Source organism: Aquabacterium sp. (assembly GCF_034003525.1).
Lineage (GTDB): Bacteria > Pseudomonadota > Gammaproteobacteria > Burkholderiales > Burkholderiaceae_C > Aquabacterium.
Map to the genome: position 1 here is coordinate 1 of NZ_JAVEYN010000020.1, position 57671 is coordinate 57671.

Consider the following 57671-nt stretch of genomic DNA (forward strand, 5'->3'; position numbering starts at 1 on the left):
CCATGCGCAGGCTTATCAGGCCATCCCAGACTTCGCCTTCGGCGGTGACCGCCTCCACGCCCAGGCACAGGGGCAGCACCTTGAGGGCCAGCATGCCGGTGCCTTGGGGCAGGGGCGCGAGCCACAGCTCCCACGCCACCCCCAGCGCGATGAGGCTCACCAGCGCGGTCACACACAGCAGGCGCAGGCGTTCGATCGTCGCTTGGCGCTCCGGTGGGTGGTGGGCGATGAAGGTGTCCGGGTCGGGGGTCTCGTTGTCGGCAGAAGGGGGCAGGGAAGAGGTGTTCATGGGTGAAAAATCAGGCGCGCACGGCGGGAGGAGCCCAGCTGGTGGGCGCATGGCTGGCATCATAGCCAGATGACGTCACATTCGACTTTCTGGGGGCGTATCCGTCAGCGCTGGATGCTGCTGGTCTCGACCCTGCAGCAGTGGCCCTGGCGCCAGACCTACGACACCTTGCGCCAACGCTTTCGCGAAGACCGGCTGGGCTTGACGGCGGGCAGCCTGACCTTCACGACCACCATCGCGGTCGTGCCCTTGTTCACCGTGATGTTGGCCCTGTTCAGCGCGTTTCCCATGTTCTCGCGCTTTCGCAAGGTGCTGGAGCAGCAGGTCATCCAGGGCCTGGTGCCCGATGCGATCGCCAAGCAGGTTTTGCTGTCGCTCACCAAATTTGCCGGCAAGGCGAGTCAGCTGGGCGGCCTGGGCATGGTGGCGCTGGGCATCACGGCCATGGCACTGATGCTCACGATCGACCACACGCTCAATGGCATCTGGCGGGTGCGCCGGGCGCGCCCGATCACCCAGCGGGTGCTGGTGTACTGGGCGGCGCTGACACTGGGGCCCTTGCTGGTGGGGGCGAGCCTGTGGATGACCTCGTATGTGCTCTCGGCTTCACGGGGCCTGGTGGACGAGTTGCCGGGTGGCGTGGGGCTGCTGCTCAGCCTGATCGTGTTCGCCTTGCAGACGGCGGGCTTTGCCGCGCTGTACCGCTATGTGCCCAACACCTTCGTGCGCTGGGACCACGCCTGGGGTGGGGCGGTGTTCACCTCGGTGGGGCTGGAGCTGGCGCAAAAGGGGCTGGCCCTGTACCTGTCCAAGGTGCCGGTCTACGCGACCATCTTTGGCGCGTTCGCCGCGGTGCCGATCCTGCTGGTGTGGATTTATCTGAGCTGGGTCATCTTGCTGATGGGGGCGGTGGTGGTGGCGTACACGCCCAGCCTGCTGTCGCAGGTCAAGCGCTGGCCCGATGCGCCGGGGCACCGCTTTGCCTTGACGCTGGCCATTTTGAAGGCCTTGTGGGCGGTGCAGCACACGCCAGAGCGGGGCCTGAGCAACGAGGCGCTCGCGCGGGAGTTGCGCACCGACCCGTTGCAGATCGAGCCCTTGCTGGAGACCCTGCAGGCCTTGGACTGGGTGGGGCTGTTGAACGAAGAAGGCGACGATCACGGCGGGCGCTTCGTGTTGCTGTGCGACCCGGATCGGACGCAGGCGGGGCCGGTGCTCGATGGCCTGCTGCTGCGCCGCGACGGGGTGACCGCACCTTTCTGGGAGGCGGCCCGCCTGGACACGCTGACCCTGGCACAGGTGCTGGACTGAGGGCCGGTCGGTGAACTGGTCGACATCAGGGTCTGCCCGCTGTTCAGATGCGTCGCGGTCTGTCGCAATGGGGGCGTGTCATGTGTGACATCCGGCACGAACGCTTGATGTGCAAAGGGCGCGGGGCTATATTGAGCGCCTTGCCGACCGCTTTTGAATCGGGAATGAGGAGAAACATCCATGAAAGTCAGTGACATCCTGCGCGTCAAGGGCAGCACGCTGTTCACCGTACAGCCTGAGCAACCCTTGGCCGAGGCGGCCGCATCCATGGCCGATCACGACATTGGTTCGCTGGTGGTGATGGACCACGGCGATCTGGTGGGCATGTTGACCTTCCGTGAGGTGATCAAGGCCACCGTGCGCAACAGCGGCGTGTTCGGTAGCCTGACGGTGCGCACCGTCATGGATGACCACCCCCTGACCTGCACCCCCGAGACCGAGCTGGACGAGGTGCGCCGCATGATGCTGAGCCGCCATGCACGCTACATGCCGGTGATGACCAACCGCACCCTGATGGGCGTGATCTCGTTTTATGACGTGGCCAAGGCCGTGGTTGACGGGCAGGACTTCGAGAACCGCATGCTCAAGGCCTACATCCGCGACTGGCCGGTGAACGAAGAGGAAACCGGCAAGGAACGCCAGGCACTGCTGTGAGCCCGGCCGCCTGCTGATGCGCAAACGCCCGGTTGAGCCGGGCGTTTTGCTGTGTGGGCTGCGGGGGAGGGCCTTGATGGGGGACAATAAGCGCTTCCCTTTGCACTTCTGGTTGGCGCTCTATGGCAGGCAGCACCCTCGGTCTTTTGTTCACGGTCACGAATTTCGGCGAATCGCACGGCCCGGCGATCGGCTGCGTCATCGACGGCTGCCCTCCGGGCATGGCCTTGTCCGAAGCCGACATCCAGCCTGATCTGGACCGTCGCCGCCCTGGCACCTCGCGCCATGTGACCCAGCGCAACGAGCCCGATGCCGTCGAGATCCTGAGCGGCATCTACGAAGGCAAGACCACGGGTGCCCCGATCGCCCTGCTGATCCGCAACACCGACCAGCGCAGCAAGGACTACGGCAACATCCTGCAGACCTTCCGCCCCGGTCACGCTGACTACACCTATTGGCACAAGTACGGCATCCGCGATCCGCGTGGCGGTGGCCGTTCGTCGGCCCGTCTGACGGCGCCGATGGTGGCGGCTGGCGCGGTGGCCAAGAAGTGGTTGCGCGAACAGTTCGGTACCGAGATCCGGGCGTGCATGACCCAACTGGGCGAGCACCCGATTGCGTTTGAGGGTTGGGAGCATGTGCCCAACAACCCCTTCTTCGCCCCCAATGTGAGCCAGATCGAGGCGCTGGAAGCCTATATGGACGAGCTGCGCAAGGCGGGCGACTCGTGCGGTGCCAAGCTGATCGTCGAGGCCAGCGGCGTGCCGGTGGGCCTGGGCGAGCCGCTGTTTGACAAGCTGGACGCCGACATCGCCCACGCGATGATGGGCATCAATGCGGTCAAGGGCGTGGAGATTGGCGCGGGCTTTGAGAGCGTGAGCCAGCGCGGCACGGTGCATGGCGACGAGTTGCACCCCGATGGCTTTGCCAGCAACCACGCCGGCGGTGTGCTGGGTGGCATCTCGACGGGCCAGGACCTGCGTGTGGCCATTGCCATCAAGCCCACCAGCTCAATCCGCACGCCGCGTCAGTCGATTGACCTGAACGGCCAGCCGGCCACCGTGGAGACCTTCGGTCGCCATGACCCGTGCGTGGGCATCCGTGCCACGCCGATTGCCGAGGCCATGCTGGCCCTGGTGCTGATCGATCATGCGCTGCGTCACCGTGCTCAGTGCGGCGATGTGAAGGTGGACACGCCCCGCATCCCGGCGCAGCGCTGACACACACGGCGCTCACTCCATGAAAAAAGGGACCCTCGGGTCCCTTTTTGCTGCCTGGCGTTGGGCCGGTGTGGGCCGTGCCAGGGGCAGGGGATCAGGCGGTTTGCAGTTCGCTGGCCGCTTCCGGGCGTTCGATCAGCTCGATCTTGTAGCCGTCCGGGTCGGTGATGAAGGCGATGACGGTGGTGCCGCCCTTGATGGGGCCGGCTTCGCGGCTGATGCTGCCGCCCAGGGTGGCGGTCTTGGCGCGCACGGCGTCACAGACGGCGGCGGCGTTGTCGACGCCCAGCGCGATGTGGCCGTAGGCGGTACCCAGCTCGTATTTGTCGACGCCGTAGTTGTAGGTCAGCTCGATCTCGGCGTGCTCGGGGTTGCGACCGTAGCCGAGGAAAGCGAGGGTGTACTGCTGCTCGGGCCGGTCGGTGGTGCGCAGCAGCGTCATGCCCAGGGCTTGCGTGTAGAAGTCGATGGAGCGCTGCAGGTTGCCGACGCGCAGCATGGTGTGCAAGAGACGCATGGTGAGGGGTGCTTCAATGCCAAAACCATGAGTCTGCCAGGGTTGGGCCGCAGGTGTCGACCCTGGGCCATCAACCCTGTTCTGGTGCGGCTTACTTGAACTGCGGCAGCAGCACGCTGTCGATCAGCCAGACGGTGCCGTTGCTCGTCTTCACGCCCTTGCAGGCAGCCGTGGCTTGGTTCACCGAAGCGCCGTCGGCGTCGTAGCCCACGTAAAGGGTCTGACCTTGCAAGGTTTTCACCTGCGTGGGGATCAGGTTGCGACGCGGGTCGGCGGTGCTGGCGCTCACGTGGTAGGTGAGCACGGCGCTCAGCAGGTTGACGTCGCTGCCAATCACGTTCAGCAAGGGGGCAGGCACCTTGGCGAAGGCGGCGTTGGTGGGGGCGAACACTGTCAGGTGGCCCTTGGCGGACAGGGGGCCGACGAGGTCAGCCGCCTGAACCAGGCTCACCAGGGTGCTCAGCTCGGGCGTGGCCACGGCGGCGTCGACGATGGTGCCGGGGAACTGGGTGAGCTGGGTGCTGCGGCACTTGAGGTAGCTGGACAGCGAGATATCCGCGGCATGGGCGGCGGGGGCGGCCAACATGCCGGCAGTCACGGCGAGACCAGCGATGGTGGCTTTGAAGGGGGATGCGACTTGACGGGTGAAGTGTGTCATCTCTTGCCTGCTTGGGTTGGGTTATCAAACCAAACGGTATCGTTTGGAACCAATCAGTCGTAAATTGAACTGATTGGTAATATTCTGCTTAAAAATGCCGCAGGCGCAAGGCGTCACATCGCCCGGTGGGGCGATGTTCACCTAAGTAGGGGGATCAGGGGCGAACCAGCTCGACCGGTACCCAGCCGCGCACGCTGTTGATCAGCGCGAAGCTGGTGGCGCGCGGCAGCTCATCCAGGTGGATGCGGGCTTCGTGGAGTTGTCCGGCGTCCAGCAGGCTCTGGCGCATCACGCCCGGCAGCAGGCCCGCCGAAAGCGGGGGCGTCAGCCAACGACCGTCGAGCTCAACGGCCACGTTACCGATGGTGAACTCGGTGAGCTCACCGGCCGCGTTGTAGAGCAAGGTGTCGAAACAGCCCGAAGGGGGCGGGAAGGCCGCGTAGGCCGTGCGCCGGGTGGTCTTGTGCCGGATGAAAGCATCGGCCGGGGGCATGGGTTGCGTGGCCAGGGCCACCCGGGCGGGGGCCGGCGTGTCGGGCAGGGGGGCGGCCTCGGCGGTGATGCGCAGGCGCTCGTCCATCAGCAGGCGCACCTTGTAGAGGCCCACGGGGTGAGCCTGAGCGAGGGCATACAAGGTGTCGCTCATACGCTGAGCCAGTTCAGGGAGCTGCGCTTCGCTGGCGAAGTGAAACGCCAAGGCAGCCTGTTGCAGGCGGGCCAGGTGCGCCGGCACCCGGGCCAGCTGGCCGTCGGCCAGGCGCAGCGATTCGAGCAGCTGGAACGGCGCATCGGCGCGGTGCAGGAAGGCCTGCTTGGCACGCCATTCTTGCGCTTCGCCGGGGCCGGTCGCGTCGAGTGTGATGCCGCTGCCGATGCCGCAGTGCGCGCGCCAGGGCGCGGGCGGCGGCAGAGTGTCAACCGTGACGGTGCGGATGGGGACGTTGAACGTGACCCGCCCGCCCGGGGCCATGAGGCCGACCGCGCCGCAGTACACGCCGCGCGCGCTGCGCTCCAGCCGCGCGATGTGATGCATGGCCTGGCGCTTGGGGGCGCCGGTGACGGAGCCACAGGGGAAGAGGGCGGCGAACACCTCGCTCAGACGCACACCGGCGCGGCTGCGGGCGGTGACGGTGGACGTCATCTGCCAGACCGTGGGCAGGGCGTGCAGCTCGAACAGATCGGGCACGCGCACGCTGCCCACCTCGGCCACGCGCGACAGGTCGTTGCGCAGCAGGTCGACGATCATCAGGTTCTCGGCCCGCTCCTTGGCGCTACTGCGCAGGTGCTCGGCGGCGGCGGCATCGCCGTCGGCATCCAGTCCGCGCGGGGCGGTGCCCTTCATGGGGCGGGTGGTGAGGCGCTGGCCGTCCCAGTCGAAAAACAGCTCGGGCGAGACGCTGAGCACCGCGCCGGGTACGCGGCAGGCGGCCCGCGCATCGAGCATCACGGCGTAGCTCTGCGGCTGGCTCCGGCGCAGGGCCATGAACCAGGGCCACAGGGCGGCAGGTTCGCCCTGGAAAGGGCTGTGCAGCTGGCCGGTGAGGTTGACCTGGTAGACCTCGCCGGCCTGGATCAGGGAGCGGATCTGCTCGACCTTCTGTTCGATGGCGGGCTGATCCAGGTCGGCCTGCCAGGGGCCGGCTTGCCAGGGTGAGGCGGGACTGTCTGCGTCTGCAGCGCTTACCGGCTGACCATCCCAGGCTTGCGCTTGGTCGAACACGGCCCAGACGGCGTAGGGCTGACCGGGTGGCAGGGCTTTGACGGGCAGATGGGGGTTCAGGCCGGGGGCGGCTTCGTATGCCACCCAGCCCAAGCACCACTGGCCGGCTTGTGCCAGCGCGTGGGCGGCGTCCAGCAGGCCGGCGACCTGGCTGGGGTCGTGGGCCACCAGCCAGCGGCTGGGGCGCTCGAAACGCCAGCGTTGGCGCGGACCCTGAGGGGCCTCGGGGTGAGGAGGAAAGTCGACCAGCGCGGTCGGCAGGGCCGGGTCCTGGTCAAGCACGACGCGAGGTCACGACGTTGAGCCACAGCACCACGGTGGCCACGGCAAACAAGGCCAGCGCCCAGAACTCGAAGGGCACACCGAGCACGCTGACGGCGGCATCGGAGCAGTTGGCGCGCACCTCGAACCATTCAGGCCAGCGGGTGTCCAGTCCGAAGTAGCTGTTCACGCGGTCGGCAAAGGTGAGGGCGCAGGAGTCGGTCTTGGCCGCGACAAAGTGCTGCCACAAGGCCGCTGCGATGCCGCCCAAGGCCAGCGGCAGGCTCAGGGCCGAGAGCACCCGTCGCCCGAGGCTGCCAGGCAAGGCTGCGCCGACCAGGGCCAACACGCTCAAGGCGATGAACAGGATGCGCTGCAGGATGCACCAGGGGCAGGGCTGCATGTCGAAGCGGTGCTGTGCCAGCAACGCCAGGCCCACCGAGCCGGCGCACAGCAGGCCCAGCACCAGCAGCATCAGGCGGGGACTCAGGGCGCGCATCGGGTCAGGCCACTTCGGCGATCAGCTCGATCTCGACGCAGGCACCCAGCGGGATCTGGGCCACGCCAAAGGCGCTGCGGGCATGCACGCCCTTTTCACCGAAGACTTCGCCGAGCAGTTCGGAGCAGCCGTTGGTGACGAGGTGGTGTTCGGTGAACTCCGGGGTGCTGTTGACCAGGCTCATGACCTTCACGATGCGCACGACCTTGTCCAGGCCACCAGCGGCCACGGCCAGGGTGCCCATCAGGTCGATGGCCACGGCGCGCGCGGCCTGTTTGCCCTCGTCGGTCGTCATGTTCTGGCCGAGCTTGCCCACCCAGACCTGGCCGTCCTTCTTGGCGATGTGCCCGGACAGGAAGATCTGGTTGCCGGTTCGCACGAAAGGCACATAGGCAGCGGCCGGAACGGCCACAGGCGGCAAGGTGATGCCAAGGGTTTGCAGGCGTTGTTCGATGGACATGGCTGTGTCAGAAAGGCGGAAGGACAATAAGTTCAGATCCTACACCGATGACATCTACTGATACGCGCACACGGAAAACACTGACGATCGCACGCCGCCTCTGGCTGCCCCCTCTGGTGATCGGCCTGGCGGCTGTGGCCATGGGCGCAGGCGCGGCCTGGACCATGAAGCGAGTGGACGCGGAGTCGGCTCAGGCCTTGCGCGATCAGCAAGCCAAGCTGGGCGACGCCTACACCTGGTCGGGCTTGACCGAGGCCAATGCGGCGCGGGTGGTGGCGGTCCTGCAGTCCGCGGATCCGACGCTGGATGCGCGGCTCAAGCCCGATGTCGACGCGACCTCGGCGCGCATCTCGACCTTGCAAAAAGGGCTGGAGGCCAGTTCGGCGTTGCCCGAGGAGAAGGCCTTGCTTGAAGCCGTGGGGGGCAAGCGCAAGGTCTACATCGACCTGCGCAACCAGGCGCGCGACCTGAAGAAGGTCGGCCAGGAAGAGGCTGCCTTGGAGGCGCTGAAGACCCAGGTCCTGCCCGCGGTGGCGGCCTATCTGCAGGCCCAGCGTGATTACGTCGAGTTTCAGGCTGCTCGCTCCGAAACCTTGCACAGCGACGCGCAGGCTGTGGCCATGAACGTGCTGTGGTGGGTGGTGGCCGGCATGGTGGGCATTGCGGTGCTGCTGGTGCTGACCACGCGCCAGTTGGCCGGCGCGCTGCTGGGCCCCCTGCAGTTGCTGGGCAAGGCCACCGATCAGGTGGGGGCGGGCGATCTGACCGCGCACATCGAGGTGCGTCGGCGCGATGAAATCGGGGAGATGGCCCATTCGCTGCAGCGCATGCGCGACTCCTTGCGCGACATCGTGGCGCGGGTGCGTCATTCGGCTGACAGCATCGCCACGGCCTCGGCCGAGATTGCCACGGGCAACGGCGACCTGTCGCGGCGGACCGAGCAGCAGGCGGCCGCGCTGGAGGAGACCGCCGCGTCCATGCAGGAGATGACCGACGGCGTGCAGCAAAGCGCCAGCCATGCGCAGCAGGCGGCCCAACTGGCGGGACAGGCGGCTCAGGTCGCCAACCAGGGCGGCGAAGTGGTGGGCAGGGTGGTGCACACCATGGACGAGATCTCGCACAGCAGCCGCAAGATTTCCGACATCATCGGGGTGATGGACGGCATTGCCTTCCAGACCAACATCCTGGCGCTCAATGCCGCCGTGGAAGCCGCGCGGGCCGGAGAGCAAGGCCGTGGCTTTGCGGTGGTGGCCGGCGAGGTGCGCAACCTGGCGCAGCGCAGCGCCAATTCCGCGCGCGAGATCAAGAGCCTGATCGCCGACTCGGTGGACAAGGTGGAGCTCGGCAGCCGGCTGGTGAACGAGGCGGGCGAGACCATGGCCGAGATCGTGCGGCAGGTGAACCACGTCACCCAACTGATCTCCGAGATCCACGCGTCGGCCCAGGAGCAGACCAGTGGCATCGCCCAGGTGAACCTGGCCGTGAACGCGCTGGACCAGGGCACGCAGCAGAACGCCGCGCTGGTCGAGCAAAGTGCCGCCGCGGCCGAAAGCCTGCGCAATCAGGCGGCCGAGCTGATGCAGATGGTCTCGGTCTTCAACGTGGGGCAGGTGCGTTGAGCCTGACGGCCATCGCTGTCCATCGCCCGGGAGGGTGACCCCTTCAGGGTGAGCGCCAGCCGCTTGCGGGTGTCGAGAATGGACCCGGGCGGGCCATGGGGGTGTCTGCCATTGCGGAGGACACCATCGTGGGAGAGGCAGGCGCAGTGCGTGACGCTGTGCGTCGCGCGCCGACGGGCATGGCCTTGTGGCTGGCGCTGCCTCTGAGCTGGCTGCTGGGTGTAGCCGCTCAGTTGAGCGAGCCAGTGCTGCGTGCGCCGCCCGTATACCAAGGCAGCCTGTCGATCGCGCTGGGCTTGTGTGGCGCGCTCCTGCTGTGGCAGCGCCTGCGTGGCGCGCCGGCCTGGCGGCGTTGGTTGTGGTGTCCGGTGGTGGTGCTGCTGGCCTGGGGCAGCACAGGCTGGCGGGCGCAAGAGCGTGCCACCCAGGTCTGGCCTGCCGGTTGGGATGAGGTGCTGGTGCGCGTGCGGGTGGTGGGCTTGCCGCAAGCCCTGTCGGGCGGTGCCTGGCGCTTTGATGCCCAGTTGCTGCAAGCGCCCACCCCGCCTGCGGGCACACGCTTGCCTGAACGTATTCGCTTGTACGCCGACCCGCAGGCTGGCATGGCCACCGTGGCCGCGGGGCAGGTGTGGGCGGTGAGCGTAGGCCTGCATGAGCCCGATGGCCTGTCCAACCCGGGCGGCTTTGACGCCACGCGGGGCGTGTTCGAGCAGGGCATCCGGGCCAGCGGCAGCGTGCGCCATCGGCTGAGCCCGCCCGTGAAAGTGAGCGAGCCGCATTGGTGGGAGCCGGGAGGCATCGACCGCTTTCGGCAAGCGGTGCGTGAAGCGATCCAGCAGCGGGTGGGCGAGGGGCGGGCCGCAGGGGTGTTGGTGGGCTTGTCCGTGGGCGATCAGTCGGCCATTGACCGCGCGGACTGGGACATTTTTCGGCGCACGGGAGTGGCTCATGCGGTGAGCATCAGCGGCACGCACATCGCGATGATGGGCTGGCTGGTGGCGTTTGCCGTGCGTCGCACCTGGCCCCGCTGGCAAGGTGGGGTGCACGCCTTGCCAGCCCCCACCGCCGCGCGGGTGTTGGCGGTGGCCGTGTCGGCCCTGTATGCCTTGGTAGCCGGCTGGGGTGTGCCGGCGCAGCGCACCGTGCTGATGATGGCGGTGATGGCCGTGCTGCATGGGGGCGGGCGCCGCTGGCCCTGGCCCCTGATATGGGTCAGCGCCGCGGCCTGCATCACGGTGTTCGACCCTTGGGCGCTGTGGCAGCCGGGTTTCTGGTTGTCCTTTGTGGCGGTGGCCATCCTGATGTCGTCGGGGCGCGAGGAAGGTGGGGTGCCCACGTCGGAGACGCCCACCTGGCGAGCCCGGGGCCAGGAGGCCGCGCGCGAGATGATGCGAACCCAGTGGCGGGTGACCCTGGCCCTGGCACCGCTGGCGCTGGTGTGCTTTCAGGAAGTGTCGCTGGTCGGGATGCTGGCCAATCTGGTGGCCATCCCGGTGTTCACGTTGGGCATCACGCCATTGGCCTTGCTGGGCGTGCTGTGTGCGCCGCTGTGGGATGTGGGCGCGGCCCTGGTGCAGCTCACCTCGGCCGTGCTGGCGCACATGGCCGCCTGGCCTTGGGCGGTGTGGCAGGAGCCGGCCTTGCCGGGGTGGGCGCAGGCGGTGGCGGTGGGGGCCGGCTGGCTCTGGGTGCAGCCGGTGCCTTGGCGATGGCGGTTGTTGGTGCTGCCTTGCCTCTTGCTTGTGGGCTGCCTGCCTCAGGGCTGGCAGATCGTGCCACCCCCGCCCACCGGTCAGTTCTCGGTGATGGCGGTGGACATCGGGCAGGGCACGGCGGTGCTGTTGCGCACGGCGCGGCACAGCCTGCTGTTTGACACTGGGGCGCGACTGCCCTCAGGGGTGGACATGGGCGAGCGCGTGCTGGTGCCCTTGCTGCGCACCCTGGGCGTGCGCGAGCTGGACGCCCTCATGATCAGCCACGAAGACGGCGACCATGTGGGTGGCGCGCTCTCGGTGCTGGCCGCGCTGCCGGTGCATGCCCTGCACAGCACACTCGACGACGCACACGAGGTGCGCCAGTGGCAGCGTCCGCGTCGGCGTGGCCCCGTGCCGCACACGCCTTGTGTGGCCGGGCAACACTGGCTGTGGGACGGCGTGCGCTTCGAGGTGCTGCACCCCACGGTGGCCGATGTCGAGCGGCGTGATCGGCTGGCGCCCAATGCCCTGTCCTGTGTGCTGCGGGTCTCCACGACGATGGGCGCGTCGCGCAGCGTGCTGCTCACGGGCGACATCGAGGCCGAGCAGGAGCGCGCCTTGCTCATGCGGTGGCCCCAGCGCGGTCCGGGCGGTGATGCGTCGTCCGCGGCGGCGACCTCCTTGCGCAGCACGGTGCTGATCGCACCCCACCACGGCAGCAAAACCTCGTCCACCTCGGCTTTTCTGGAAGCAGTTCAGCCGGAGCAGACCATCGTGCAGGCCGGGCGTCGCAATCGTTACGGCCATCCGGCGCCCACCGTGCTGGCCCGCTATCAGGGCCTGAGCTTGCCGGTCATCGCTTCGCCCGCCTGCGGGGCCTGGCTATGGCACAGCGATGAGCGACCGAACCCTGCAGCACAGGCCCAGCCGTCTGCATCGGCGCCGCCGAGCCGGGTGCTGGGGCAGTGCTGGCGCGGCCTGTCGCCTCGCTACTGGGATCTGAGTGAGCCGCCGGCCTTGACCGCAGGGCCGTGAGGTCACTCAGTCTTCCTGGAAATGGGTGGCCAGGACCTTGTCGATGCGCTTACCATCCATGTCGACCACCTCGAAGCGCCAGCCGTCCCACTCGACCGTGTCGGTGGTTTGCGGCAGGCGACCCAGCAACAGCATCACCATGCCGGCCAGGGTGTTGTAGCGACCGCGGTCCTCATCGGGCAGGGTCTTGATCTCCAGCCGGTCCTTGAGTTCGGGGATGGGGATCAGCCCGTCAACCAGCCAGCTGCCATCTTCACGTTGAATGGCCCAGGCGTCGTCGGCCTCGGTGGGGGTGAACTCCCCGGTGATGGCCTCCAGCACGTCGCGCAGGGTGATCACGCCTTGCACTTCACCGTACTCATCGACCACGAAGACCATCTGCGTGTCGGAGCCGCGGAAGTGCTCCAGCAACTCCATGCCCGAGAGGGTTTCCGGCACGAACACCGCGGGCAGCAGGCCCTCGGCCAGGCTGTTGGCCTGATGCTGGGTAAGCTGGTGCAGCAACTGCTGCGCGGTGGTCACGCCCACCACGTCATCGAGCCCGCCGCGGCAGACCGGGTAACGCGAATAGCCATGCTCGGCGATGATGGCCAGGTTGTCGGCCAGGGGCAGCTCGATGTCCAGCCAGGCGATGTCGCTGCGCGGGATCATCATGGAGCCGATGTGGCGTTCGTCCAGGCGGAACACGTTGCGCACCATCTGGTGCTCGTGCGCCTCGATCACGCCTGCATCCAGGCCCTCTTCCAACTGGGCGGCGATTTCTTCTTCGGTCACGCTCCGGTTGCCGGTGTCACGCACGCCCAGCAGGCGCAGCATGCCCTCGGTGGTGGCGGCCAGCAGCTTCACGAAGGGCAGGGCCAGGCGTGACAGCCACAGCATGGGTTTGGCCACCAGGCGCGCCACGGGCTCGGGGTACATCTGGCCCACGCGCTTGGGCACCAACTCGCCAAAGATGATCGAGATGAAGGTGATGATCACCACAACCAGACCAGTGGCCGTGATGCTGGCCGCGCCTTCGGTGATGGGCATCCAGGTGAGCAGCCACTCGGCCAGCGGGGGCGAGAAGGCGGCTTCACCGACGATCCCGTTGAGCACGCCGATGGACGTGATGCCTATCTGGACGGTGGAGAGGAACTGTGTGGGGTTGTCGTGCAGGCTCATGGCGGCGACCGCACCGGCATCACCGGTTTCGGCCATCACCTGCAATCTGGCTTTGCGGCTGGCCGCCAGGGCCATTTCAGACATGGCGAAAATGCCATTGAGCAGAACCAGAAAGATCAGTAGCGCTAAGTCCATAAAGGGCGCCGACAGCGTCGGGCCGGTCGTTTCGATGGCGCAAGCGTAGCAGAATCACGCCATGATCTATTTGATGGGTGACCTGCAGGGCTGCTGCCAACCGCTGGAGCGCATGCTGCAAACGATTGATTTTTCGCCTTCGCGCGACCACTTGTATGTGCTGGGCGATCTGGTGAACCGGGGGCCCGACTCTCTGGGGGTGCTGCGGCGCCTGCGCGGCCTGGACAACGCGGCGACCTGCTTGCTGGGCAACCACGACTTGCACTTGCTGGCGGTGGCGCATGGGGTGCGCAAGCCCCATCGCAGCGACACGCTGGAGCCGATTCTGAACACGCCTGACCGAGACGAGTGGCTGGGCTGGCTGCGTCAGCAACGCCTGGCGGTGCATGAGCAGGGCTGGTTGATGGTGCACGCGGGCGTGGTGCCGCAGTGGGACGCGGCCCAGACCGTGGCGCTGGCCGGCGAGGTGGAGACCTTGCTGCGCAGCCCGGAGGTGGGCGAGTTTCTGACCCTGATGTACGGCAATGAGCCGGCGCGTTGGGATGACAGCCTGCAAGGGGTGGACCGCTGGCGTTGCGTGGTCAACAGCCTGACGCGCCTGCGTTTTTGCGCGGCCGACGGCACCATGGAGTTCGCTACGAAGGAGGGGGCCGATGGCGCCCCCGAGGGCTACATGCCCTGGTTCGACGTGCCCGGGCGGCGCACCCAAGGCACGCCGGTGGCGTTTGGCCACTGGTCCACGCTGGGGCTGATCAACCGCGACGACCTGCTGGCGCTGGACACGGGCTGCCTCTGGGGCGGGCATCTGACGGCGGTGCGTGTCGATGGCGCCACGCGCGAGGTGATTCAGATCCCCTGTCCGCAGGCGCAGAAGCCGGGCAAGGCCTGATCCACCACTACAATGCGAAGCCATGGGTGTGTGGCCGAGCGGTTTAAGGCACCGGTCTTGAAAACCGGCGAGGGTTTGTAGCCCTCCGTGAGTTCGAATCTCACCGCACCCGCCAAAAACAAAAAGCGAGTCCTGAGTGACTCGCTTTTTTGTTGCCTGAATCGCCTTCAGGGCGGCAGAGCCTGGGTTGGATTACTTGCCCGAGCCTTTGGGGCGACCGGCCTTCAGCGGCGTCAGCTTTTCCAGTGCAGCTTGCAGCTTGGCGTCGCTCAGGCCTACCAGTGCCTGCAGGCCGGCGCGCAGCAGCTCGCTTTTCTTGGTGGGGCGCTTGAAGACCAGGGCACGCTCCTTGAGGTACTGGATCAGGTCCCAATCTTCACGCGGCATGGTGAAGCTGTCACGGATCAGCTTGGCTTTGACTTTCTCGGCTTTTGGGGCGAGCTTGGTCAGCGTGGGGGCCGAAGCCTTTGGTGCGGCGGGCTTGACCTTTGGCGCGGCCGCTGGCTTCACCTTGGGCGTGACTTTGGCTGTGGTCACGCTGCGCATGGGCTTGGCCTTGGTGGCTGCAGGCTTGGCCGCGACCTGGGGCTTGGCCTCAGGCTTCACCACGGACTTGGCGGCCGGTTTGGGGCTCGTAGCAGCGCTGCTGGGGATCGGCTGTGTCGTGGCCCGCTTGGCCGAGGCGGCCTTCTTGCTCGGGGTCTTGCGTGTCACGGGCTTGGCTGCGGGAGGTGCAGCAGGCTTGGCCTTGGGCGCGGTGGCCGCGGCTTCAACGGGGCTGGTCACCACCGGTGCCGGGGGGGAGGTGCTCGCGGCGGTGTCGGCAGTGCGTGTGCTGGGCGTGCTGATGGTTTCGGCCGCGTCGGGCTTCTGTGGGTCGATCAAGGCGTACTCCTGAATGGTGTAAATCATTTATATGATATATCTGATTTACTGGGGAATGCGGTGCGTCACATCCCTGTCATCTCTCTGGTGATAAAACGTCCGAAAACACCAAGGGGATTGCGATGCTGTCAGGATCAAAACACTGGATGACCCTGCACACATGGCTGCAGGTCACGCTCATGGCGGCGGCAGGTTCGTGCAAGCCTGTGGGGGTGGCGAACGTGGTGTCGCACGCCGTGCCGGCGCAGCAGCTGGGCGCCTTCACGACGTCGTGGATTTCTCATGTCGATTGGCCGCCGTCGGTGGCACCAAGCGCTCCGTTCAGACAGGGCTGAGGCCGGGTGGCTCACAGTCCTTCGTCGTTGTCGTCGCTGCCGTCAAAGTCTTCCAGGGAATAGCCTTGTTCCGCCAGGGAGGCGACCAGCAGAGCCAGGGCCTTGCGTTCCAGCTCGATGCTGGGGTGGTGCCCGACGGGGTTCAGTCCGATGGCCTCGCGCAGCAGCAAGGCGGCATTTCCGATTTGTCGGATCTCGAGCGGGATCATGGCGGCAACCTCGTTCCACGTTGTCTGGGAGAGCAGCCTTTGATTTTAGAGGGCAGGCTCTGTCCGTTTGATGACGTGGTGCGAGGTGCCGGGGCGTCGACAAGCGCCTGTGGGGCAGACAGGCTGTCACACGGGCAGGATCACTTTGTCGATCTCGTGGAGCACGCCATTGCTCGCGAGCACGTCGGTGTCGACGATGTTTGCCGTGCGATTGAGCGCATCGATGATCTGCAGGCTGCTATTGATTTTGAAGGTGGCACCCGTCAGCGCTGTGGAGATCGGGCCACTGTCTGGGTTGGCTCCGATCAGGGCCACAACGTCCGCTGCCAAGACGCGCTGGATCAATACGTGGTACTTGAGGACATCGGTCAGTAGCGTCTTGTTGGCAAACAAGGCTTCTTTGGTTGTATTCAGTTCCACCAAAGCTGCTGCGAAAGCCGCATTGTTGGGTGCAAATATCGTGAACGGACCGGTACTTTGCAAGAGGCTGACCAATCCAGCTGTCTGGATGGCTTCCAGAAGGATGCTGAAGTTCGGGTCGAATGCCAGCGCGACCGGAATGGTGTTGGGGGGGAGAATCACCTTGTCCACGCCGTGGATCACACCATTGCTGGCATACAGATTGGTGACCTTGATGCTCGACGTACGTCCGCGCCCGTCGGTGATGACAGGGCCGCCCGCGGTATTGTCGATTCTCAAGGTGCTCCCTTGGACGGTCTCAGTGTTTGTCCCGAACGGGATATCGGCAGCGGGCACGCGGGCCGCCAGAACGTGGTAGGTCAGCACCGCAGTCAGCAAGGGCTTATTGGCAAACAGGGCATCTTTGGTGGTCCCCAGCTCACCCAGCAGGTTGACAAAAGCCGTGTTGGTCGGCGCAAACACCGTGAACGGCCCACGGCCCTTGAGCGTGTCTACCAGGCCGGCGGCCTGCACCGCCTCCACCAACAGGCTGTACTCCGGAGAGTCGCTCAGCACGTCAACGATGTCATTGTCGTCTCCTCCGCCGCAGGCCGACAGCGACAAGGCGACCCCGCTGGCGAGGCTCAGTTTCAGGAATTGACGTTTGCTCAGGGTGTTCATGATGGCTCCGATGGGTTGAGGGTGGCGTGGTGAAACGTTCGCGCTGAAATACCAAACGGTACAAATAAATACTAAACAGTTCACAAAACAAACCAGGTGGTTGTCCACATGATTCGTGTGGTCTTGTTGGCGATTTCAGGGGGGAAGTGACGCTGAGGGCCCCCTGAGTGGGGGTGTTGGCGGCACACTGGGGGCTGATCTGGCTTGGGGCGCTGTGCCGCCCTTGCAACCAACATGGCATGTGAATTACTGACGGTGGGGCAGATGGCACAGGCCGACGCCCTCACCATCGAGGCGGGCACCCCCGGTTTCACCCTGATGCAGGCCGCAGGCTACGCGGTGGCGCAGGCCATCGTGCAGCGCTGGTCGCCGCGCGCGACGGTCTTGCTTTGTGGCCCTGGCAACAACGGCGGAGACGGTCTGGTGGCCGCTGCGGAGTTGCTGCGACAGGGTTGGCCGGTGCGGGTGGCGATGCTGGCCGAGCCCGAGCGGTTGACCGGTGATGCAAGCCTGGCCTGGGCGTACTGGCAAGCACGGTGTGCCGCGTGCGCGCCGCGCGAAGTCCTGAGCGCCCCGCTGAACGAGGCCAGCCTGGATGCTCAGGGCCTGGTGGTCGATGCCCTGTTTGGGGCGGGACTGACGCGGCCCCTGGAAGGCATGGCGGCGAAGGTGCTGGCCAAGGCGCAGTGCAAGGGCCTGCCCATCGTGGCGGTGGACGTGCCCAGTGGCGTCTGGGGCGACAGCGGCGTGTCAGCCGGTGCGGTGCACTGCGATCTCACGGTCACGTTCTTCCGGTTCAAGCCGGCGCACCTGTTGATGCCGGGCCGGCAGTTGTGCGGCGAACGTGTGCTGGCCGACATCGGGGTGCCAGACTCCGTGCTGCCGCGCCTGCAAGTGCGTGCCTGGCAGAACGCGCCCACACTGTGGCAGACCGTCTACCCCCGAGCCGACATGGCTGGCCACAAGTACCACCGAGGGCATGCGCTGGTGTGGGGCGGCCCGCTCATGACGGGAGCCCCTCGCCTGGCGGCCCGTGCGGCGGCCCGGGTGGGGGCGGGTCTGACCACGGTGTGTGTGCCACAGGCAGCCTGGCCGGTCTATGCGGCCAGCCTCACCAGCATCATGGTGCATCCGCTGGTGGGTGAGGGGCTGAACCAGTGGCAGGGTGGCCTGCAGACCTTGCTCGACGACGAGCGCCTGAGCGCCGTGCTGATCGGCCCTGGTGCCCTGGGTGGTACGCACCCGGGTGGCCTCAAGGGCCTGGTGTTGACCGTGTTGGCCAGCGGCCGCCCGGTGGTGCTCGATGCGGATGCCCTGTCGGTGTTCCAGGATGACCCGAGCTTGCTGTTTGCGGCCATTGCCGGACACGGTCGCCCGGTGGTGATCACCCCGCACGATGGCGAGTTTGCCCGGATCTTTTCGCCGTCCACCCTGGCCGGCTGCGAGGGCAAGCTGGCCAGGGCCCGCAAGGCCGCGCAGCTGAGCGGGGCCATCGTCTTGCTCAAGGGGCCGGACACGGTGGTGGCCGCCCCCGATGGCCGTGCGGTCATCAATGCCTCTGCGCCGCCCACCCTGGCCACGGCGGGCTCGGGTGATGTGCTGGCTGGCTTGATCTTGGGTTTGCTGGCCCAGGGGATGCCCGCGTGGCAGGCCACGTGCGCGGCGGTGTGGCTGCATGGCGAGGCGGCGCAGGCGTTTGGCCCGGGCCTGGTGGCCGACGACCTGCCCGAAAAGGTGCCCGCAGCCTTGCGCCGGCTGGCAGCGCAGGCCCCAGACTGATCAGGCCGTGCAGGTGCGGTTCTTGCCCGTGCGTTTGGCTTCGTAGAGGGCCACGTCCGCACGGTCAAGGGCCGCTTCGATGGCCTCGCCCGCGCGGTAGGTGGTGACCCCGGCAGAGAAGGTGATGAACACCTTGCGTTCGTCGTGGGTGAAGAACTCGGCGCTGAGGTTGCGCTGCAGGCGGGTGAGCACCTGCTGGGCCTCTTCCAGTGGCGTGTCGGGCAGCATGACGACGAACTCCTCGCCGCCATAACGCGCCACCACGTCGACCGGGCGAAGGGATTCACTGACGCGCCGAGCGAGGAACTTGAGGGCCTCGTCGCCGGTCTGGTGGCCGAGTTGGTCGTTGAGCTTCTTGAAGTTGTCGACGTCCAGCAGGCCCACGGCCAGGGGCGTGCCCTGGCGTTCGACGCGGGCTTGCTCGGCCTCGAAGGCGCGCATCATGCCGCGGCGGTTGGCAATCTGGGTGAGCGGGTCGGTGGACACCTCTTCGGACAGCTTGCGGATCTCGTCTTCCAGCTCGCGCACCCGGTCGGTGAGCTCGGTGGCCCGGGCGTGTTCGTTTTGCAGGCGGGTTTGCGTCTGGGCGACGACGGATTGGACCTCGCGGCTTTCTTCCACCATTTCACGGACGATGCCGGCCAGGCTCTGCAGCGAGTCGGCGGTGCCGATGGTTTCGGCGTAGACGCCCAGCTTGTCCTGGAAGCGGTCGGTGGTGCTGCCCAGCAGTGCGATCTGCTGCAGCATCTGGTGGATCAGGTCCTTGAGCGCCTGGCGGGCGGCCTCACGCTCGCGCTTGAGTTCCAGCTGGCGGTTGCGGGTGTCGCTGAGCAACTGCTGCATGTGGCGCACGCCACGGCTGTGCAAGCCCTCGTCCAGTTGGTGGCGCATGGCCTGGCACTGGCCTTGCACCCAGCTGTCGTCTTCGGACAGGTCGACCAGGCTGTCGGTCAGCGAGTGGCACAGCTCGGTCAACTGGGCGACCAGATGGTGACGGTGTTCGATGACCCGCTGGGCCTGTTCGCAAGCCTGGGTGAGCTGCTTTTGAACGGTGGCGGGCTCGTCCGTACCGGGCTCGCGACTGTGTGCCAGGGCTGTTCGCAAGACGTTGGCCGCTTCACTGGACTGGGCCTGGTCCTGGGGCAAGGCCACCAGCACGGTTTGCTCCAACTGGGTCAGCGCGTGCTGGGCCAGGGTGGGCCAGGCTGCCAAGGTGCTGGCGCTGTCCGGGGCGGAGGTGGGGGACGCGGGTGTTGCGGTGCTCTCGGGCGCACTGGGGCTGGCTGCAGCGGTGGTGTCGGCTGGGGTGGTGCTCCCATCGTCTTCCAGCAGCGTGCTGTCCAGCGTGTCGCTGTCCCAGCTACGCACCAACTGGTCGAGGCGCTGGTGCAGGCGCGTGGCCGAGCTGCGGCTGCCGTCCAGGACGCGTTGCAGGCTCTCCTTCTTGCGCGCCGCCGTCCACTGCCGACCGCCGCGTTCGGCGCCGCGCACGATGCGGCCGATCAGCTCGGCCCAGCGTGTGCCGTCGTCCGACGAGGGGGGCAGGCCATCAAGCGGTGCGGGTTGGGTGATGCCACCAAACCCCGTGTCGTCGCCCGACTCGAGGGCGTAGGCCTTGCGGTAGTTCTCAGGGGTGGGTTCTTGACGATTCTGGGCCAGGCGAACGAGGGCCGCCTTGGCGATCTGGGCGGGCGTGAGGCCGGAGGGAGTGGACATGGTTCAGCCGTGGGTGCTGAGAGGGAACAGGGGAAGGGCGGACGACTCGCCTACGCGCGGCAGGGTGTCGGCGTTGAGCACGTCGCTCAGCCAGGTGGCGATCTGCGCTGCGGGCATCGGGCGGGCAAACAGGAAGCCCTGGCTGATGTGGCAGCCCAGGCTGTAGAGCACCTCCATTTGCTCGGTGGTTTCCACGCCTTCGGCGATCACGCGCAGGCCCAGCGCGCGGGCCAGCGCGATGATGGCTGAGACGATGGCCGAGCTTTGTGGTGTCTCCCCGAGGTCGCGCACGAAGGAGCGGTCGATCTTGAGCTCGCTGATGGGCAGGCTGGTCAGGTAGGCCAGCGACGAGTAGCCGGTGCCGAAGTCGTCGATGGAAATCTCGACGCCGATCTGGTTGAGGCGGTTGAGCGAGGGCACCACGCCCTGCAGGTCCTTCATCAGGCCGGTTTCGGTGATTTCCAGCTCCAGGGCGCGCGGCGAGATGGCCTCGCGACACAGGATCTGCTCGATCCGCTCGACCAGGTCTTCCTGCTCGAACAGGCGGCTGGGCAGGTTGACGGCAATCGACGCGTCGAAGCCGAACTGGATCTGCCATTGCTTGGCCTGACGTGCCGCCTCGGTGATGGCCCACAGGCTCATCTCGTTGATCAGACCGGTGGCCTCGGCCAGGGGGATGAACTCTGCGGGCGAGACGAGCTGGTCGCCCCGCTGCCAGCGCATCAAGGCCTCCACGCCCACCATGCGATGGGTGCGCACGTCGACCTTGGGCTGGTAGTACAGCACCAGCTCCTGGCGCTCGATGGCCTTGTGCAGCGCCGTGTCCAGGTCCAGGCGCACACGCCCCTTGCTGGCCAGGTGCCGGTCGTACAGCTGCACCATGTTGCGGCCCTGGCTCTTGGCCAGGTCCATGGCCACATCGGCGTGGCGCAGCAGATCGGCGGCATTGACGCCGTGAGAGGGGTACACCGCCACCCCGATGCTGGCCGTTACGAAGCATTCCTGGCCGCCAATGGTCAGTGGGGCGCGCAGCGCATCGAGGATGCGCTGGGCGGTGGCCAGGGCCTCTTCCGGCTGGGTGACTTCGGGCAGCAGCACGACGAACTCATCGGCGCCCAGGCGGCCGACGGCCTCCAGGTTGCGGTGCGAGCGCGTCGATTGCAGGTCGAGGTGGCCTTCGAGCATCTCGTCGAAATGCCGCACGCAGTTGCGCAGGCGGTGCGACACCTCGATCAGCAGCTCGTCGCCGGCGTGGTGGCCCAGGTTTTCGTTGATGATCTTGAAGCGATCCAGGCCCACCTGCAGCAGGGCCACACCGTGGTGCAGACGCCGGGCGTGCTCGATGGCGCGCTCGCTGCGCTGGAACAGCTGGCGGCGGTTGGGCAGGCCGGTGAGGGTGTCGAAGTTGGCCAGATGCTTGATCTGGTCTTCGGCCAGGCGGCGGTCGGTCACATCCTGCACGATGCCCGTGTAGCCGATCAGGCTGGCCTGTTCGTTGAATTCGGGCTCGGCTTCGAGGTGAACGATGCGCTGACGCCCGTCGTTCAGGTTGATCTTGACGTCCTGGCAGAGCACGGTGCCGTGGCGCCAGACTTCGTGCAGCAGATACTGGAAGCTCAGGCGCTCGTCGGCGGGCATCATGCGCAGCACCTGGCGCAGGCCCACTTGGTCATTGGGGCCCAGGCCGAACACGCGCAGCCCCTCGATCGACAGGCCCAGGTGACCCGAGCCCTTGCGCCAGTCAAAACTGCCCATGCGGGCGAGATCCTGGGCGCGCGCCAGCTTGGCCTTGCTGCGCTCCAGTTCGATGCGGGTGCGGGCCGAGCGCAGCAGGTAGCGCAGCCGGCCAGCCAGCAGGCTCCACTGGGTGCTCTTGACGAAAAAGTCGGTGGCGCCGGCCTCGTAGGCGCGGGTGATGGAGGCATCGTCGTCCAGGCCGGTGAGCATCAGGACGGGGATCGATTCATGACCGGGGATGTTGCGCAGCTCCTGACAGGTGGCAAAGCCGTCCAGGCCCGGCATGACCGCGTCGAGCACCACCACGTCGGGCAACCAGTCGGCCAGCAGGCGCAGGGCCCGCTCACCCGAGGTGGTTTCGGTGACGGCAAAGCCGCGCTCGCGCAAGGCGATGGAGGTCAAGAGCAGCGTGACCTCGTCGTCATCGACCAGCAAGACCTTGGGTTGCGCCTGGTCTTCGTCTTCGGTCATCGGGTTGCCCCGTGTCATGTCTGTGTCTCCAGCACGTGCTGCAACCCTGCCTGGACGCGTTCGGCTTCGAGGGGAATGTCTCGGATGCGTGAGCTCAAGTCTTCTCCTGTCTGACGCCGGATGATGCTCTCGAGATCGGCACACATTTGTGACAGCTTGAGCGCCCCAATGCTGGCCGACGATGATTTGAGTGTATGCGCCACATGGGCCACTGTGGCGAGATCGTGTTGCTGTCCTGCCTCGCTCAATTGTGGCAGCAAGCGCGAAAGGGAGGTCTCGAAAGCGCGTGCGACCCGCTCGAGCAGGTGGTTCTCGCCCTTGGGGTCGAGCTCGCGCAGGCGACGCAGGGCGTCGGGGTCGAGCAGGTGTGCCGCGTTGGACGAGGCCTCCACGGGCATCGGTGCAGGCTGAGGGGGCGCGGCGCGCGCGACTGAATGCGCATCGACCGCCTGGGTCTCGGCCTCGGCTTGGGTGGTGTGCACTTGCAGCATCTGCTGCAGCTGCCCCTGACGGAAGGGTTTGGAGAGGTAGTCGTCAAAGCCCAGGTCGAGGAAGCGCTGCTCATCGCCTTCGAGGGCATTGGCGGTGACGGCGATCACCGGGGTCTCGGGCGGAGTCAGGAAGGTGAAGCGCTTGCCGCTGCCTTTGCGGAACCAGGTGAGGGCCTCGATGCCGTCCATGCCGGGCATCTGAATGTCCATCAGGATCAGGTCATAGCACTGTTCGCCCAGGCGGCGAAGCCCCTCCAGAGCCGAGCTGGCCACGCGCACCTCGCAACCCAGGCGGCGCAGCATCTGGCCGCAGACCTCTTGGTTGACAGGGTTGTCCTCGATCACCAGCACACGCTGGTGGCGTCCGGTCTGGGCCTGCGCCTCGGGGCCGCCCCATTGCGCCGACAGGTTCTGCAGGGTCTGGCGCAGTTCGGCCTTGCGCAGCGGCTTGCGCAGCACGCTGTCGAAGCCGGCTTCCTGGGCGCGCCGCACCTCGTCGGCCGAGGACAGCGAAGACAGCAGCACCAGCTTGAGCTGCGGGTAGCGGCGGCTGCGGCGCAGGATCTCGACCATGCTTAGGCCATCGAGCTCGGGCATGTGCATGTCGATCAGCGCGAGGTCGATGTCCAGATCTGCCTGCGACTCGGTGAGCAGCAGGTCGAGCGCCTGGCGGCCGCTGTGTGCGAGGGTGACCTTCATGCCCCAGGCGCTCAGCATGTTCTCCAGCACCGTGCGGTTGGTCTCGTTGTCGTCCACCACCAGGACCTTGTAGGCGGGCAGGCTCGGCTCGTTGGCCAGATCGTGGGCCATCTGGGTGTCACTGATGCCCAGGGGAAGCTCGAAGCTGAACTCCGAGCCGACGCCCGGGGTGCTGACGACCCGCAGCTCGCCGCCCATGAGTTCGACCAGCTGTTTGCTGATGGGCAGACCCAGGCCGGTGCCACCGTAGCGCCGCGTCATGCCACCCTGGGCCTGGACAAAGGCCTGGAAGATGCGGGGCAGGTCTTCGGGTGTGATGCCGATGCCGGTGTCGCGCACTCGGAAGGCGAGGGTGACGGTGGCGGGTGTCTGAGCGCCGGGCTCGGGCGGGCTGTCGGGGCTGGCGCGTCGGATGTCGATCACGACCTCGCCGTGTTCTGTGAACTTGATGGCGTTGGCCACCAGGTTGGTGAGGATCTGGCGCAGGCGCAGCGGATCGCCGTGCACCACGGTGGGCAGGCCGGGCTCTTCGCGGAAGCTCAGCTCCAGGCCGCGTTCGTGGGCGCGCGGTGCCAGCAGCTCCAGCGTGTCCTCGACCAGGGTGCGCAGCACGAAGTCGCCCTGGCTCAGCTCCACATGGCCGGCGTCGATCTTGGCGAAGTCCAGGATGTCGTTGACGATTTCCAGCAGGCTTTCCCCGGAGCGGTACACGGCCTGGCCAAAGCGGCGCTGTTTGTCGTTGAGCTCGGTGCCGAGCAGCAACTCGGTCATGCCCAGGATGCCGTTCATGGGCGTGCGGATCTCGTGGCTCATGTTGGCCATGAATTCGCTCTTGGCCCGGCTGGCGGTCTCGGCCTGGTCGCGGGCGCGTTGCAGGTCCAGCGCCTGCTGGCGCTCATCGGTCACGTCAGACAGCAGGCCGTAGATGCGCGACTCGCCGCTGAGCAGGCGCCGTGACCGGCTCTTGTGGCGCACCCAGCGGATGCCGCGCCCGGGGATGTCCAGCCGCAACAAGGTGTCGGTCGGCTCGGCGCGCCGCTCCTGCTCTTCCTGGCGGGCCAGGGTGCTGCGGTCATCGGGAACGACGAGGGTGCGCAGCCGCTCGGAGAGGTCGCTCGCCTCGGTGGGCGAGAGTCCGAGCAGCGTACCCGTCTGGGGGCTGAGGTAGAGGCACTGAGACCGCGCCCCGTCGGTGGCATACACCCCGTCGTCCATCGATTCGACGAGTTCGCGGAAGCGGCGCTCCGACTCTTCGAGGTCGGACAGGGCACGCTGGGCCACGGTGATGTCGCGCACCAGGGAGATGAGCAGCCGAGGACGGCCATCGGCATGTCGCAAGGCAAAGTGGCGGGCATTGATGACGCGTGTGCGGGGGCCATCCTGCCAGCTGAAGTCGTGCTCCACGGGTTGGCCGGAGGCGGTGGCCGCTCTCATGTGAGCCTGCACCCGCTGCAGCACCTCCTGGCCCATCGCATCCTGGATGGAGCGGCCCACCACCTTGTCGCGCAGCAGGTTGAACTCGACCTCGGCGTGGCGGTTGATGGTCACGATCTGGCCGTTGGTCGGGTCGACCACAAACAGGCTCACGGGCAGGTTGGCCAGCAAGGCCTCCTGAAAGGCCCGCTCCTGCTCGGCCTGCAGATCTTGTGCCCTGCGGCAGGTGATGTCGGTGAACAGGCAGACGTGTTGATGGACGAGGCCGTCGTCATTGAGCACCTCCAGGGCATCGATCTCGCCCCAGTACGCAGCGTCGGTGCCGTGACGCACGGCTTCGTAAGCCAGGCGAAAGGGCGTGCCGTCCTGCAGGTGCTGACGCAGTTGCGGCAGGCTTTCGCTGTCCAGTACATCGGGGGCCAGCAAGTCCGGCAGGGATTGGCCAAGCACCTCGTCCTGGCGCCTGCCGATCAGGGCCAGCCACGCCGGATTGACCCATTCGATGACCCCCTGGCGGTCGATGACCACCACACCGCTGTTGATGCGCGAGGCGACCAGGCTGAGGCGGCTCATCTGCTGGCGGATCTGCGCCAGTTGAGCCTGGGTTCGCGTCAGCTCCTGGTCGCTCGCGCGCAGTCGCCGGCGCAGCAGCAGGGCGCCTGGCACGGTCAGCGCAAGAAGGATCAGGATCCAGACAAAGGGCATCACATGTGGATTGTTGAGGCGAGATCAGGGAGCGATGACGAACGTGGTCAGATAAATGTAGCGGCATTGTGAATTTGTACGCCAGAGGCAAAACCCCGCTGCGGACGGTCCGTACAATCGGTCACATGAGCATTGCTGGTAATCCCTCTGACCCGGTTCCGACTCGGTCCGTCTGGCCCGCTGACTGGCAGGAGCCTGCTGCGTTGGGGCTTGAAGAGCAGGCGGCGTTGCATCACGCCATGTCCCATGACCTGCGCGCACCGCTGCGGGTGGTCGAGGGCTTCACACGCATCCTCAAAGAAGACTATGGCCCGCAGCTGGATGCGCAGGCCAACCAGCATCTCGACCGCGTGCTGTCCGCCGCCGAGCGCATGGACGCGATGCTCAATGCTCTGCTGGCCCAGGCACAACTGGCGAGTGAGCCCTTGCAGCGGCAGGCCGTGGATGTGAGCGCGCTGGCCCGTGAGGTGGGGCGCGAGCAGTTGGGCGTGCTCAACGGGGCGGCCCGTGCCGAACTGGTCGTGGCCGACGGCCTGGTGGCCCAGGCCGATCCGACCTTGCTGCGCCGCGTGCTGGAGAACCTGATTGGCAATGCGCTCAAGTACAGCGACAAGGTGGACTGCCCGCTGGTGAGCGTGGGCGCCATCCCGGAGACTGACCCCGAGGTGTACTTCGTGCGCGACAACGGGGTGGGCTTTGACATGGTGCATGCGGACAAGCTCTTTGGCATGTTCCAGCGCCTGCACAGCGCCCGCGACTTTCCGGGCAATGGGGTGGGCCTGGCCGCAGCGCAGGGCATCGTCCGCCGTCATGGTGGCCGCATCTGGGCCGAATCGGCGGTGGGGCAGGGCGCCTGCTTCTACTTCACGCTCGACGCCTCACGCCACCATCAGCGCCGCACCGAGCGCTGACGGCTGCACGCCACCGTCTCAGCGTCAGCCCTGGGTCTGCACGCTCACCACGGGCATCTTGCTGCTGTAGTCCTTGGGCAGCTTCGACAGGCCCGCAGCCAGTTTGCGCGCCATGTCCTTGTACAGGCCCGCGACCTTGCTGTCGGGCTCGGCCACCAGCGTGGGCTGGCCACTGTCGGCCTGCAGGCGGATCTTCAAATCCAACGGCATGGAGCCCAGCAGGGGCACATGGAACTCTTCGGCCATGCGCACGCCGCCGTCCTGGCCGAAGATGTGCTCTTCATGGCCGCAGTTCGGGCAGCAGAACACGGCCATGTTCTCGACCACGCCCAGCACCGGCACCGACACCTTCTCGAACATCTGCAGGCCCTTGCGGGCGTCCAGCAGGGCGATGTCTTGCGGGGTGGTGACGATGACGGCCGCGGTCAGCGGGGCGCGCTGGCTGATGCTCAGGTGGATGTCGCCGGTGCCCGGCGGCATGTCGACCACGAGGTAGTCCAGCGGTTGCCCGGGCTCGCCCCAGTTGGTCAGGCGCAGCAACTGGTCAAAGGCCTGGCTGGCCATCGGGCCGCGCCAGATCGTGGCTGCCTGGTTTTCCACCAGCAGGCCCATCGACATCATCTGCAGGCCGTGGTTGACCGGCGGCGTGATGGTCTTGCCATCGGGGCTGGGCGGTTTGCCCTGGATGCCCAGCATCAGGGGCTGGCTGGGGCCGTAGATGTCGGCGTCGAGCATGCCCACGCGGGCGCCTTCGGCCGCCAGGGCCAGTGCCAGGTTGACGGCCGTGGTGCTCTTGCCCACACCACCCTTGCCCGAGGCCACGGCGATCACGTTCTTGACGCCGGGCAGCAGGGCCTGGCCGCGCGAGGCCGCGTGCGTGAGGATCTGGGTGGACCAGGCCACGTCTACGCTGGTGATGCCGTCCACCTTCTTGAGTGCGGCTTCGACCAGGGCGGTGTAGGCGGGCCACTGCGAACGGGCCGGGTAACCCAGCGCGATCTCGACGCGGGCCTGGCTGCCCTGCACCGTGAGGGACTTGAGGTGGCGGGTGCTCACCCAGTCCTGGCCGGTCAAGGGGTCGATGACGGTGCGCAGAGCGTCGAGGGCGGCGGCTTCAAGAGGCGTGGGGGTGCTCATTCCAAGGGGCATGTCATTCTTTTGAGACGGGCAGTCTAGCGCGCCCTAAAATTACCGGTTACCCCCGACTGCCAACAGGGACTTCGGTCTTGCCTTGACCGGGCCCCTCGTTCACCTGATTCCCACCATGCCACGCCAGCTCTTCGTCACCACCGCGCTGCCCTATGCCAACGGCCATTTCCACATCGGCCACATCATGGAGTACATCCAGGCCGACATCTGGGTGCGCTTCCAGCGCATGCAGGGCCACCAGGTGCACTTCGTGGGCGCCGACGATGCGCACGGCGCGCCCATCATGATCGCCGCCCAGAAGGTCGGCAAGACGCCGCAGCAGTTCGTGGCCGACATCGCCGCAGGCCGCAAGCCCTATCTGGACGGCTTTCACATCAGCTTCGACCACTGGTCGAGCACCGACAGCCCCGAGAACCACGAGCTGGCGCAGAGCATCTACCTGGCTTTGAAGGAGCAAGGCCTGATCGACGTGCGCCCGATCGAGCAGATGTTCGACCCGGAAAAGGGCATGTTCCTGGCCGACCGCTTCATCAAGGGCGAGTGCCCCAAGTGCGGTGCCAAGGACCAGTACGGCGACTCGTGCGAGGTGTGTGGCGCCGTGTACGCGCCTACCGAGTTGAAGAACCCCTATTCGGCCTTGTCCGGCGCCACCCCGGTGCTCAAGACCTCGGACCACTACTTCTTCAAGCTGTCCGACCCGCGCTGCCTGAACTTCCTGCAGGAATGGACACAAGACGGCAAGCTGCAGCCCGGCGTGGCCAAGAAGATCAAGGAGTGGTTCACCAAGGACGAGAACGGTGAAGGTGGCCTGGGTGACTGGGACATCAGTCGCGATGCGCCTTACTTCGGCATCGAGATCCCTGGCGCGCCGGGCAAGTACTTCTATGTGTGGCTGGACGCGCCCATTGGCTACCTGGCTTCGCTCAAGAGCTATTTCTCGGCGGGCGGCCCGTTGGCCAAGTATGGCGAAACCCGTTCGTTCGACGAGTTCATGGCCGACCCGGCCGTGGAGCAGGTGCACTTCATCGGCAAGGACATCACCTACTTCCACACCCTGTTCTGGCCCGCGATGTTGCAGTTCAGCGGCCGCAAGCTGCCCAACCAGGTGAACGTGCACGGCTTCATGACCGTGAACAACGGCGAGAAGATGTCCAAGAGCCGTGGCACCGGCCTGGACCCGCTCAAGTACCTGAGCCTGGGCATGAACCCCGAATGGCTGCGCTACTACATCGCGGCCAAGCTCAACGCCAATGTGGAAGACGTGGACTTCAACCGCGACGACTTCACCGCGCGCGTCAACAGCGATCTGGTGGGCAAGTTCATCAACATCGCCAGCCGCGCCGCCGGCTTCCTGAGCAAGCGCTTTGGTGGCCAGTTGACCGCCGCCTTGGGCGCCGATGGTCAGACCTTGCTGAGCACCCTGCAGGCCCAACGTGGCGCCATCGCCGATCACTACGAGCAGCGCGAGCTGGGCAAGGTGCTGCGCGAGATCATGTTGCTGGCCGACCGTGTCAACGAGTACGTCGACGCCAACAAGCCCTGGGAGCTGGCCAAGCAAGAGGGGCAGGACGCCCGCCTGCAAGAAGTCTGCACCGTCTGCATCGAGGCCTTCCGCCTGTTGAGCATCTACCTCAAGCCGGTGCTGCCGGCCTTGGTGGCCAATGTGGAAGCCTTCCTGCAGGTGCAACCGCTGGTGATGGCCGATGCCGAACGCCTGCTGGGCGCGCACACCATTGGCGCCTACCAGCACCTGATGCAGCGTGTGGACCCGAAGATGCTCGATGCGCTGTTCGAGCCCAAGCCCGAAGAGGCGCCGGTGGTCGAGGCCGTGCAGCCAGGCGGTGAGGACATCGCGCCCACCATCACCATCGACGACTTCGTCAAGGTGGACCTGCGCATTGCCAAGATCGTCAACGCCGAGCACGTGGAGGGCAGCACCAAACTGCTGCGCTTGACGCTGGACGCGGGCGAAGGCCGCACGCGCAACGTGTTCAGCGGCATCAAGGAGGCCTATCAGCCCGAGCAGCTGATCGGCAAGCTCACCGTGCTGGTGGCCAACCTGGCCCCGCGCAAGATGAAGTTTGGCGTCAGCGAAGGCATGGTGCTGGCCGCGTCGCACGCCGACGAGAAGGCCAACCCGGGCGTGTACGTGCTCGAACCCTTCCCCGGTGCCGAGCCGGGCATGCGCATCCGCTGAGGTCTTGGCGACCTCGGCTGCCTCAGCGTGTCACCCATCACGGGTGGCACCTGAGCGTGGTCATCGGGAACAAGCGCCGCCCGGTGTCTCGGCGGTCGGTGTGCCGGTCACCAAGGGGCTTTGACGTCTCGCCAAGCCAGCAACGCGCGGTTGGCCTGTCTGCGCAGCTTGCGACGTCGGCCGTGCAGCCAGTCCTGCGCCCAGCGCGCGCGGGCATCGTCTTTCGCTGCCTGGGCGTACCAGCTTTCGGCCACGGCCTCGTCCTGCAGGCGGCCCATGGCATCGAGCGCGGCCTTCAGGGCCTGGCCATGTGCCTGCTGTCGCTTGGGCTTCCATGCCGGTGCAAACAAGTCAGCCATCAGCCGCAGACGCTTCGCGCGCTTGCGCAGTGTGTGCAGCTCGATGTCTGACAGCTTGCCAGCGTGTCGCGCAGCCTGACGGCAGCGTGTCCGCCAGGCACTCAGCCGTTTCACCAACCAGGGTCGATACGGCTGTTGGGCCTCGGCGTTGTCGCCCGGCGGGTGCAGCAGGGCTGCCAGCAGGTCCAGGCACAGCATCGTGGCGGGGGCCGAGCGCGCCAGGGCAATCACGGCCTCATCATGGGTGGCGGCCATGTCCGGGTAGGGCAAGGGCAGATCCGGCCCACCCTTGCGCACGATCTTGGCGGGCAAGCCAGCCAGCGCCTGCGCATCGCGCCACAGGCCCAACTGGGCATACAGCTTGTCGGCTTGCGCCAGCGCCGCATGCGGGAAAGGCAAGCGGGTGGGTTTCAGCAGCCGACCCAGAGCCCGCAGGCGGCGCAAGCCCAGCCGCCACTGGTAGCCGGTTTGCTGGATCTGGGTGGGCGCGGTGCCCAGCTCGCTCATGTTGCCGCTGATCTGCTCCAGGCAGCTCTCCAGCGCCGCGCGCCAGGCGTCGTCCAGGCTGCTGTCGGGCTGGAGCCGGGCAGGGCGGGCCAGCACAGCGTGCTCGCTGCTCGCCTCGCTGGCGTCGGTGATGGGCTGGGAGGCGAGGGCGGCCAGGCGCGCCAGACGGTCGCCGCGGTGTGCCTTGGTCTGGGTGTCCAGCCACACGCCGTGGCGCTTCACCCAGTCACGGCTGGCTTCGATCACGGCCATCGGGTGACCGGAAATGGATTCGATCTCCAGTTCGCGCACCGGCACATCCAGGTCACCTGCGTGGATGTGACCCAGGTCGAGCGCCAACTCCACCACGCCCTCATGGGGTGTGCCCACGCCCACGGTCACCCGGGCGCGATGGCGGGTGATGTCGGTGCGGTACAACTCGATCAGGCCCGAGGCTGCGCCGCTGGGGTCTTGCACCGGGTCCCAGGCCAACACGGCGCGCAAGGCGGCCTCGGCGGGCGTCCCCAGGTGACGGGACAGGTCGGCCACCACCGGCTGTTTGGCCTTGGGCGCCTTGGCGGGCTGGTTGTCTTCCAGCCGCATCATCGTGTTGCTGCCGCCCGCTTTGAGCGTCTGCACCCACTGGCGGCCTTCCTGGCGCACCCGCAGGGCCATGCGGGCGTGGGCGAGGGCGCGGTCGGGCGTGTCGAAGTAAGCCGCACGCAAGCGCAAGGGCTGGTGCTGGCCGCCATCGAGGGCGGTGAGCTCGGCCTGCACGGCGCCCAGCGCCTGGGCCGGGATCTGGAATTTCAGTTCGATTTCCTGCATGGTGGGCATTGTCCTGCGCTTCGCCAGCCCGGCGGGTGTCCGGTTGGCAGAGATTCTTGAGGGATGTCCCGCAAGACCGATAAAATGGCGGGCTTGATACCTTTTGCAGGACCACACCATGCCTCTTTTCTGGAAGCCCTACAAGTCCGACGCGACCCAGTTCATCGACAGCCTCAAGCAGCGTGACCCGCAGCTCGAGGAGCGTCAGCGTCAGGGCCGCTTCCTGCTGTGGGACCGTCCCCCGGTGGACCTGGACACCCAGAAGGCGCAGCGCGAAGCCCGCGTGGCCCAGAAGCCCTACGTCTACCAGACCAAGGGCTGAGCGCCCTGACGGCAGGCTGACCCCAGGCTGAGCGGTGACGCACGAAGCCCTGACCGCCCCGGAGGGCGGGATCTCGGCGCCGGGCCTGGATGACCAGGGCCTGCCCCTGGTGGTGGATCAGGTCGCCTTGGCGCGGCTGTACGGCGAACCCCTGTTCGCCATGCCGTCCGACCTGTACATCCCACCCGATGCCCTCGAAGTCTTTCTCGAGACCTTCGAAGGCCCGCTGGATCTGCTGCTCTACCTGATCCGCAAGCAGAACTTCAACATCCTCGACATCCCGCTGGCCGACGTCACGCGTCAGTACCTGGCCTACGTCGATCAGATCCGCAAGCGCAACCTCGAGCTCGCCTCCGAGTACCTCTTGATGGCGGCGATGCTCATCGAGATCAAGTCGCGCATGCTGCTGCCGCCCAAGAAAGTGGAGGGCGCAGACGAGGCCGAAGACCCACGCGCCGAGCTGGTGCGCCGCCTCATCGAATACGAACGCATGAAGCTGGCCGCCGCCGGCCTGGACCAGTTGCCCGTGCTGGGCCGCGATTTCATGCGGGTCGAGGTGCACAGTGACCCGTCGCTGAACGTGCGTCACCCTGATGTCAGCGTGGACGATTTGCGCGAGGCCTGGCTCGACATCCTCCAGCGTGCCAAGCTGCACACGCACCACACCATCTCGCGCGAAGAGCTCTCGGTGCGCGAGCACATGAGCATCGTCTTACGCACGCTGCAAGGCAAGCGCTTTGTCGAGTTCGAGCACCTGTTTGACGTGAGCCGCGGCGCCCCGGTCATGGTGGTCACCTTCATCGCCATGCTGGAACTGGGCAAGGAGCGCCTCATCGAGATCACGCAGGCCGAAGCCTTTGCGCCCATCTACGTGCGGCTGGCTTACGAGCCGGCCTAGAATCCCCTCACCCTTTTGCATGGGGCCTGTTCCCCAGGTCCCCTTTCAAGATGACCGCTGTCGCTCCCGTTGCCCGCAAGCCCATGAACCTGCATCGCCTGCGTGAGATGCATGCCCAGGGTGAGAAGATCACCATGCTCACAGCCTACGACGCGACCTTCGCACGCCTGGTCGATGACGCCGGTGTGGACTGCATCCTGGTGGGCGACTCGCTGGGCATGATCGTGCAGGGGCACACCAGCACCGTGCCCGTCACGCTTGACGAGATGGTCTATCACACGCGCTGTGTGGCCCGTGGCAACCAGACCGCCTGGATCGTCAGCGATCTGCCCTTTGGCAGCTACCAGGAAAGCCGTGAACAGGCGCTGCGTTCGTGCGTGGCCCTGATGCAGGCCGGCGCCCACATGATCAAGCTCGAAGGCGGTGGCTGGACCACCGAGGTGGTGCACTTCCTGACCGAGCGCGGCATTCCCGTGTGCGGCCACCTGGGCCTGACGCCGCAGAGCGTGCATGCACTGGGCGGCTATCGCATTCAGGGCCGTGACGAAGCGGGCGCCACCACCTTGCGCAAGCACGCGGCCGAACTGGCCCAGGCCGGTGCCGCCATGACGGTGCTGGAGCTGATGCCCTCGGCCGTGGCACGTCAGGTGCAGGACGAGAATCCCGGCATGATGGTCATTGGCATTGGTGCCGGCTCGGGCACCGCCGGCCAGGTGCTGGTGCTGCATGACATGCTCAGCATCACGCGCGGCAAGCTGCCGCGTTTCGTGCGCAACTTCACCGCCGAGGGCGGCTCGGCCGAAGACGCCGTGCGCCGCTATGTGGCCGCCGTCAAGGACGGCAGCTTCCCCGACGAAACCTTGCACGCTTACTGAGTTCACTGAGCTGACCGAGACAGGCGATTCCCATGAAGACGATCCACACCCTGGCCGAGTTGCGTGCCGAACTGGCCCAGGCGCCCGCTGCCCCCGCTTTCGTGCCCACCATGGGCAATCTGCATGACGGCCACCTGGCCTTGATCCGCCAGGCCCGCGAGCTGGTGGGCGACTCGGGCAGCCCGGTGGTCGCCAGCATCTTCGTCAACCGCCTGCAGTTCGGCCCCAACGAAGACTTCGACACTTACCCGCGCACGCTCGAGCGCGATGCGCAGCTGTTGGCCGAGGCCGGTTGCGACATCCTGTTCGCCCCGTCCGAGGCCGAGCTCTACCCGCAGCCGCAAGGCTACAAGGTGGTGCCGCCCACCGAGCTGTCCGACATCCTCGAAGGCGCTTTCCGCCCCGGCTTCTTCACCGGCGTCTGCACGGTGGTGCACAAGCTCTTCAACATCGTGCAGCCCCGCATCGCGGTGTTCGGCAAGAAGGACTACCAGCAGCTCATGGTCTTGCGCAACATGGTGGCGCAGATGGCCCTGCCGATTGCCATTCACGGTGGCGAAACCCTGCGTGCGCCCGATGGCCTGGCCCTGTCTTCGCGCAATGGCTACCTGAGCGAAGCCGAGCGCGCCGAGGCGGTGCAGCTGATCAACACGCTGCGCACCGTCAAGGCGCAAGTGGGAGCAGCCCGTTCCGGACAGCAGCTGGACCAGGCGACCATTGCCCGGATCGAAACCAAGGCCGCAGCGGCCCTGAACGAACGTGGCTGGCAGACCGACTACGTCATGGTGCGCCGTCAGCGCGACCTGATGCTGCCCACCGACGCCGAACTGGCCCAGGGCGAGCCCCTGGTGTGCTTGGTGGCCTCTCGCCTGGGCAAGACGCGTCTGATCGACAACCTGGAGCTTTGAGCCAGCGCGCATCGGGATGATGCGCAAAGCGGGTCTGGTTCTTGCTGAGGTTCAGGGTGTTCCCTAACCTTGGTAGTACCCGATGACTCGTCTTCTTCAACGATGTGGCGCGACTGGCATGGTGGGCGCCGCCATGCTGTCGGCGCATGGATGGGCTCTGGCCGAAGCTGTGACGCCCACGGGCCCTGGCCCCTTTGTCGTCCCGATGGCCCAGCTCGACGCGGGCAACACCGCCTGGCTGATGACCTCGGCCGTGCTGGTGCTGCTGATGAGCATTCCGGGGCTGGCGCTGTTTTACGCGGGCATGGTCCGCAAGAAGAACATCCTGGCGACGATGGCGCAGACCCTGGCCGTGTGCGCCTTGGTCAGCGTGCTGTGGTGGACGGTGGGCTACAGCCTGGCCTTCATGCCGGGCAACGAGTTCATCGGCAGCCTCAAGGGGGCCTTCCTCGATCACCTGATGATGGACATCCGCACCGGCGAGGTCTCGGTGCACTCGCTGGTGCCCACGGTGCCCGAAGCGGTGTTCGTGATGTTCCAGATGACCTTTGCGATCATCACACCGGCCCTGATCACCGGCGCTTTTGCCGAGCGCATGAAGTTCTCGGCCCTGCTGTGGTTCATGGCCCTGTGGTCGGTGCTGGTGTACGCGCCGGTGGCTCATTGGGTGTGGGAGCCGGGCGGCTGGCTGGCGCAGATGGGCGCGCTGGACTTTGCAGGCGGCACCGTGGTGCACATCAACGCTGGCATCGCCGGGCTGGTATGCGCATGGATGCTGGGGCGGCGCGTCGGTTTTGGTCAGACTGCGCTGATGCCGGCCAATCTGGGCTACACCATGATCGGCGCCTGCCTGCTGTGGGTGGGCTGGATGGGCTTCAATGGCGGCTCGGCCGGTGCGGCCGATGGGCGTGCGGGCATGGCCATTCTGGTCACCCAGATGGCCGCGGCAGCGGCCGCCTTGAGCTGGATGCTGGCCGAGTGGCTGGTGCGGGGCACGCCCACCTTGCTGGGCCTGTGCAGCGGGGCCGTGGCCGGTCTGGTGGCCATCACGCCGGCTTCCGGCTTCGTCGGCCCGCAATCGGCGGTGGTCATGGGCGTGCTTGCGGGCGTGGGCTGCTACTGGGGGGCCACGGGCCTCAAGCGCTGGCTGGGGGCCGATGACTCGCTCGACGTGTTCGGCGTGCACGGCGTGGGCGGCATCATCGGTGCTGTCCTGACCGGGGTGCTGGCAGCACCGGCCATCGGCGGCGTGAGCGGCTCGGTGGCGGTCCAACTGGCGGGGGTTGCCGGCACGCTGGTCTACAGCGGCCTGGTGACGGCGGCCATCCTGTGGGTGGTGGACCGCGTGGTCGGTTTGCGTGTCTCTGCCCAGGCCGAGCGCGATGGACTGGATCTCAGCCAGCATGGTGAGCGGGTTGAGTGATCGCGCGGGCCCTGCGGAGGGTCCGCCCCCTGGTTGTCTCAGGAGGACAAGATGCTGGACAGTGAAAAGTTTGCCATCGCCGCGCACCTGCATGTGGTGCTGCGACGGGTCAACGGCCGCGTGACGGATGTGGAATGGATGATCCGCAGCCCGGAGTACGCCCACGAGGTCATCCGGGTGGCCCGCACCGAAGACCATCCGGAGTTGCTCAGGCTGGCCGACAAGCTGGAGTCGGCGCTGCTGCCGCCTGCGCCGGTGGCCAAGCCCGAGCGGCGGGCTCCGCACCCTGCGGCCACACCCAGAGAGGAGAGTGACTTCAGTGCCTCCCGCTTTGCCTCATCGGACCTTGAGCCGGCGGTGCCGCGCCAGCGCTACGTGGGCACCTTGCGCTGAGCGCTCGGAAGGGCTTGACGTCTGTCCAGGGGCTAGGCTCACAAAGTGAGCAGGAAGTCCACGACGTCCTGCTCGACGCGTGAACGCCGCATCGGCGGCAGGCTTTGCCAGATGCGGCGGCCGTAAGGCTTGTCGATCAGGCGGGTGTCGCAGATCATCAGCACGCCGCGGTCGGTCTCGCTGCGGATCAGGCGGCCCGCACCCTGCTTGAGCGCGATGATGGCCTGCGGCACCTGATGGCTCATGAACGGATTGCCGCCTGCCTTGGCGAGCAACTCCAGGCGCTTGGCCAGCACCGGGTCGTCGGGCGGGGCAAAGGGCAGCTTGTCGATCACCACCAGCGTGAGGGCATCGCCCTTCACGTCGATGCCTTCCCAGAAGCTGTGGCTGCCGACCAGCACGGCGTTGCCGGCGCGGCGGAAGTCTTCCAGCAGGGTGGGGCGGGGCGCATCGCCTTGCTGCAGCACGGGGAAGGGGTCACCGGATTCCCCAAAGATCTTCTTCAGGCGTTCGGCCGCCTTGGCCACCGCACGCAAGCTGGTGCACAGCACAAAGGCCCGCCCCCGGTTGGCGCGGATCAGCGGCAGGGCCGCATCCACCACCGCATCGGTGTGGCCAGGGTCGGAGGGCTGAGGAACGTTGTGGGGCACGTACAGCATGGCCTGCGACGGGTAGTCGTAGGGGCTGGACCAGGACTGGCACGCCGCGTCTTCCAGGCCGAGCGCGTGGGTGAAGTGGCTGAAATCGTTTTTCACCGCCAGTGTGGCCGAGGTGAAGATCCAGGCCTTGCGAGGTGGCGGGGCGATGCTGTTCGTCTCGGTGGACGTTCTGGCTGCTGTGGCACGGTCACGCCCACCGGGCGCCTCCACGTCGTCAGCACCCGCCAGCAGCGCCTGCAGGTCGTCAACCTCATCGTCATGCGCGTCTTCGCCGCCGATGCCCGCACCTTTGTCGCTGGGGCGGGTCGGGCGCAGCGGGGCCGCCGGGTCGACGTCACCGAAGGCATCCATCATGGCCGCTTCGTCGTCGTCCAGCGCATGGCGCACGATCTCGTCGTCCTCGTCCACCTCTTCGTCGGGGGCGATCTCGGCCTCACCCAAGCCCAGGCGCTGACGGCGGAACACCTCGGCCACCGAAATCGGGGTGCGGTGCAGCTGCACGCCGTGTGAGCCGACGTCGATCCAGCACAGTTCGGGCTCGCCGGCGCGCTCCGGGGCGCCCCAGGCCATCAGGCGCTGCATCAGTTCATGAGCCCGGCGGTGCAACTGTGCCAGGTCGGGCGAGCGATCGGCCTGGCTGTCGAGCACATCGCGCACGTGGGCCAGGGCATCCTTGAGTTTGTCCAAGGCAGCCCACAAAGGGTGATCCAAGCCGAGCTGGGCCTGCGACAGGCGCTGCAACTGCGGGCCAAAGCACAGGCGCAGATCGCGGGCGGCGCGGTCCAGCGGGGCGAGCACGTCGTTCCAGTTGGCGCCGTCGCGCGCTTGCGCCTGGCCGGTGGCCAGGGTGTCGCGCAGCAGGTCGAGGAACTGCAGGGTCGAGACCGAGTCACCGAAGAACAGCGTGGCCGTGTCGGGCAGCTGGTGCGCCTCGTCGAAGATGATGGTTTGCGCGTTGGGTAGCAGCTCGGGCACCCCTTCTTCGCGCAGCATCAGGTCGGCAAAGAAGAGGTGGTGGTTGACCACGACCACATCGGCGTCCTGCGCCTCTCGGCGGGCCTTGACGACGAAGCATTCGCTGTAGCGCGGACAGTCGCTGCCCAGACAGTTCTCGCGGGTGGAGGTGACGCGCGCCCAGATGGTGGCGTGCTCGGGCACCGTGGGGCACTCGGCCTTGTCGCCCGTGGGGCTGCGGTGGATGAAGCTGTTGATGAAGCCCAGGTCGCGCACCTCCTGGCGGCTGCCCAGCAGCGTGGCGTCCTGGTTGGTGCGGTCGAGGTGGTGCCAGCACAGGTAGTTGCTGCGGCCCTTGAGCAGCGCGACCTTGATGGGCACACCCAGCGCATCGCGCACAGCCGGCAGGTCGCGGTGAAAGAGCTGGTCTTGCAGGGCCTTGGTGCCGGTGGAGACGATGACCTTGCCGCCCTCCAGCAAGGAAGGCACCAGGTAGGCGGCGGTCTTGCCCACGCCGGTGCCGGCCTCCAGCACCACGGTGCTGGCTTCGCGGATGGCGGTCTGGATGGCCTGGGCCATCTCGATCTGCTCGGTCCGCACGCAATAGCCGTCGAAGGCTCGGGCAAGCGGGCCGGATTCAGAGAAGAGGGTGGGCAGGTCCATGAGGGAGCATTCAGCACGGTGAGCCGCTATTGTCCCTCTGGATGGCCCAGCTTGCCTCACCCGCTGGGGTGGCCCGCCTTTCCCCTCAAGGGCTGGTGCGCATCACACGGGCCTGCAGGGCCCCTTGCAGGATCTCGATGCAGGCCCGTCGGTGCGCCTGTTCGGTGCGGTCGGCGCTGGCGCTGGCCTGCAGCTGGCGCAGCAGCGTTTCGGCTTCCAGGCGCACGATGGCGCGGGCATCGGCACGCCCGCCGCTGCTGCGCAGCACGCTGGCCGCCAGACGGCTGACATGCTCGCGCTGCAGGTTGCGCTGCCACGAAGCGGCAGCTACCTGGGCTTTGTGGTGCGGGGGAGACCACACGGCCTGACGCAGCCCCTGGTGCAGCTCGGCCACGGTCAAAGGCCGTGATTCGCGGTCGCGCACCTTGTCGGCGTTGTCCAGCAGGCGCTCGGCCAGCGAGTCGGCCATCAAGTGGTTGAGAACGGCCCGCTGCAGGCTCAGCAGTTGCTCGGCCACCGAGAAATCGGTCCCGCTACTGGCCTCGCGGTCGAGGTAGTCAGGGGCCAGGCGGCGCAGCAAGGCCGGGGGCAGGGCCACGGCCCGGTCCGACAGGAAGTCCTGGAGCAGCAGTTGCAGGGCCTCCCGTTGCGCGGCGGCGGGCAGTGGCTCCAGCAGGTCACGGCCACTGCCGGGGGCATCGCGGCGGGTGATCACACCGCCCACCTGTCGCATCAGCGTCTGGCTGGTGCGCGCCAGATCGCGCAGACCGTAGCTGACACTGCGCCGCAGCAAGGTGGCGTCATCTTGCGGGGTCAACACCCGCGTGGCCTGGCGGGCCAGCAGGTCGCGCACGATGGCGACGCGGGTGCGGGCGAAGGCCACCGGGTCGCGCCCCAGGTCGAAGGTCAAGGCCTGCGGGTCCAGTCCGCCACTGTTGTCCTCATCGGTGCCATAGGCCAGTGCGTCGGCCATGGCCGGCTCGGCGCTGCGCTGGGCCAGGGCCTTCAAGGCCGCCTTGGCCTGAACGGGGTCCTCGGGCAGGTCGCCGTATCCGTAGGCAATGGCCCAGAAGTCATAAGGCCCCAAGGTGGTTTGAAACGGGGCGCCCGCAGACTGCCCGGGCGCAGGCAGGTTGATGGGTGAATACTCCATCACCGAAGCGCTGATGCCTTGCGTGGCCGTCAGTTGCGGGTGCGTCAACTCCTGAGCGGTGCGCCAGCGTGAGGCGCGGAAGTTGTGGCGCAGGCCCAGCGTGTGCCCCACTTCGTGCATGGTGGTGTCCTTCAGGTAGGCGAGCACGAAGTCGCGCACCTGCGGGCTGTCCGGGTCGATCACGCCTCGCGCTTCGAGCACATCCAGACCCAGGGCCAGTTGTTCTGCGGCCAGGGCGCCATGCTCGCAGTGCGCGTCATGGGCGTCGTGCTGATGGTCGGCATGTGGGGCGGTGGATGTCAGGATCTGGCTGCGCACGGTGCGGATGCTGCGCGACGACAGGCTCTCGAGCGCGATGTCGGCACCCAGGATCTCGCCGGTGCGCGGGTCCACGTGCGAGGGGCCGATGGCGCCAAAGCGAGGCTGGGCATTGGTCATCCAGCGGATGGAGGCCTGGCCCGTGGCCAGGGTGTCCAGGGCCTGTCCGGGTGCCGGCGTGCGCACCTCGATGGCGTTGCGGTAGCCAATGGCTTCGAAGGCCCGGTTCCAGGCCAGCACCCCTTCGGTGACGGTGGCACGGTAGGCCTGGGGGATGCTCGGGTCGAGCCAGAACACGATGGGCTGCACCGGTTCCGACAAGGGAGCGTTCGGGTCCTTCTTGCTCAGACGCCAGCGGTTGATGAAGTGCTGGCGCGGCGTGCGGGCCAGATCGTCGGTGAAATCGGTGACCGTGGTGGTGAAGTAGCCCACCCGTGCATCGGCGGGGCGCGCTCGCATGGGCTGCTCGGGCAGCGCCGACAGCGTGTAGTGCACGGTCAGGAACAGGCTGCGCGGGTCCGGCACCGCCTGGGGCGTGCTGGGGCTGGGCGCCCCCGCGGCGCCGGCGGCACCAGGTGTGGGCACCGCCAGATTGCTGGTGGCGAAGTGCTGGGTCACCTCGAAGACCGCCTGGCTGGCGGTCGTGCGCGCCTGGCGCACCGTCGAATTGCGCGCATCCAGGCTGTAGCCCTGCCGGTAGGTGCGCTGCAACTGCATGCCCAGCCCCAGCATGTCGCTGAGCAACATCGGCGTCAGGTCGATCAGCACCGCACCGGTCTTCGGGTGAGGGGCACTGGCCAGGGGCGCACTGCCCAGCAAACTGGGCGAGAACGCCGCCTCGACGGCACGCGCCTGGGGTGTGCCGGCCTCAGCGGTGTAGGCCGCGTTCACCGCCAGCAACTGCACCTGCTTGTGCACCTGGCGGAAGGTGACCCACTGCGGGCGGCCCACCTGGGCCCAGCGGCTTTGCATCAGGCCGCCAAACAAACCAGCCTCGCCAATGCCCGACGCCAACTTGGGCGAGAAGAACAGCGGCTTGCCCAGCGTCTGCGGGCTCAACTCCAGCCAGACCTTGTCATCCTTTCGCCACAGTGGCAGCAGGCCATCGTGCCGCTGCGCGCCCTGCACGACGGACAAGAACGGAGCACTTCCGGGGGGGGGCGCAGGCGACGTGGCACTGGGGGCGGGGGCTGTCGATGCTGACGCGGATGCCGGCGCTGACGTCAACGGCGCGCCAGCGGGGCCGGACGGCCTGGGCGCAGGTGCCTTGCCTGCGTCCGATGCCGCGACTAGGTCGGCCTGGGGTGGGCTGACGCAGGCACTCAGCAGCACCAGCGTGCTCAGCAAAACAGGGGCGAAAAAAGGGCGGCAAGTCATGGCGTGACCATAACATTGCCGCCCGATCAGCCAGAGCGCGAGACCTCACTCGGTGGGGTACGAAACGATGTCCTTCAGGAAGGCAAAGGCGTCCACATGCTGCGCCAGCAGCGGGCCGAAGGCCACGATCAACAGGCCCATCATCATGACCACCACCGGCAGGATCCAGCGCTCATAGCGACCGTAGAAGCCCAGATGGCGGACATCGGCGTCGGCCTGGTTCACCTCTTCTTCGCCCACCACCTGACGGGTCAGCAGCTGGTTGAGGGCCACGGGTGGCGACAGATAGCCCAGCTCGAACGACACCAGCACCACCATCCAGAAGTGCAGCGGGTCGATGTGGTTGGCGTAGGCGATGGGGGCCAGCGTGCCCGACACCAGGATGATGGCGCCCAGAGGGTCCATCACCATGCCCAGGAACACCATCACCAGGACCAGCACCCCCATGGCATGCCAGGGCGACTCGAACACCTGCGGGAAATAGTGGACGATCTCGGAGCGCTCGATGATGCCGCCAATGGCCAGCGACAGGGTCATCAGGCTCATCAGGGCACCCACGTGGCCGATGGCTTCGGTGGTGGCGAAGCGCACGGAACGCTCCACGCCTTCCTGGCGATGGCTGGCGTAGTCGGGCGTGAGCTCGGCCTTGCCCTTGTTCGTCAGCTTGTCGTAGATGAGCACCAGCAGCAGGATGATCGGCATGATCGTCGGTGCCGTGATCTCATTGAGCGGGGTCTCCAGACCATAGTCGTACACCATCACGATGACCACCGTGAGCAGGGCGTAAGGCAGCACCGGGATGATCTTGCGCAGCATCGCGGGAATGGCGACGACCGGCGACTCGATGGAAGCGCGTTGCTTGCGCAGCAGTTGCGACACCAGGAAGAACAGGGTGGACGTCAGCACGAACACATAGACGCCCCAGTGGTACAGGCCATTGGTGGTCACTTCCTTGTTCAGGGCTGCGATCATCACGATCAGCAGGCAGGGGCGCAGCACCACACCCAGCGAGCCGGACATGGCCGTGGCTGCCAGGGCGAAGTGGCGGGTGCCGCCTGCGGCACGCACCTCGTGGTAGATCACACCGCCAGCGGCGATCACGAAGATGCCCGAGGCACCGGTGTAGGCCGTGGCCACCGAGGCACCCAGCAGGATCAGGTAGGTCAGCAGCTGCGGCGACAGGCTCCAGGGGCGGATGACGTCCAGCAGCAGGTCCACGATGCGGCTCTGCTTGAGCAGCATGCCGGCCCAGATGAACAGCGCCAGGTTCATGAAGATGCTGGGCAGTGCCATCAACTGATTGATGTAGATGGCCAGGCCGGCATCATGACCGGTCAGCAGGAAGTAGATGCCCGCGATGATGCCCATGTTGGCGTACAGCGGCACGGCCAGCATCGCGGCCCCCCAGGTCCCTTGACCTTCTGTCGACTTGAGCGGGCGCACGATGCGGGCCACGTTGATCAGCAGCATGATCGAGAACAGGGCCATCCAGATCCAGTGCAGCACGACCTCCTCTTGGGGGACGCCGCCCGTGCCTTGCAGGATCTGGTAATAGCGCACACAGGAGAACAGCAGGAAGCCGTTGGCGAACACCTGGGACCAGCTCTGGGCCTGGTGGTCACGCGTGTAAATGGCCGGGCGGATGCCGATGTGGTGGCGACCCAGTGTGGTGGTGACCGCGGCGATGGCCACCATCAGCAACAGGATCAGAGGGCGGTTCTCGGTGCCGATCTGAAAGAGCCCGAAGAAGCTCGTCTCGATCGTGCGGTACATGTGCAACTGCGGCGTCTGCAGGGCCAGCGCGCGCTCGTACATCGAGTGCTTGGCCTGGCAGATGGCCTGGGCCTGCTCGATCGATTTGCGCAGCACCGCCGGGTCGTTGGGCGTGGCCGTGTCACCAAACAGATCGTCGATGTCATCGCCCCCGCCTTGTGTGGCCGCGGCCGACTGGCGTTGCACCTCGGCGTCGATGTCAACCGCGGGATTGCACGCCGGCTTGACCGGGTCGGCCCGCAGCATGAAGTACTGAACCTGCGTCTTCGGGTCGCCGAACATCGATTCGCCGAACTTGAGCAATTGGCCGTGGACCATCTCGCCGGTGCCGATGATCAGCGTCAGCATCAGCATGATGAAAACGGGCAGGCTGGAGAGCCACTCCAGGGTGGTTCTGCCCATCAGGGTGCGTGAGGAGGGTGTGTGCATGGTGGACTCGGTCGACAGGTGTGTCGGGGGAAACTTCAAAGAGCGGATGCAGGGGAGAGCGGCGCGCCGGAGTTACTTCCAGTCTTCTTCAGACTTGGTCGTGCACTCTGGGTCGGCCGAGTTCACGTTGCAGCGGATCTTCTTGATCACTTTCAGGCCGCGCTTGTCGTACAGGCCCTTCTGGGCGATGTCGATGCGGGACTCACGCAGCATCAGCGTGTACTTGTAGGCGTTCTCGGCGCTCAGATCCATCCAGGTGGCCGGAGGGATGCCGGCATCGGCCTGCCTGATCAACTGCATGGCCCGATCGAACTGGCTGCTCCAGTACTCACGCGACTTCAGACCGAATCCGTCCGGAAAGCGGGTCTTGTTGATCACCATCTGGTAGGTGAGGATCATGATCGGAAAGCGCGTGATCGCGCCGTTCTTGCCAATGCCCTTGGCCAGCTCCAGCGGCTTGTAGGCCAGGCTCGGTGCCGCGATCATGTCGAGGGCGCCGTTGTTGAACTTGGTCGAGAAGTTGGTGATGTCGGCCGACACCGGTTGCGCGCCGATGCGCTGGATCATCACGGCCTGCGCCTTGTCGTGGTCGAACGCTGCGATGCGCTTGCCGGCCAGCGCCTCGATCGTGTTGATCTTGCGGTCGCTGACGATGGGGTAGGCGGCGCCCAGAGGAATGATGCCGCCGACCTCGATGTTGCCGTCGGTCATCAGCTTGGTGGCAGCCGGCGAGGCATAGGTCTGGATCAGCTTGCGCACCACCTCGTAACTGGCGGGAATGTCGATCTTGCCGTTGCGCACGATGGTGGTGGCGCCCAGCGTGTCGATGGAGCCCGACACGGCGTTGAACTGGCGGATGCGGAAGGCCGTCGCGATCACGGCATCGCACTGGCCGGTGCGGAAATCTTCGGTGGCCACGCGCTCGTCGGTGTAGCCCTTGAGTTCGATGGTGACGCCGTTGCGCTGCATGGCGACGGCGTAGTCCTTGGTCATGTTGAAGAGGTCGCCGGTGGCACCCAACATGTCATACACACAGAACTTTTGACTGGCTTGCGCACTGCCCATCGCGCTCAGCAGCACCCCAATGGCCACACCGTACTTGCCCAACTTCATGCTGTCTCCTCGGTACCCCAAAAGACAAGGGCCTCGACTGCGGGCCCTTGCTTGAACCGGCTGCGCCGGTCAGATCTGATCACTGTTGTGATCTAAAACAGTCGTTTACAACTATAGCCATATGGGCCTGAGATGGGGTCATTTTGCGGCCCGCACCCAGGGGAAGGGAATTCCCTGTGGGTGAGGCCGGATGCGCGGCATCAATTCAGGAAACTGCCAGCGTCAATATCAGCGCCAGCCTTGTCGTCCCAGAACTTGCCCAGCGAGCCCACCGGCGTGCGGGTGCCGGCGTTCTGGGTCCACATGCGGTCGGAGATGTTCGTGATCTGCGACTGGGCAATGGCGTCCAGCAGGCGGTACTCGGTGCTGGGCTTGAAGTTCTCGGCCGTGCTGAAACGCTGGATGACGCTGCGCAGACGTGGCTTGTTGTCGGTGGACTGCGCGGCGATGGCGGCCATCACGTGGGCCAGGCGCACGCCTTTGTGCTCGCCAATGCCCATGGCGGTGTCGAAGGTGCCTTGCACGTCCTTGCCGGCATCGGCGCCGGGGATGATGCTCCACACCACCGCACGGGCAGCCTGGGGCACGCCCCACCACTTGACGTTGTCCAGGCAGTTCATGGCGCGTTCGACCTGAGGCGCGATGTCCGTGGGTACGCCCACGGCCTGTTGCGAGGCGATGTCGTTCTGCATGGCCTGCAGGCCGCCGACCGAGCCCAGCAGGTACACCATCTCGTCGAAGTCACGCTTGAAGCGTGGGCACTCTTCGCCGTACTTGAAGTAGTACTTCTGCTGCAGCTTGAGCTTCATGCGCAGGAAGGCGGTGTACTGGCGTTCGGCTGCGGTGGCCAGGAGGCGCTTCTGGGTGATGCGGGCGTCCAGGGCTTCGTCGGCGCGCTTGTCACGCGAGGCGCGCAGGTAGCGCATCTCCTCGGTGATGGCCTGGTTCTCGGAGCACACGCCCGCGGAGCTCAGCATCACGGTTTCCATCAGGGACGGGTCGCCGTAGAAATTGCGGGCGGCGCCGACCAGTGGCGTGTTGATCATGGAGAAGCCGCAGCCCATTTCAACGTCGCTGAGGGTCAGCACGGGCGGGGTGAAGCCGTCTTCCAGGATGCTCAGCGTGGTGCCGGCGACGTTGGACTGGATCAGGGCGCAGCCACTCAGGGTGAGGGCCGAAACAGCCGCAGCGGCGGAGGCAAGCAGGCGTGTAAACCGAAAGGTCATCAGAAGGTCTCCAAGTGGCGCCGTGCGCCATAAAAGTCCCTCTGATTCTAGGAAGCGGCTTGGACGGGCCCCTCCGGCTCACACTAGGGATAGCCCCCGCAGCCCCTCACTTCGGGGAATGAAAAAGGCCCGTCTGGGACGGGCCTTGCTGTGGGTAAATCCGGGGGTCAGCGGATGGGCTTGAAACGCACGCGCTTCGGACGCGCGCCTTCTTCACCCAGGCGCTTCTTCTTGTCGGCTTCATATTCTTGATAGTTGCCATCGAAGAAGAACCACTGCGAATCACCTTCGCAGGCCAGGATGTGCGTACAGATGCGGTCGAGGAACCAGCGATCGTGGGAGATGATCATGGCCGAGCCAGCGAACTCCAGCAGTGCATCTTCCAGGGCGCGGAGGGTTTCGACGTCCAGGTCGTTGGAGGGTTCGTCGAGCATCAGCACGTTGCCGCCCTGGGCCAGGGTCTTGGCCAGGTGCAAGCGCCCGCGCTCACCGCCCGACAGGTTGCCCACGAGCTTTTGCTGGTCGTTGCCCTTGAAGTTGAAGCGGCCGATGTAGGCGCGCGAGGGCATCACGAACTTGCCGACGACGATGTTGTCGAGACCGCCCGAGACGTCTTCCCACACGGTCTTGTCGGCAGCCAGGCCTTCACGGCTCTGGTCGACGAAGGCCAGTTGCGCGGTCTTGCCGATGACGACTTCGCCGCTGTCCGGCTGTTCGACGCCCTGGATCATGCGGAACAAGGTCGACTTACCAGCGCCGTTGGGGCCGATGATGCCGACGATGGCGCCTGCGGGCACCTTGAAAGACAGGTTGTCGATCAGGCAGCGGTCGCCGAAGGACTTGGTGACGTTCTTGAACTCGATGACTTCATTGCCCAGGCGCTCGGCCACGGGAATGAAGATTTCGTTCGTTTCGTTGCGCTTCTGGTATTCGACGTCGCTCAGCTCTTCGAAGCGGGCCAGACGGGCCTTGCTCTTGGCCTGGCGACCCTTGGTGTTCTTGCGCACCCATTCCAGTTCCTGCTTCAGGGCCTTGGCGCGGGCGTCTTCGGTCTTCTGTTCCTGCTCCAGGCGCTTTTCCTTGGCTTCCAGCCAGTCGGAATAGTTGCCCTTGTAGGGGTGGCCGGCGCCACGGTCGAGTTCCAGAATCCACTCGGCGGCGTTGTCCAGGAAGTAGCGATCGTGGGTGATGGCCACCACTGTGCCGCTGTAGCGTTGCAGGAACTGCTCCAGCCAGTCCACGGACTCGGCGTCCAAGTGGTTGGTGGGTTCGTCGAGCAGCAGCATGTCGGGCTTGGACAGCAGCAGGCGGCACAGGGCCACACGGCGCTTTTCACCACCGGACAGGTTGCCAATGATGGCGTCCCAGGGCGGCAGGCGCAGCGCGTCAGCGGCCAGTTCAAGTTGCAGGTCGGTGTTCTCGGAGCCACCGGCAGCGATGATGGCTTCCAGCTCACCTTGTTCGGCGGCCAGGGCATCAAAGTCTGCGTCGGGCTCGGCATACAGCGCATAGACCTCGTCCAGGCGCTTCTTGGCAGCCAGCACGCCGCCGATGCCTTCTTCCACGGCCTCACGGACGGTCTGCTCGGGGTTCATGACCGGTTCCTGGGGCAGGTAGCCGATCTTGATGCCCGGCATCGGGACGGCTTCGCCCTCGATGTCCTTGTCCACGCCCGCCATGATTTTCAGGAAGGTGGACTTGCCGGAGCCGTTCACGCCCAGCACGCCAATCTTGGCGCCTGGGAAAAAGCTCAGGGTGATGTCTTTGAGGATCTGACGCTTCGGGGGAACGATCTTCCCGACGCGGTTCATGGTGAAAACGTACTGGGCCATGTAGGTATGTGCTTGCGCGCACGACAAGGTGCGCGACGTGGAGACGCCAAACCCTATAGCTTAAGGCAAGCGCGCCCTTTGCGCACAGATCGCGGCGCAAGAATGACCGTTTCACTCAGATCACGCCTGTTTCAGGTGCGGATCGGGTGAGAGGGCGGGTCGGCTCAGATTTGCAGCACGCTCTGGCGGGCCAGCCAGGCGCTCACATCGGCCTCGGGGGCGTCGATGGCCCATTGCTTGCGCCGACCGCTGGCGCCGCGCAGCAGCGTGACACGCGCCTGAGGCACGCCCAGCTCGCTCGCGAGCCATTTGCGCAGGGCCTCGTTGGCTGCGCCATCGACCGGTGGAGCCGACAGACGCACGCGCAGGGCACCGTCATGCCAGCCCACCAGTTCGGTGCGCTTGGCATTGGGTGAGACGCTCAGGTCGAGGATGATCTTGGGCTGCGGGCCTTTGCCTTCCAGGCGCAGGCAGGGCCAGGGTGGGTAGGGAGGATTCATGCCGTGCAGAAATGAACAACCCGGCCAAGGCCGGGTTGGGGCACCCCTGTGAGCAAGGGCGTCAGTGGGGCGAACCCGTCGGCAATCAGGGCTTGTTGCCGGTCGGGAACGGCCACGCGGCTTGCGGGCTCAGCGTGGTCTTGGCAGCCGGGGCGGCAGGCTTCTTGGCAGGAGCCGGCTTGGCGGCGGCCTTCTTCGCAGCCGGTTTGGCGGCCGGCTTGGCTGCGGGTTTGGCCGCAGGCTTGGCGGCCACGGTCTTGACAGCGGCCTTCTTGGCCGGAGCTGCCTTCTTCACGGCCACAGCCTTCTTGGCGGGTGCGGCTGCCTTCTTCACGGCGACCTTCTTGGCCGGCGCGGCGGCCTTCTTCACCGCTGCTGCCTTTTTGGCGGGCGCGGCGGCCTTCTTCACGGCAACCTTCTTGGCAGGTGCTGCGGCTTTCTTCACAGCGACCTTCTTGACGGCGACCTTCTTGGCCGGTGCGGCTGCCTTCTTGGCAGGTGCGGCCTTCTTCACAGCCACAGCCTTTTTAGCGGGTGCAGCTTTCTTTACAGCGACCTTCTTGGCCGGAGCGGCTTTCTTTGCTGCCACTTTTTTTGCAGTTGCCATACGTATCTCCTTGATCAAGTTGCAAAGAGCACTGCACTGCCATGCGCAGCACAGGGATTCATCACCCGTCGCCCCCTAGGATCTGGGCGCGGTGTGGTGAATGGGGTGGGCCGGGGGCTCATGTCGGGGCTGGTCCAGTGCTCTGTGCGTGGCTTGGATCAATCCCAGGACAGGGCGCCGCCCGACTGGTATTCGATGACACGGGTTTCGAAGAAGTTGCGTTCCTTCTTCAGGTCGATCATTTCGCTCATCCAGGGGAAGGGGTTCTCTTCATTCGGGAAGAGTTCTTCCAGGCCGATCTGCGTGGCGCGACGGTTGGCGATGTAGCGCAGATAGCCCTTGAACATGGAGGCGTTGAGGCCCAGCACGCCACGTGGCATGGTGTCCTCGGCATAGGCGTATTCGAGCTCGACGGCCTGGAGAAACAGGGCCTTGATCTCGGCCTTGAACTCGGGGGTCCACAAATGCGGGTTCTCGAGCTTGAGCTGGTTGATCAGGTCGATGCCGAAGTTGCAGTGCATCGACTCGTCGCGCAAGATGTACTGGTACTGCTCGGCCGCGCCGGTCATCTTGTTCTGGCGACCCAGCGCGAGGATCTGCGTGAAGCCGACGTAGAAGAACAGGCCTTCCATCAGGCAGGCAAACACGATCAGCGACTTCAGCAGGGTCTGGTCGTTCTCGGGGGTGCCGGTCTTGAAGTTCGGGTCCATGATCGCCTCGATGAAGGGGATCAGGAACTCGTCCTTGTTGCGGATGGAGGAGACCTCGTGGTACGCGTTGAAGATCTCGGACTCGTCCAGGCCCAGGCTTTCAACGATGTATTGATAAGCGTGGGTGTGGATGGCTTCTTCAAACGCCTGACGCAACAGGAACTGGCGGCACTCAGGTGCCGTGATGTGGCGGTAGGTGCCCAGCGTGATGTTGTTGGCGGCCAGCGAGTCGGCGGTCACGAAGAAGCCGAGGTTGCGCTTGATGATGCGGCGCTCGTCTTCGGACAGACCATTGGGGTCCTTCCACAAGGCGATGTCGCGCGACATGTTCACCTCTTGCGGCATCCAGTGGTTGGCGCAGGTGGCGAGGTACTTTTCCCAGGCCCACTTGTACTTGAAGGGCACCAACTGGTTAACGTCGGTCTGGCCATTGATGATGCGCTTGTCGGCCGCATTGACGCGACGGGTCGAGGCGCTGGCGGCCAACTGTGCTGTCGGTGCAGCGCCCTGAGATGCCGATGGCATCGGGGTTGCAGCGCTGATCGACGGTGACGCCATCGTGTTCCGTGCGACGCCTGATGAGGGGGGCACAGAACCAACAGGTGTTGAAGAGGCGTTGGAGGAATCTTCTTCCCAGACCAGCATGGTAAATATCCTATGGCATCAGATTATGGAAGGGTGTTGTGATAAACACCAAGCACTTCTTGACAAATGCGGGCAGCAGTTGTTGCTGCCGTGCATCGAAACACGTCAGAAGGTGCATGAATACGGGGATTCAGGGCGACAGGCTTGGCAGCGTGTCGCCCTTCGTCTTCATTGGCAGGCTTCGCAGTCGGGGTTGTCGATGGAGCAGAACTTCACATCGGTGGCAGGCTCAGCGGCTGCGGCGGTGGCCACCGGGGCGGCATTGGAGACCGCGTTGAGTTGGCCCCGCGAGACCGTCGACTTCTCGGCGTGCGTGGCGCTCATGGTGCGCAGGTAGTAGGTGGTCTTGAGGCCACGCACCCACGCCAGTTTGTAGGTTTCATCGAGCTTCTTGCCCGATGCGCCGGCCATGTAGATGTTGAGCGACTGGGCCTGGTCGATCCACTTCTGGCGACGCGAAGCGGCTTCCACCAACCAGATGGGCTCGACTTCAAAGGCCGTGGCGTACAAGGCCTTGATGTCCTCGGGCACGCGGTCGATGCGGCGCAGCGAACCGTCGAAGTGCTTGAGGTCCATCACCATCACGTCGTCCCAAAGGCCGAGCTTCTTGAGGTCGCGCACCAGGTACTCGTTGACGATGGTGAATTCGCCCGACAGGTTGGACTTGACCGAGAGGTTGCCGAAGCAGGGCTCGATCGAGGCATCGACGCCGACGATGTTGGAGATGGTGGCCGTGGGCGCAATGGCCACGCAGTTGGAGTTGCGCATGCCGTGCTGGGCGATGCGGGCGCGCAGCGCGTCCCAGTCCATCGTCACCGAGGTGTCGACTTCAACATAGCCACCGCGTTGTTCTGCCAGCAGCTTGAGCGAGTCGATGGGCAAGATGCCGCGATCCCACAGCGAGCCACGGTAGCTGCTGTAGCGGCCGCGCTCTTCGGCCAGCTCGGTCGAGGCGAGGTAGGCGTAGTAGCAGACGGCTTCCATCGAGCGGTCGGCGAATTCGACCGCAGCTTCACTGGCGTACGGGGTACGCAGTTGGTACAGCGCGTCCTGGAAGGCCATGATGCCCAGGCCCACCGGGCGGTGGCGCAGGTTGGAGTCACGCGCCTTCTTGACGGCGTAGTAGTTGATGTCGATGACGTTGTCGAGCATGCGCATGGCGGTGCGCACGGTCTTTTGCAGCTTGGCGTGGTCGATGCCACCGTCCTTGATGTGCTGAGACAGGTTGACCGAGCCCAGGTTGCACACGGCGATCTCGCTGTCATTGGTGTTGAGCGTGATCTCGGTGCACAGGTTGGACGAGTGCACCACACCGACGTGCTGCTGCGGCGAGCGCACGTTGCAGGCGTCCTTGAAGGTGATCCAGGGATGGCCGGTTTCGAACAGCATGGACAGCATCTTGCGCCACAGGTCCACGGCCTTGATGCGCTTGAAGGGCTTGATCTCGCCGCGGTCGGCCTTGGCCTCGTAGGCGGTGTAGGCCTCTTCAAAGGCGATGCCGAACTTGTCGTGCAGGTCGATGCAGGTGGAGGGCGAGAACAGCGTCCAGTCGCCACCTTCCATCACGCGACGCATGAACAGGTCCGGGATCCAGTTGGCCGTGTTCATGTCGTGGGTGCGACGGCGGTCGTCGCCGGTGTTCTTGCGCAGCTCCAGGAATTCTTCGATGTCCAGGTGCCACGATTCCAGGTAGGCGCAGACGGCGCCCTTGCGCTTGCCACCCTGGTTCACGGCCACGGCGGTGTCGTTGACCACCTTCAGGAAGGGAACCACGCCTTGCGACTTGCCGTTGGTGCCCTTGATGTGCGAGCCCAGGGCGCGCACCGGGGTCCAGTCGTTGCCCAGGCCGCCGGCGAACTTGCTCAGCAGGGCGTTTTCCTTGATGGCTTCGTAGATCCCGTCGAGGTCATCGGGGACGGTGGTCAGGTAGCACGAGGACAGCTGCGAGCGGCGGGTGCCAGAGTTGAACAGCGTCGGGGTGGACGACATGAAGTCGAAGGACGACAGCAGCTCGTAGAACTCGATGGCGCGGGCTTCGCGGTCGATCTCATTGAGGGCCAGGCCCATGGCAACACGCATGAAGAAGGCCTGCGGCATCTCGATGCGTTGGCCGTCGTGGTGCAGGAAGTAGCGGTCGTACAGGGTCTGCAGGCCGAGGTAGTCGAAGTTCAGATCGCGCTCGTACTTCAGCGCAGCGCCCAGGCGGGCCAGGTCGAACTGGGCCAGCTTCTCGTCGAGCAGTTCGGCTTCGATGCCCTTCTTGATGAACTTGGGGAAGTACTCGGCGTAGCGCGTGGCCATGTCGGCGTGCGTCACTTCTTCGCCCAAAATTTCGCGGCGGATGGTGTGCTGCAGCAGGCGGGCGGTGGCGCGGGTGTAGCCGGGGTCGTGCTCGATGCGGGTGCGCGAGGCCAGGATGGCGGCCTTGTAGACCTCGTCGATCGAGACGCCGTCGTACAGGTTGCGCTGGGTTTCGGCCAGGATGGGCGCGGCCTTGACGTCGTCGCCCAGGCCTTCGCAGGCGGACTCGATCAGGGCTTGCAGCGCGGGCAGGTCGAGCGGGACGCGCTGGCCGCGGTCGATCACGGTGAGGGTGGGCAGGGCGGCGGCTTGCTGTTCGGCCGCCTGCTTGGCGCGCTCCTGGGTGCGGCGTTCACGGTAGAGCACGTAGGCGCGGGCGACCTCGTGGTGGCCGCCGCGCATCAGGCCCAGTTCGACCTGGTCTTGCACGTCTTCGATGTGGAAGGTGCCACCGCTCGGACGTGAGCGCAGCAGGCCACGCACCACGGCTTCGGTCAGGTTGTCGACGTCTTCACGCACGCTGGCCGAGGCAGCTCCTTGCGTGCCATGCACGGCCAGGAAGGCCTTCATCAGGGCGACAGCGATCTTGCTGGGCTCGAAGGCCACGACCGCACCATTGCGACGGATGATCTGGTAGCCGGCGTATGCCGATTGGCGCGGCTCGGTGGCCACGGCGGATGCGCCTGTGAAAGCAGAAGACGAGGGCGGCAAGGTGCTGGACGTGGACGTTTGCATGGAGTTCCCTTGGGGTTCGTCGGGCCGCACGACCAAGCGTGGCGGGCCCCAGATTCAGGCTTCCGAGCCCGACAAGGGTTCGTGGAGGCCACTGCGTTCGAGCACTATATCTGGTGTTTGGCGACATCGCAAGCACTACAGGTAGTGTTTGCGTGACCCCCTGGGGGCGGGGGAAGTCCCCAGGGGTGCCCACGGAAAAACGGACTTTCCCTTGCAGAAAGACGCATCAGGTCTGGGTCTGGCCCCAAGGAAAAACCTGATCCGGCCAGCTTGTGAGCATTTGTAACTGGCGCCAGTCGAAGGCGCATCCGGGATCTCGTTTGCGACCCGGCGCGACGTGCTCGTGCCCGGCCACCTGCGTGATCGGGTAGTGCTGTGCGAGGGTGCGCAGCAACTCGCTGAGGCGGGCGTACTGGACGGGCTCGAAGGGATGGTCTTCCAGCCCTTCCAGCTCGATACCCACCGAGTAGTCGTTGCAGTTGTCGCGTCCTTGCCAGCTGGAGCGCCCGGCGTGCCAGGCCCGGTCGTCGACAGAAACGAACTGCAGCAACTCGCCATCACGGCGGATGACGAAGTGCGATGAGACTTCCATGCCGCGGATCAGGTCGAAGTAGGGGTGGGCGTCCCAGTCCAGCTGGTTGGTGAACAGCTGCTCGATCTCGGGGCCACCGTACTCGCCGGGAGGCAGGCTGATGGAGTGGATCACGGCCAAGGTCACTGCCGTGTCGGAGGGGCGGGGTCCGTGGTTGGGGGACGGTACCGCGCGCGCGTCGCGCAGCCAGCCGCCCGACCACCGGGACTGAGGGTCACTCTGCATCGGGGTCGAAGCGTTCGCCCAGCACCACACCGTGATCGGTGATCTGCACGCCAAGGCGGGCCATCCGGTAGCGCATCTGGCGCAGCGACAGCCCCAGGCTGGCGCCCGCAGCCGTGCGGTTGTAGCGGTGCTTCTCCAGTGCCCGCACCAGGATGTCCCGCTCGATGTGGTCGAGGTGGGTGGCCAGATCGGATGGCAAGGGCTCAGGCTCGGCTGTGGGGGCAGCAGGCGCGGCCAGCTCGGTCAGCGGTGCGGGTTGGGTGGGCTCAAATGCAGAGTCTGGCGCGAATGTCGCGTCCTGCGCGGTCTCTGTGGCGCACGCGATGCCCAGGTCTTCGGCTTCGAGAATGGCGTGGTTGCTCAAGGCCACGGCACGCTGCAGCAGGTTCTCCAGCTCACGCACATTGCCCGGGAAGGGGTGCTGCATCAGGGCCTGCATGGCCCTGGGGCTGAGGGTGGCGGGGGCGTGCATGCCGGTCTCGTGGGCGATGCGCTCCAGGATGCGGGCACTCAGCTCGGGCAGGTCTTCCAGGCGCTCGCGCAGGGCCGGCAAGGTGATCTGGATGACATTGAGGCGGTAGTACAAGTCCTGGCGGAAGCGTCCCGCTTTCACCTCGGCCTGCAGGTCCTTGTGGGTGGCGCTGAGCAGGCGCACGTCCACGGCGATTTCCTGGGTGGCACCGACAGGGCGGACGGCGCGCTCCTGGATGGCGCGCAGCAGTTTGGACTGCATGGCCAGCGGAAGGTCGCCGATTTCATCAAGGAAGAGCGTGCCACCGTGTGCGGCCTGGAAGAAGCCCTCGCGGTCTTCCTGGGCGCCAGTGAAGGCCCCTTTGCGGTAGCCAAAGAACTCGGCTTCCAGCAACTGCTCGGGGATGGCGCCGCAGTTGACGGGGATGAAGGGGCGCTCGGCGCGCACGCTGACATCGTGGATGGCCCGCGCCACCAGCTCCTTGCCAGTGCCCGACTCACCCCACAACATGACCGGGGCCATGCTGCGTGCCACCTTCTCGATCAGGTCGCGCACCTGCTGGATGGGCGCGCTGCCGCCGGCCAGGCGGGACAGGGCCCGCGAGGGCGGAGGTGCACAGCGCGCGGGCGTGGCCGGGGACGAGGACGCAGAAGCCGCCGAGGCCAGTGCGCCCGGCACCGGTTGGGCCAGGCTGTCCGAAGCGATGGCCGCGGCCACCACCGAGCGGAACTGTTTGAGGTCCACCGGCTTGGTCAGGTAATCGTAGGCCCCGCTCTTGAGGGCGCTCACGGCATTCTCGGCCGACCCGTAGGCCGTGATCACAATGGACTTTTCGTGGCGCCCGGCTGCCTCCAGGCGCCGCAGCAAGTCCAGGCCCGTGCCGTCGGGCAGGCGCATGTCGGTGATCACCGCGCTGAAGGTCTGCTCCTGCAGGTGTTGCCAGGCGTCACCCACGGTGCCGGCAGTCTCGACGTCATAGCCCTCGCGCAGCAAGGTCAACTCGTAGAGGGTGCGCAGGTCGGGTTCGTCGTCAACAACCAGCAGGCGATGAAGGGCAGGGGAGCTCATGCGATGTGGAGGGGGGATCCCTGGGGTTCGATCGGCATCGTGACGAAAAACTCGTTGCGGTGGCGCACGGCAGGGGGGTGTTGCCGGTAGTCGATGGCTGCGCCATGGCGCTCGCACAACTCCTTGCAAATATACAGGCCCAGGCCCGTGCCCCGGCTGCGGGTGGAGAAGAAGGGCTCGAACAAGGAGCGCTCGGTCTCGGCCGTCAGGGGCTCGCCGTCACTGGCCACCGACAGGACCAGCATGGCGCCGTTTTGGCGGGCAGGTCGCCACGTCAACGTGACCTCGATGGCCCCGGGTTGACCGCTGCCGTGGCGCAAGGCGTTGTCGAGCAGGTTCACCAGCACGCGCTGCAGGTGCTCGGGCTCGAAACGCACGCGCAGCGGCGCTGGAGCCTGGTCCAGCTGCTGGGTGCGAAGCTGCAACAGCGACTCCGGGCCGTCTCCCAGACCGTGGGTGAGGCGCCATTCGTTGCAGATGGCCTGGACGGTTTCCAGCGGGTCGATCGCCGGGGCCGGGGGACGTGCGCCGGGCGCCACGGCCAGGATGTCGTCGACGATGTGCTGAAGCCGGACGACGTTCTCCGCAATCATCCGTGTCAGCCGATGTTGGGTCGGTGTCGTGGCGTCTTCTCCCAGCAGCGCATTGGCCTGCGAAATGGCGGCCAGCGGGTTGCGGATTTCGTGCGCGATCCCGGCCGACATGCGGCCCATGGCCGCCAGCTTGTCCTGCCGTTGGCGGGCCCGCACGATGCGCAGGTCTTCCAGCCACAGCATGCACATGTCTTCGGCCTGGATGGCCTTGTGCCCCCGTGTGAAGCGCACCCGCACACGCAGGTCGCGGCGGCTGCCATCGTCAAAACGCAGCAGCACTTCCTGGCCCGTCTCCGCATGCAGCGGTGCGTTCACGGCGTTCTCGACCGCCATGACCAGCCCGACCCAGGCGGGGACGCCGCGCAGCTGAAATGGGGCGGAGGGCGTGAGGCCTTGCGCGCTCAACAGGCGGCGCGCGGCCGGGTTGGCGGTGCGCACCCGGCCTTGACGGTCCACCACCAGCACACCCTCGCTCATTTCTTCCATCACCAGGCGGTTCAGCTGGGCCTGCTGGCGGGCCAGCTCCAGGCTGCCGCGCGCGCTGCGCTCTTCACGCGCCACACGAGCGGCCAACTCACTGGCCAGCGCGGCAATGGCGAACAGGCCAAACCCGGTCAGCCCGGCCTCGGTCAACTGCGCACTCAGGTTCGAGGTGAGGGTGCCCTGGACCCAGGCCGCGGCCAGCAGGTTGATCGACGCCACGGCCGCCACGGCCAAGGCGACCAGCCTGGGCATCAGCACGCCGGCCATCAACACAGGCAGGGCCAGCAGGGCCTGCGTATTGAGCGCGGTGTTCATCAGGTGCTGAAGCAGCGAGAAGAACACCAGATCCAGGCCAATGCTCAGCACCGCCTGACGCGGGCTGAGCGTCGTGGGCGCGAGTGGGTGGGTTGTCCGCTGGCTTGCCCGCGTGGAGGGCCATGCCCACAGCAACAGGGCCAGGCTGGCGTAGCCCACGGCCGTGACGATCCAGAGCGGTGAGCGATTGCCCATCAGCCAGTTGCCGGCGAGCAAGGCGAGCAGCACCACGGCGAGCAGGGCGCGGGCGCTCAGGAAGGTGCGGTAGGTGCGCAGAAACGAGAGGCTGTCTTGCGGATTGGGGGCCCCGTCGGTGACATCGGCCTGGGTCGTCGGCCAGGGCGCGTCACCTGGGCCGGAACCGTCAGCGGCCGTGCTGGGTTCGAAGCGTCCGAACCATGGGGCGGCCGGATCCCGGGGATGGGGGGGCATGTCGGATGGCGCTTCAGTGTGAGGAGGGGCCAGCGTCGCGGTGGGCGGCGCTGCAATAGGCCCGTCCGGCGGTGTCCCGGCACG

44 protein-coding genes and 1 tRNA gene (1 of these 45 running past the window's edge) are annotated in these 57671 nt (G+C 66.3%); 16 read left to right on the top strand and 29 right to left on the bottom strand.

All coding sequences use genetic code 11. The features are described 5' to 3' along the window. The coding region (locus RBT42_RS12015) for a DUF2069 domain-containing protein (protein WP_320365413.1) at nt 1-289 on the bottom strand (289 nt) is incomplete at its 3' end. Nucleotides 290-358: 69 nt separating this feature from the next. Here RBT42_RS12015 and RBT42_RS12020 point away from each other — a divergent pair. From RBT42_RS12020 to aroC, 3 genes are all read left to right on the top strand, one after another. After that, the gene (locus tag RBT42_RS12020; RefSeq protein ID WP_320365415.1) at nt 359-1600 is read left to right on the top strand and encodes a YihY family inner membrane protein; all 1242 of its coding nucleotides are present in this window, start codon (nt 359-361) and stop codon (nt 1598-1600) included. A 180-nt stretch (nt 1601-1780) separates the two neighbouring features. Next, nucleotides 1781-2254: a CBS domain-containing protein gene (locus tag RBT42_RS12025; RefSeq protein WP_320365417.1), complete on the top strand. Its 474-nt coding sequence runs from the start codon at nt 1781-1783 to the stop codon at nt 2252-2254. A gap of 122 nt (nt 2255-2376) precedes the next feature. Then, a complete protein-coding gene (gene aroC / locus RBT42_RS12030; protein ID WP_320365419.1) occupies nt 2377-3474 on the top strand; it encodes a chorismate synthase in 1098 nt (365 codons plus the stop codon). 94 nt (nt 3475-3568) lie between these two features. Here the strand turns inward: aroC and gloA are convergent, their stop codons facing one another. From gloA to RBT42_RS12055, 5 genes are all read right to left on the bottom strand, one after another. Beyond that, nucleotides 3569-3991, bottom strand: coding sequence for a lactoylglutathione lyase (gene gloA, locus RBT42_RS12035; RefSeq protein WP_320365421.1), 423 nt, complete (start codon nt 3989-3991; stop codon nt 3569-3571). Between the two features lie 91 nt (nt 3992-4082). Then, a complete protein-coding gene (locus RBT42_RS12040; RefSeq protein WP_320365423.1) occupies nt 4083-4649 on the bottom strand; it encodes a fasciclin domain-containing protein in 567 nt (188 codons plus the stop codon). A gap of 154 nt (nt 4650-4803) precedes the next feature. Further along, a complete protein-coding gene (locus RBT42_RS12045) occupies nt 4804-6651 on the bottom strand; it encodes a chorismate-binding protein (RefSeq protein ID WP_320365425.1) in 1848 nt (615 codons plus the stop codon). Continuing rightward, nucleotides 6644-7129 carry a disulfide bond formation protein B gene (locus tag RBT42_RS12050; RefSeq protein ID WP_320365427.1) on the bottom strand — a complete coding sequence of 162 codons (486 nt, stop codon included), beginning with the start codon at nt 7127-7129 and terminating at the stop codon, nt 6644-6646. Before RBT42_RS12050 ends, RBT42_RS12045 begins: the two co-directional genes overlap by 8 nt. Nucleotides 7130-7133: 4 nt before the next feature. Continuing rightward, complete coding sequence (locus tag RBT42_RS12055; protein ID WP_320365429.1) at nt 7134-7589, bottom strand: RidA family protein; 456 nt, start codon at nt 7587-7589, stop codon at nt 7134-7136. Nucleotides 7590-7636: 47 nt separating this feature from the next. On the opposite strand from RBT42_RS12055, the gene RBT42_RS12060 reads away from it, so the two are divergent. Both RBT42_RS12060 and RBT42_RS12065 read left to right on the top strand, forming a co-directional pair. Further along, nucleotides 7637-9208 (top strand): methyl-accepting chemotaxis protein, encoded by a 1572-nt coding sequence (locus RBT42_RS12060; protein ID WP_320365431.1) that lies wholly within the window; start codon nt 7637-7639, stop codon nt 9206-9208. A 101-nt stretch (nt 9209-9309) separates the two neighbouring features. Further along, nucleotides 9310-11937: a DNA internalization-related competence protein ComEC/Rec2 gene (locus tag RBT42_RS12065; protein ID WP_320365433.1), complete on the top strand. Its 2628-nt coding sequence runs from the start codon at nt 9310-9312 to the stop codon at nt 11935-11937. A gap of 6 nt (nt 11938-11943) precedes the next feature. On the opposite strand, the gene RBT42_RS12070 is transcribed toward RBT42_RS12065, so the two are convergent. After that, the gene (locus RBT42_RS12070; protein ID WP_320365435.1) at nt 11944-13233 is read right to left on the bottom strand and encodes a hemolysin family protein; all 1290 of its coding nucleotides are present in this window, start codon (nt 13231-13233) and stop codon (nt 11944-11946) included. Nucleotides 13234-13294: 61 nt separating this feature from the next. Between RBT42_RS12070 and RBT42_RS12075 the strand changes: the two genes are divergently transcribed. Beyond that, nucleotides 13295-14122, top strand: coding sequence for a symmetrical bis(5'-nucleosyl)-tetraphosphatase (locus RBT42_RS12075; protein ID WP_320365437.1), 828 nt, complete (start codon nt 13295-13297; stop codon nt 14120-14122). A gap of 24 nt (nt 14123-14146) precedes the next feature. Beyond that, nucleotides 14147-14237: transfer RNA gene (locus tag RBT42_RS12080), tRNA-Ser, on the top strand. Between the two features lie 77 nt (nt 14238-14314). Here RBT42_RS12080 and RBT42_RS12085 read toward each other — a convergent pair. From RBT42_RS12085 to RBT42_RS12095, 3 genes are all read right to left on the bottom strand, one after another. Next, nucleotides 14315-15034, bottom strand: a complete 720-nt coding sequence (locus RBT42_RS12085) for a hypothetical protein (RefSeq protein ID WP_320365440.1) — start codon at nt 15032-15034, stop codon at nt 14315-14317. Nucleotides 15035-15353: 319 nt separating this feature from the next. Further along, complete coding sequence (locus tag RBT42_RS12090; protein WP_320365442.1) at nt 15354-15551, bottom strand: hypothetical protein; 198 nt, start codon at nt 15549-15551, stop codon at nt 15354-15356. 126 nt (nt 15552-15677) lie between these two features. Further along, nucleotides 15678-16631, bottom strand: coding sequence for a fasciclin domain-containing protein (locus tag RBT42_RS12095; RefSeq protein WP_320365444.1), 954 nt, complete (start codon nt 16629-16631; stop codon nt 15678-15680). A 234-nt stretch (nt 16632-16865) separates the two neighbouring features. Here RBT42_RS12095 and RBT42_RS12100 point away from each other — a divergent pair, with 234 nt between their 5' ends. Further along, nucleotides 16866-18410, top strand: coding sequence for an NAD(P)H-hydrate dehydratase (locus RBT42_RS12100; protein WP_320365446.1), 1545 nt, complete (start codon nt 16866-16868; stop codon nt 18408-18410). Here the strand turns inward: RBT42_RS12100 and RBT42_RS12105 are convergent, their stop codons facing one another. The 3 genes from RBT42_RS12105 to RBT42_RS12115 are packed head-to-tail and all read right to left on the bottom strand — an operon-like array spanning nt 18411 to nt 25663. Continuing rightward, nucleotides 18411-20126 (bottom strand): diguanylate cyclase, encoded by a 1716-nt coding sequence (locus RBT42_RS12105; protein WP_320365447.1) that lies wholly within the window; start codon nt 20124-20126, stop codon nt 18411-18413. It abuts the gene before it with no gap. A gap of 3 nt (nt 20127-20129) precedes the next feature. Then, nucleotides 20130-22352, bottom strand: a complete 2223-nt coding sequence (locus RBT42_RS12110) for a putative bifunctional diguanylate cyclase/phosphodiesterase (RefSeq protein WP_320365449.1) — start codon at nt 22350-22352, stop codon at nt 20130-20132. Further along, nucleotides 22349-25663: a response regulator gene (locus RBT42_RS12115; protein WP_320365451.1), complete on the bottom strand. Its 3315-nt coding sequence runs from the start codon at nt 25661-25663 to the stop codon at nt 22349-22351. Before RBT42_RS12115 ends, RBT42_RS12110 begins: the two co-directional genes overlap by 4 nt. A 239-nt stretch (nt 25664-25902) precedes the next feature. On the opposite strand from RBT42_RS12115, the gene RBT42_RS12120 reads away from it, so the two are divergent. After that, nucleotides 25903-26574, top strand: coding sequence for a sensor histidine kinase (locus RBT42_RS12120; protein ID WP_320365453.1), 672 nt, complete (start codon nt 25903-25905; stop codon nt 26572-26574). A 24-nt stretch (nt 26575-26598) separates the two neighbouring features. Here RBT42_RS12120 and apbC read toward each other — a convergent pair whose 3' ends face one another. Continuing rightward, on the bottom strand, nt 26599-27711 hold the full coding sequence (gene apbC, locus RBT42_RS12125; protein ID WP_320365455.1) for an iron-sulfur cluster carrier protein ApbC: 1113 nt from the start codon (nt 27709-27711) through the stop codon (nt 26599-26601). 127 nt (nt 27712-27838) lie between these two features. On the opposite strand from apbC, the gene metG reads away from it, so the two are divergent. Then, a complete protein-coding gene (gene metG / locus RBT42_RS12130; RefSeq protein WP_320365457.1) occupies nt 27839-29920 on the top strand; it encodes a methionine--tRNA ligase in 2082 nt (693 codons plus the stop codon). Between the two features lie 107 nt (nt 29921-30027). On the opposite strand, the gene RBT42_RS12135 is transcribed toward metG, so the two are convergent. Continuing rightward, the gene (locus tag RBT42_RS12135; RefSeq protein ID WP_320365459.1) at nt 30028-31593 is read right to left on the bottom strand and encodes a CHAD domain-containing protein; all 1566 of its coding nucleotides are present in this window, start codon (nt 31591-31593) and stop codon (nt 30028-30030) included. A 118-nt stretch (nt 31594-31711) separates the two neighbouring features. Here RBT42_RS12135 and RBT42_RS12140 point away from each other — a divergent pair, with 118 nt between their 5' ends. The 6 genes from RBT42_RS12140 (at nt 31712) to RBT42_RS12165 (ending at nt 36412) form a co-directional block, all read left to right on the top strand. Continuing rightward, nucleotides 31712-31915 (top strand): DUF3460 family protein, encoded by a 204-nt coding sequence (locus RBT42_RS12140; protein WP_320365461.1) that lies wholly within the window; start codon nt 31712-31714, stop codon nt 31913-31915. A 49-nt stretch (nt 31916-31964) separates the two neighbouring features. Beyond that, nucleotides 31965-32813: a ScpA family protein gene (locus RBT42_RS12145; protein WP_320365523.1), complete on the top strand. Its 849-nt coding sequence runs from the start codon at nt 31965-31967 to the stop codon at nt 32811-32813. 50 nt (nt 32814-32863) lie between these two features. Further along, a complete protein-coding gene (panB, locus tag RBT42_RS12150) occupies nt 32864-33688 on the top strand; it encodes a 3-methyl-2-oxobutanoate hydroxymethyltransferase (RefSeq protein WP_320365463.1) in 825 nt (274 codons plus the stop codon). A gap of 32 nt (nt 33689-33720) precedes the next feature. Further along, entirely contained in the window at nt 33721-34596 is an 876-nt protein-coding gene (gene panC / locus RBT42_RS12155; protein ID WP_320365465.1) for a pantoate--beta-alanine ligase, read from the top strand. 133 nt (nt 34597-34729) lie between these two features. Beyond that, entirely contained in the window at nt 34730-36019 is a 1290-nt protein-coding gene (locus RBT42_RS12160; RefSeq protein ID WP_413785893.1) for an ammonium transporter, read from the top strand. Nucleotides 36020-36070: 51 nt separating this feature from the next. Beyond that, entirely contained in the window at nt 36071-36412 is a 342-nt protein-coding gene (locus RBT42_RS12165) for a hypothetical protein (RefSeq protein WP_320365467.1), read from the top strand. 38 nt (nt 36413-36450) lie between these two features. On the opposite strand, the gene RBT42_RS12170 is transcribed toward RBT42_RS12165, so the two are convergent. The 14 genes from RBT42_RS12170 to RBT42_RS12235 form a co-directional block, all read right to left on the bottom strand. Then, on the bottom strand, nt 36451-38688 hold the full coding sequence (locus RBT42_RS12170) for an ATP-dependent DNA helicase (protein WP_320365469.1): 2238 nt from the start codon (nt 38686-38688) through the stop codon (nt 36451-36453). An 85-nt stretch (nt 38689-38773) separates the two neighbouring features. Next, a complete protein-coding gene (locus RBT42_RS12175) occupies nt 38774-41287 on the bottom strand; it encodes a zinc-dependent metalloprotease (protein ID WP_320365527.1) in 2514 nt (837 codons plus the stop codon). 294 nt (nt 41288-41581) lie between these two features. Next, on the bottom strand, nt 41582-43738 hold the full coding sequence (locus tag RBT42_RS12180) for a TRAP transporter large permease subunit (RefSeq protein ID WP_320365471.1): 2157 nt from the start codon (nt 43736-43738) through the stop codon (nt 41582-41584). Nucleotides 43739-43810: 72 nt separating this feature from the next. Continuing rightward, nucleotides 43811-44851 (bottom strand): putative solute-binding protein, encoded by a 1041-nt coding sequence (locus RBT42_RS12185; RefSeq protein WP_320365473.1) that lies wholly within the window; start codon nt 44849-44851, stop codon nt 43811-43813. 200 nt (nt 44852-45051) lie between these two features. Beyond that, nucleotides 45052-46077, bottom strand: a complete 1026-nt coding sequence (locus RBT42_RS12190) for a hypothetical protein (protein ID WP_320365475.1) — start codon at nt 46075-46077, stop codon at nt 45052-45054. A gap of 167 nt (nt 46078-46244) precedes the next feature. Further along, complete coding sequence (gene ettA / locus RBT42_RS12195) at nt 46245-47909, bottom strand: energy-dependent translational throttle protein EttA (RefSeq protein WP_320365476.1); 1665 nt, start codon at nt 47907-47909, stop codon at nt 46245-46247. Nucleotides 47910-48073: 164 nt separating this feature from the next. Continuing rightward, entirely contained in the window at nt 48074-48409 is a 336-nt protein-coding gene (locus tag RBT42_RS12200; protein ID WP_320365478.1) for a DUF167 domain-containing protein, read from the bottom strand. Between the two features lie 85 nt (nt 48410-48494). After that, the gene (locus tag RBT42_RS12205) at nt 48495-49016 is read right to left on the bottom strand and encodes a histone (protein WP_320365480.1); all 522 of its coding nucleotides are present in this window, start codon (nt 49014-49016) and stop codon (nt 48495-48497) included. Nucleotides 49017-49174: 158 nt separating this feature from the next. Further along, nucleotides 49175-50371: a ribonucleotide-diphosphate reductase subunit beta gene (locus tag RBT42_RS12210; protein ID WP_320365483.1), complete on the bottom strand. Its 1197-nt coding sequence runs from the start codon at nt 50369-50371 to the stop codon at nt 49175-49177. A gap of 168 nt (nt 50372-50539) precedes the next feature. After that, nucleotides 50540-53407 carry a ribonucleoside-diphosphate reductase subunit alpha gene (locus RBT42_RS12215; protein WP_320365485.1) on the bottom strand — a complete coding sequence of 956 codons (2868 nt, stop codon included), beginning with the start codon at nt 53405-53407 and terminating at the stop codon, nt 50540-50542. A 226-nt stretch (nt 53408-53633) separates the two neighbouring features. Continuing rightward, a complete protein-coding gene (ampD, locus tag RBT42_RS12220) occupies nt 53634-54224 on the bottom strand; it encodes a 1,6-anhydro-N-acetylmuramyl-L-alanine amidase AmpD (RefSeq protein ID WP_320365486.1) in 591 nt (196 codons plus the stop codon). Next, nucleotides 54214-55764, bottom strand: coding sequence for a sigma-54 dependent transcriptional regulator (locus tag RBT42_RS12225; protein ID WP_320365488.1), 1551 nt, complete (start codon nt 55762-55764; stop codon nt 54214-54216). Before RBT42_RS12225 ends, ampD begins: the two co-directional genes overlap by 11 nt. Continuing rightward, the gene (locus RBT42_RS12230; protein ID WP_320365490.1) at nt 55761-57587 is read right to left on the bottom strand and encodes a two-component system sensor histidine kinase NtrB; all 1827 of its coding nucleotides are present in this window, start codon (nt 57585-57587) and stop codon (nt 55761-55763) included. Before RBT42_RS12230 ends, RBT42_RS12225 begins: the two co-directional genes overlap by 4 nt. A 13-nt stretch (nt 57588-57600) precedes the next feature. After that, nucleotides 57601-57671 carry the end of a PP0621 family protein gene (locus RBT42_RS12235; protein ID WP_320365492.1) on the bottom strand. The gene runs 193 nt beyond the window's last position, so the window shows 71 of its 264 coding nt (coding positions 194-264); the start codon falls outside the window, past its right edge; the stop codon is at nt 57601-57603.

Coding starts and splice junctions, on each gene's coding strand:
- RBT42_RS12115 (WP_320365451.1), bottom strand. CDS start 25,663: ATGCCCTTTGTCTGGATCCTGATCCTTCTTGCGCTGACCGTGCCAGGC.
- RBT42_RS12135 (WP_320365459.1), bottom strand. CDS start 31,593: ATGCAGGAAATCGAACTGAAATTCCAGATCCCGGCCCAGGCGCTGGGC.
- RBT42_RS12050 (WP_320365427.1), bottom strand. CDS start 7,129: ATGCGCGCCCTGAGTCCCCGCCTGATGCTGCTGGTGCTGGGCCTGCTG.
- aroC (WP_320365419.1), top strand. CDS start 2,377: ATGGCAGGCAGCACCCTCGGTCTTTTGTTCACGGTCACGAATTTCGGC.
- metG (WP_320365457.1), top strand. CDS start 27,839: ATGCCACGCCAGCTCTTCGTCACCACCGCGCTGCCCTATGCCAACGGC.
- RBT42_RS12200 (WP_320365478.1), bottom strand. CDS start 48,409: ATGAATCCTCCCTACCCACCCTGGCCCTGCCTGCGCCTGGAAGGCAAA.
- panB (WP_320365463.1), top strand. CDS start 32,864: ATGACCGCTGTCGCTCCCGTTGCCCGCAAGCCCATGAACCTGCATCGC.
- RBT42_RS12040 (WP_320365423.1), bottom strand. CDS start 4,649: ATGACACACTTCACCCGTCAAGTCGCATCCCCCTTCAAAGCCACCATC.
- RBT42_RS12105 (WP_320365447.1), bottom strand. CDS start 20,126: ATGTCCACTCCCTCCGGCCTCACGCCCGCCCAGATCGCCAAGGCGGCC.
- RBT42_RS12160 (WP_413785893.1), top strand. CDS start 34,730: ATGCTGTCGGCGCATGGATGGGCTCTGGCCGAAGCTGTGACGCCCACG.
- RBT42_RS12140 (WP_320365461.1), top strand. CDS start 31,712: ATGCCTCTTTTCTGGAAGCCCTACAAGTCCGACGCGACCCAGTTCATC.
- RBT42_RS12025 (WP_320365417.1), top strand. CDS start 1,781: ATGAAAGTCAGTGACATCCTGCGCGTCAAGGGCAGCACGCTGTTCACC.
- ampD (WP_320365486.1), bottom strand. CDS start 54,224: ATGCAGAGTGACCCTCAGTCCCGGTGGTCGGGCGGCTGGCTGCGCGAC.
- RBT42_RS12170 (WP_320365469.1), bottom strand. CDS start 38,688: ATGGACCTGCCCACCCTCTTCTCTGAATCCGGCCCGCTTGCCCGAGCC.
- RBT42_RS12085 (WP_320365440.1), bottom strand. CDS start 15,034: ATGATTTACACCATTCAGGAGTACGCCTTGATCGACCCACAGAAGCCC.
- ettA (WP_320365476.1), bottom strand. CDS start 47,909: ATGGCCCAGTACGTTTTCACCATGAACCGCGTCGGGAAGATCGTTCCC.
- RBT42_RS12070 (WP_320365435.1), bottom strand. CDS start 13,233: ATGGACTTAGCGCTACTGATCTTTCTGGTTCTGCTCAATGGCATTTTC.
- panC (WP_320365465.1), top strand. CDS start 33,721: ATGAAGACGATCCACACCCTGGCCGAGTTGCGTGCCGAACTGGCCCAG.
- gloA (WP_320365421.1), bottom strand. CDS start 3,991: ATGCGTCTCTTGCACACCATGCTGCGCGTCGGCAACCTGCAGCGCTCC.
- RBT42_RS12215 (WP_320365485.1), bottom strand. CDS start 53,407: ATGCAAACGTCCACGTCCAGCACCTTGCCGCCCTCGTCTTCTGCTTTC.
- RBT42_RS12165 (WP_320365467.1), top strand. CDS start 36,071: ATGCTGGACAGTGAAAAGTTTGCCATCGCCGCGCACCTGCATGTGGTG.
- RBT42_RS12020 (WP_320365415.1), top strand. CDS start 359: ATGACGTCACATTCGACTTTCTGGGGGCGTATCCGTCAGCGCTGGATG.
- RBT42_RS12110 (WP_320365449.1), bottom strand. CDS start 22,352: ATGACACGGGGCAACCCGATGACCGAAGACGAAGACCAGGCGCAACCC.
- RBT42_RS12095 (WP_320365444.1), bottom strand. CDS start 16,631: ATGAACACCCTGAGCAAACGTCAATTCCTGAAACTGAGCCTCGCCAGC.
- RBT42_RS12100 (WP_320365446.1), top strand. CDS start 16,866: ATGGCATGTGAATTACTGACGGTGGGGCAGATGGCACAGGCCGACGCC.
- RBT42_RS12205 (WP_320365480.1), bottom strand. CDS start 49,016: ATGGCAACTGCAAAAAAAGTGGCAGCAAAGAAAGCCGCTCCGGCCAAG.
- apbC (WP_320365455.1), bottom strand. CDS start 27,711: ATGAGCACCCCCACGCCTCTTGAAGCCGCCGCCCTCGACGCTCTGCGC.
- RBT42_RS12060 (WP_320365431.1), top strand. CDS start 7,637: ATGACATCTACTGATACGCGCACACGGAAAACACTGACGATCGCACGC.
- RBT42_RS12185 (WP_320365473.1), bottom strand. CDS start 44,851: ATGAAGTTGGGCAAGTACGGTGTGGCCATTGGGGTGCTGCTGAGCGCG.
- RBT42_RS12210 (WP_320365483.1), bottom strand. CDS start 50,371: ATGCTGGTCTGGGAAGAAGATTCCTCCAACGCCTCTTCAACACCTGTT.
- RBT42_RS12090 (WP_320365442.1), bottom strand. CDS start 15,551: ATGATCCCGCTCGAGATCCGACAAATCGGAAATGCCGCCTTGCTGCTG.
- RBT42_RS12180 (WP_320365471.1), bottom strand. CDS start 43,738: ATGCACACACCCTCCTCACGCACCCTGATGGGCAGAACCACCCTGGAG.
- RBT42_RS12225 (WP_320365488.1), bottom strand. CDS start 55,764: ATGAGCTCCCCTGCCCTTCATCGCCTGCTGGTTGTTGACGACGAACCC.
- RBT42_RS12190 (WP_320365475.1), bottom strand. CDS start 46,077: ATGACCTTTCGGTTTACACGCCTGCTTGCCTCCGCCGCTGCGGCTGTT.
- RBT42_RS12120 (WP_320365453.1), top strand. CDS start 25,903: ATGTCCCATGACCTGCGCGCACCGCTGCGGGTGGTCGAGGGCTTCACA.
- RBT42_RS12055 (WP_320365429.1), bottom strand. CDS start 7,589: ATGTCCATCGAACAACGCCTGCAAACCCTTGGCATCACCTTGCCGCCT.
- RBT42_RS12230 (WP_320365490.1), bottom strand. CDS start 57,587: ATGCCCCCCCATCCCCGGGATCCGGCCGCCCCATGGTTCGGACGCTTC.
- RBT42_RS12075 (WP_320365437.1), top strand. CDS start 13,295: ATGATCTATTTGATGGGTGACCTGCAGGGCTGCTGCCAACCGCTGGAG.